The sequence below is a fragment of the Terribacillus jepli genome, from assembly GCF_047228925.1.
Classification (GTDB): domain Bacteria; phylum Bacillota; class Bacilli; order Bacillales; family Amphibacillaceae; genus Terribacillus.
Window position 1 is genome coordinate 1 of the sequence record NZ_JBFEGH010000018.1, and the last position, 55802, is coordinate 55802.

71 protein-coding genes and 2 other annotated features (1 of these 73 running past the window's edge) are annotated in these 55802 nt (G+C 45.8%); all 71 genes read left to right on the forward strand.

Annotated elements, in window-relative coordinates:
• Nucleotides 1–222: 222 nt before the first annotated feature.
• On the forward strand, nt 223–918 hold the full coding sequence (locus tag AB1K91_RS16735) for an MgtC/SapB family protein (protein WP_413091501.1): 696 nt from the start codon (nt 223–225) through the stop codon (nt 916–918).
• A 127-nt stretch (nt 919–1045) separates the two neighbouring features.
• A complete protein-coding gene (locus AB1K91_RS16740) occupies nt 1046–1507 on the forward strand; it encodes a CtsR family transcriptional regulator (protein WP_413091503.1) in 462 nt (153 codons plus the stop codon).
• Nucleotides 1508–1528: 21 nt separating this feature from the next.
• Nucleotides 1529–2071, forward strand: a complete 543-nt coding sequence (gene mcsA, locus AB1K91_RS16745) for a protein-arginine kinase activator protein McsA (protein WP_413091505.1) — start codon at nt 1529–1531, stop codon at nt 2069–2071.
• On the forward strand, nt 2071–3138 hold the full coding sequence (gene mcsB, locus AB1K91_RS16750) for a protein-arginine kinase McsB (protein WP_413091506.1): 1068 nt from the start codon (nt 2071–2073) through the stop codon (nt 3136–3138). Before mcsA ends, mcsB begins: the two co-directional genes overlap by 1 nt.
• A 20-nt stretch (nt 3139–3158) precedes the next feature.
• Nucleotides 3159–5588: an ATP-dependent protease ATP-binding subunit ClpC gene (gene clpC / locus AB1K91_RS16755; protein WP_413091508.1), complete on the forward strand. Its 2430-nt coding sequence runs from the start codon at nt 3159–3161 to the stop codon at nt 5586–5588.
• 140 nt (nt 5589–5728) lie between these two features.
• The gene (radA, locus tag AB1K91_RS16760) at nt 5729–7102 is read left to right on the forward strand and encodes a DNA repair protein RadA (protein ID WP_413091510.1); all 1374 of its coding nucleotides are present in this window, start codon (nt 5729–5731) and stop codon (nt 7100–7102) included.
• A gap of 172 nt (nt 7103–7274) precedes the next feature.
• Nucleotides 7275–8384, forward strand: coding sequence for a PIN/TRAM domain-containing protein (locus AB1K91_RS16765; RefSeq protein ID WP_413091512.1), 1110 nt, complete (start codon nt 7275–7277; stop codon nt 8382–8384).
• 92 nt (nt 8385–8476) lie between these two features.
• Nucleotides 8477–9154 (forward strand): 2-C-methyl-D-erythritol 4-phosphate cytidylyltransferase, encoded by a 678-nt coding sequence (gene ispD, locus AB1K91_RS16770; RefSeq protein WP_413091514.1) that lies wholly within the window; start codon nt 8477–8479, stop codon nt 9152–9154.
• A 14-nt stretch (nt 9155–9168) separates the two neighbouring features.
• Nucleotides 9169–9645, forward strand: coding sequence for a 2-C-methyl-D-erythritol 2,4-cyclodiphosphate synthase (ispF, locus tag AB1K91_RS16775; RefSeq protein ID WP_413091516.1), 477 nt, complete (start codon nt 9169–9171; stop codon nt 9643–9645).
• Nucleotides 9646–9669: 24 nt separating this feature from the next.
• Nucleotides 9670–11139: a glutamate--tRNA ligase gene (gene gltX, locus AB1K91_RS16780; RefSeq protein ID WP_413091518.1), complete on the forward strand. Its 1470-nt coding sequence runs from the start codon at nt 9670–9672 to the stop codon at nt 11137–11139.
• 43 nt (nt 11140–11182) lie between these two features.
• Nucleotides 11183–11401 (forward strand) — a binding site (T-box leader).
• 31 nt (nt 11402–11432) lie between these two features.
• Nucleotides 11433–12125 (forward strand): serine O-acetyltransferase, encoded by a 693-nt coding sequence (cysE, locus tag AB1K91_RS16785; RefSeq protein ID WP_413091604.1) that lies wholly within the window; start codon nt 11433–11435, stop codon nt 12123–12125.
• Nucleotides 12106–13506: a cysteine--tRNA ligase gene (gene cysS, locus AB1K91_RS16790; protein ID WP_413091520.1), complete on the forward strand. Its 1401-nt coding sequence runs from the start codon at nt 12106–12108 to the stop codon at nt 13504–13506. Before cysE ends, cysS begins: the two co-directional genes overlap by 20 nt.
• Nucleotides 13507–13509: 3 nt before the next feature.
• A complete protein-coding gene (locus AB1K91_RS16795; protein ID WP_413091522.1) occupies nt 13510–13914 on the forward strand; it encodes a Mini-ribonuclease 3 in 405 nt (134 codons plus the stop codon).
• Nucleotides 13904–14647 (forward strand): 23S rRNA (guanosine(2251)-2'-O)-methyltransferase RlmB, encoded by a 744-nt coding sequence (gene rlmB, locus AB1K91_RS16800; RefSeq protein ID WP_413091524.1) that lies wholly within the window; start codon nt 13904–13906, stop codon nt 14645–14647. The genes AB1K91_RS16795 and rlmB overlap by 11 nt, the downstream gene beginning before the upstream one ends.
• A gap of 2 nt (nt 14648–14649) precedes the next feature.
• Nucleotides 14650–15159 (forward strand): NYN domain-containing protein, encoded by a 510-nt coding sequence (locus AB1K91_RS16805; protein ID WP_413091526.1) that lies wholly within the window; start codon nt 14650–14652, stop codon nt 15157–15159.
• 86 nt (nt 15160–15245) lie between these two features.
• Nucleotides 15246–15896, forward strand: coding sequence for an RNA polymerase sporulation sigma factor SigH (gene sigH / locus AB1K91_RS16810; RefSeq protein ID WP_093728595.1), 651 nt, complete (start codon nt 15246–15248; stop codon nt 15894–15896).
• A 70-nt stretch (nt 15897–15966) separates the two neighbouring features.
• Complete coding sequence (gene rpmG / locus AB1K91_RS16815; RefSeq protein ID WP_093728594.1) at nt 15967–16113, forward strand: 50S ribosomal protein L33; 147 nt, start codon at nt 15967–15969, stop codon at nt 16111–16113.
• 38 nt (nt 16114–16151) lie between these two features.
• On the forward strand, nt 16152–16328 hold the full coding sequence (gene secE / locus AB1K91_RS16820) for a preprotein translocase subunit SecE (RefSeq protein ID WP_413091528.1): 177 nt from the start codon (nt 16152–16154) through the stop codon (nt 16326–16328).
• A gap of 150 nt (nt 16329–16478) precedes the next feature.
• Entirely contained in the window at nt 16479–17012 is a 534-nt protein-coding gene (gene nusG, locus AB1K91_RS16825; protein ID WP_093728592.1) for a transcription termination/antitermination protein NusG, read from the forward strand.
• 167 nt (nt 17013–17179) lie between these two features.
• Nucleotides 17180–17605, forward strand: a complete 426-nt coding sequence (gene rplK, locus AB1K91_RS16830; protein WP_139180901.1) for a 50S ribosomal protein L11 — start codon at nt 17180–17182, stop codon at nt 17603–17605.
• Between the two features lie 162 nt (nt 17606–17767).
• Entirely contained in the window at nt 17768–18460 is a 693-nt protein-coding gene (rplA, locus tag AB1K91_RS16835; protein ID WP_413091529.1) for a 50S ribosomal protein L1, read from the forward strand.
• A 49-nt stretch (nt 18461–18509) separates the two neighbouring features.
• Nucleotides 18510–18653 (forward strand) — a sequence feature (ribosomal protein L10 leader region).
• A gap of 41 nt (nt 18654–18694) precedes the next feature.
• On the forward strand, nt 18695–19195 hold the full coding sequence (gene rplJ, locus AB1K91_RS16840; RefSeq protein ID WP_093728589.1) for a 50S ribosomal protein L10: 501 nt from the start codon (nt 18695–18697) through the stop codon (nt 19193–19195).
• A 52-nt stretch (nt 19196–19247) separates the two neighbouring features.
• Nucleotides 19248–19610: a 50S ribosomal protein L7/L12 gene (gene rplL, locus AB1K91_RS16845; RefSeq protein WP_095216548.1), complete on the forward strand. Its 363-nt coding sequence runs from the start codon at nt 19248–19250 to the stop codon at nt 19608–19610.
• A gap of 91 nt (nt 19611–19701) precedes the next feature.
• A complete protein-coding gene (locus AB1K91_RS16850) occupies nt 19702–20304 on the forward strand; it encodes a class I SAM-dependent methyltransferase (protein ID WP_413091532.1) in 603 nt (200 codons plus the stop codon).
• Nucleotides 20305–20736: 432 nt separating this feature from the next.
• Nucleotides 20737–20868, forward strand: a complete 132-nt coding sequence (locus AB1K91_RS16855; protein WP_413091534.1) for a hypothetical protein — start codon at nt 20737–20739, stop codon at nt 20866–20868.
• Between the two features lie 66 nt (nt 20869–20934).
• A complete protein-coding gene (gene rpoB, locus AB1K91_RS16860; RefSeq protein WP_413091536.1) occupies nt 20935–24474 on the forward strand; it encodes a DNA-directed RNA polymerase subunit beta in 3540 nt (1179 codons plus the stop codon).
• Nucleotides 24475–24531: 57 nt separating this feature from the next.
• Complete coding sequence (rpoC, locus tag AB1K91_RS16865) at nt 24532–28143, forward strand: DNA-directed RNA polymerase subunit beta' (protein ID WP_413091537.1); 3612 nt, start codon at nt 24532–24534, stop codon at nt 28141–28143.
• Between the two features lie 142 nt (nt 28144–28285).
• Complete coding sequence (locus AB1K91_RS16870; RefSeq protein ID WP_093728584.1) at nt 28286–28537, forward strand: 50S ribosomal protein L7ae-like protein; 252 nt, start codon at nt 28286–28288, stop codon at nt 28535–28537.
• Nucleotides 28538–28645: 108 nt separating this feature from the next.
• On the forward strand, nt 28646–29059 hold the full coding sequence (gene rpsL, locus AB1K91_RS16875; RefSeq protein ID WP_038565163.1) for a 30S ribosomal protein S12: 414 nt from the start codon (nt 28646–28648) through the stop codon (nt 29057–29059).
• A 41-nt stretch (nt 29060–29100) separates the two neighbouring features.
• On the forward strand, nt 29101–29571 hold the full coding sequence (gene rpsG / locus AB1K91_RS16880; RefSeq protein ID WP_093728583.1) for a 30S ribosomal protein S7: 471 nt from the start codon (nt 29101–29103) through the stop codon (nt 29569–29571).
• Nucleotides 29572–29610: 39 nt separating this feature from the next.
• The gene (gene fusA, locus AB1K91_RS16885) at nt 29611–31689 is read left to right on the forward strand and encodes an elongation factor G (protein ID WP_413091539.1); all 2079 of its coding nucleotides are present in this window, start codon (nt 29611–29613) and stop codon (nt 31687–31689) included.
• A 124-nt stretch (nt 31690–31813) separates the two neighbouring features.
• On the forward strand, nt 31814–33004 hold the full coding sequence (gene tuf, locus AB1K91_RS16890) for an elongation factor Tu (RefSeq protein ID WP_413091541.1): 1191 nt from the start codon (nt 31814–31816) through the stop codon (nt 33002–33004).
• A gap of 364 nt (nt 33005–33368) precedes the next feature.
• Nucleotides 33369–33677: a 30S ribosomal protein S10 gene (rpsJ, locus tag AB1K91_RS16895; RefSeq protein ID WP_038565171.1), complete on the forward strand. Its 309-nt coding sequence runs from the start codon at nt 33369–33371 to the stop codon at nt 33675–33677.
• Between the two features lie 27 nt (nt 33678–33704).
• Nucleotides 33705–34334 (forward strand): 50S ribosomal protein L3, encoded by a 630-nt coding sequence (gene rplC, locus AB1K91_RS16900; RefSeq protein WP_413091543.1) that lies wholly within the window; start codon nt 33705–33707, stop codon nt 34332–34334.
• 26 nt (nt 34335–34360) lie between these two features.
• Entirely contained in the window at nt 34361–34984 is a 624-nt protein-coding gene (rplD, locus tag AB1K91_RS16905) for a 50S ribosomal protein L4 (protein ID WP_413091545.1), read from the forward strand.
• Nucleotides 34984–35274: a 50S ribosomal protein L23 gene (gene rplW, locus AB1K91_RS16910; protein ID WP_093728578.1), complete on the forward strand. Its 291-nt coding sequence runs from the start codon at nt 34984–34986 to the stop codon at nt 35272–35274. Before rplD ends, rplW begins: the two co-directional genes overlap by 1 nt.
• 28 nt (nt 35275–35302) lie before the next feature.
• Nucleotides 35303–36133, forward strand: coding sequence for a 50S ribosomal protein L2 (rplB, locus tag AB1K91_RS16915; RefSeq protein WP_093728577.1), 831 nt, complete (start codon nt 35303–35305; stop codon nt 36131–36133).
• A gap of 57 nt (nt 36134–36190) precedes the next feature.
• A complete protein-coding gene (gene rpsS / locus AB1K91_RS16920) occupies nt 36191–36469 on the forward strand; it encodes a 30S ribosomal protein S19 (protein ID WP_038565186.1) in 279 nt (92 codons plus the stop codon).
• 18 nt (nt 36470–36487) lie between these two features.
• A complete protein-coding gene (gene rplV, locus AB1K91_RS16925) occupies nt 36488–36829 on the forward strand; it encodes a 50S ribosomal protein L22 (RefSeq protein WP_093728576.1) in 342 nt (113 codons plus the stop codon).
• A 3-nt stretch (nt 36830–36832) separates the two neighbouring features.
• Nucleotides 36833–37474 (forward strand): 30S ribosomal protein S3, encoded by a 642-nt coding sequence (gene rpsC / locus AB1K91_RS16930; protein WP_093728575.1) that lies wholly within the window; start codon nt 36833–36835, stop codon nt 37472–37474.
• Between the two features lie 18 nt (nt 37475–37492).
• Nucleotides 37493–37927: a 50S ribosomal protein L16 gene (rplP, locus tag AB1K91_RS16935; RefSeq protein WP_093728574.1), complete on the forward strand. Its 435-nt coding sequence runs from the start codon at nt 37493–37495 to the stop codon at nt 37925–37927.
• Entirely contained in the window at nt 37917–38117 is a 201-nt protein-coding gene (rpmC, locus tag AB1K91_RS16940; protein ID WP_038565198.1) for a 50S ribosomal protein L29, read from the forward strand. The genes rplP and rpmC overlap by 11 nt, the downstream gene beginning before the upstream one ends.
• Nucleotides 38118–38139: 22 nt before the next feature.
• Nucleotides 38140–38403 carry a 30S ribosomal protein S17 gene (gene rpsQ / locus AB1K91_RS16945; RefSeq protein ID WP_093728573.1) on the forward strand — a complete coding sequence of 88 codons (264 nt, stop codon included), beginning with the start codon at nt 38140–38142 and terminating at the stop codon, nt 38401–38403.
• 43 nt (nt 38404–38446) lie between these two features.
• Nucleotides 38447–38815, forward strand: a complete 369-nt coding sequence (gene rplN / locus AB1K91_RS16950) for a 50S ribosomal protein L14 (protein ID WP_093728572.1) — start codon at nt 38447–38449, stop codon at nt 38813–38815.
• 36 nt (nt 38816–38851) lie between these two features.
• The gene (gene rplX, locus AB1K91_RS16955; RefSeq protein ID WP_093728571.1) at nt 38852–39163 is read left to right on the forward strand and encodes a 50S ribosomal protein L24; all 312 of its coding nucleotides are present in this window, start codon (nt 38852–38854) and stop codon (nt 39161–39163) included.
• Nucleotides 39164–39188: 25 nt separating this feature from the next.
• Nucleotides 39189–39728 (forward strand): 50S ribosomal protein L5, encoded by a 540-nt coding sequence (rplE, locus tag AB1K91_RS16960; protein ID WP_093728570.1) that lies wholly within the window; start codon nt 39189–39191, stop codon nt 39726–39728.
• Between the two features lie 21 nt (nt 39729–39749).
• Nucleotides 39750–39935, forward strand: coding sequence for a 30S ribosomal protein S14 (gene rpsN, locus AB1K91_RS16965; protein ID WP_077304134.1), 186 nt, complete (start codon nt 39750–39752; stop codon nt 39933–39935).
• Between the two features lie 31 nt (nt 39936–39966).
• Complete coding sequence (gene rpsH, locus AB1K91_RS16970) at nt 39967–40365, forward strand: 30S ribosomal protein S8 (RefSeq protein ID WP_038565217.1); 399 nt, start codon at nt 39967–39969, stop codon at nt 40363–40365.
• A 29-nt stretch (nt 40366–40394) separates the two neighbouring features.
• The gene (rplF, locus tag AB1K91_RS16975) at nt 40395–40931 is read left to right on the forward strand and encodes a 50S ribosomal protein L6 (RefSeq protein WP_413091551.1); all 537 of its coding nucleotides are present in this window, start codon (nt 40395–40397) and stop codon (nt 40929–40931) included.
• A gap of 32 nt (nt 40932–40963) precedes the next feature.
• Nucleotides 40964–41326 (forward strand): 50S ribosomal protein L18, encoded by a 363-nt coding sequence (gene rplR / locus AB1K91_RS16980; RefSeq protein ID WP_413091552.1) that lies wholly within the window; start codon nt 40964–40966, stop codon nt 41324–41326.
• A 20-nt stretch (nt 41327–41346) separates the two neighbouring features.
• Nucleotides 41347–41850, forward strand: coding sequence for a 30S ribosomal protein S5 (rpsE, locus tag AB1K91_RS16985; protein WP_038565226.1), 504 nt, complete (start codon nt 41347–41349; stop codon nt 41848–41850).
• Between the two features lie 13 nt (nt 41851–41863).
• Nucleotides 41864–42046, forward strand: coding sequence for a 50S ribosomal protein L30 (gene rpmD, locus AB1K91_RS16990; protein WP_413091553.1), 183 nt, complete (start codon nt 41864–41866; stop codon nt 42044–42046).
• Between the two features lie 32 nt (nt 42047–42078).
• A complete protein-coding gene (gene rplO / locus AB1K91_RS16995) occupies nt 42079–42519 on the forward strand; it encodes a 50S ribosomal protein L15 (RefSeq protein WP_413091555.1) in 441 nt (146 codons plus the stop codon).
• Nucleotides 42519–43808: a preprotein translocase subunit SecY gene (gene secY / locus AB1K91_RS17000; RefSeq protein WP_413091557.1), complete on the forward strand. Its 1290-nt coding sequence runs from the start codon at nt 42519–42521 to the stop codon at nt 43806–43808. Before rplO ends, secY begins: the two co-directional genes overlap by 1 nt.
• Nucleotides 43809–43847: 39 nt before the next feature.
• The gene (locus tag AB1K91_RS17005) at nt 43848–44498 is read left to right on the forward strand and encodes an adenylate kinase (protein ID WP_413091559.1); all 651 of its coding nucleotides are present in this window, start codon (nt 43848–43850) and stop codon (nt 44496–44498) included.
• Nucleotides 44499–44880: 382 nt separating this feature from the next.
• Complete coding sequence (locus AB1K91_RS17010) at nt 44881–45189, forward strand: KOW domain-containing RNA-binding protein (RefSeq protein ID WP_093728562.1); 309 nt, start codon at nt 44881–44883, stop codon at nt 45187–45189.
• Between the two features lie 4 nt (nt 45190–45193).
• Nucleotides 45194–45412 (forward strand): translation initiation factor IF-1, encoded by a 219-nt coding sequence (gene infA, locus AB1K91_RS17015; protein WP_038565240.1) that lies wholly within the window; start codon nt 45194–45196, stop codon nt 45410–45412.
• Nucleotides 45413–45447: 35 nt separating this feature from the next.
• Nucleotides 45448–45561: a 50S ribosomal protein L36 gene (rpmJ, locus tag AB1K91_RS17020; RefSeq protein ID WP_003156543.1), complete on the forward strand. Its 114-nt coding sequence runs from the start codon at nt 45448–45450 to the stop codon at nt 45559–45561.
• A 22-nt stretch (nt 45562–45583) separates the two neighbouring features.
• Nucleotides 45584–45949 (forward strand): 30S ribosomal protein S13, encoded by a 366-nt coding sequence (rpsM, locus tag AB1K91_RS17025; RefSeq protein ID WP_413091562.1) that lies wholly within the window; start codon nt 45584–45586, stop codon nt 45947–45949.
• An 18-nt stretch (nt 45950–45967) separates the two neighbouring features.
• The gene (rpsK, locus tag AB1K91_RS17030) at nt 45968–46357 is read left to right on the forward strand and encodes a 30S ribosomal protein S11 (RefSeq protein WP_093728560.1); all 390 of its coding nucleotides are present in this window, start codon (nt 45968–45970) and stop codon (nt 46355–46357) included.
• A gap of 185 nt (nt 46358–46542) precedes the next feature.
• On the forward strand, nt 46543–47487 hold the full coding sequence (locus AB1K91_RS17035; protein ID WP_413091564.1) for a DNA-directed RNA polymerase subunit alpha: 945 nt from the start codon (nt 46543–46545) through the stop codon (nt 47485–47487).
• 47 nt (nt 47488–47534) lie between these two features.
• A complete protein-coding gene (gene rplQ / locus AB1K91_RS17040) occupies nt 47535–47888 on the forward strand; it encodes a 50S ribosomal protein L17 (protein WP_093728558.1) in 354 nt (117 codons plus the stop codon).
• A 206-nt stretch (nt 47889–48094) separates the two neighbouring features.
• The gene (locus AB1K91_RS17045) at nt 48095–48928 is read left to right on the forward strand and encodes an energy-coupling factor ABC transporter ATP-binding protein (RefSeq protein WP_413091566.1); all 834 of its coding nucleotides are present in this window, start codon (nt 48095–48097) and stop codon (nt 48926–48928) included.
• Nucleotides 48904–49767 carry an energy-coupling factor ABC transporter ATP-binding protein gene (locus AB1K91_RS17050; protein ID WP_413091567.1) on the forward strand — a complete coding sequence of 288 codons (864 nt, stop codon included), beginning with the start codon at nt 48904–48906 and terminating at the stop codon, nt 49765–49767. Before AB1K91_RS17045 ends, AB1K91_RS17050 begins: the two co-directional genes overlap by 25 nt.
• Nucleotides 49764–50567, forward strand: coding sequence for an energy-coupling factor transporter transmembrane component T family protein (locus AB1K91_RS17055; protein WP_413091569.1), 804 nt, complete (start codon nt 49764–49766; stop codon nt 50565–50567). Before AB1K91_RS17050 ends, AB1K91_RS17055 begins: the two co-directional genes overlap by 4 nt.
• Nucleotides 50568–50578: 11 nt before the next feature.
• Complete coding sequence (truA, locus tag AB1K91_RS17060; RefSeq protein ID WP_413091570.1) at nt 50579–51322, forward strand: tRNA pseudouridine(38-40) synthase TruA; 744 nt, start codon at nt 50579–50581, stop codon at nt 51320–51322.
• Between the two features lie 170 nt (nt 51323–51492).
• Nucleotides 51493–51930, forward strand: coding sequence for a 50S ribosomal protein L13 (rplM, locus tag AB1K91_RS17065; protein WP_095220661.1), 438 nt, complete (start codon nt 51493–51495; stop codon nt 51928–51930).
• Nucleotides 51931–51950: 20 nt separating this feature from the next.
• The gene (rpsI, locus tag AB1K91_RS17070) at nt 51951–52343 is read left to right on the forward strand and encodes a 30S ribosomal protein S9 (protein ID WP_038565267.1); all 393 of its coding nucleotides are present in this window, start codon (nt 51951–51953) and stop codon (nt 52341–52343) included.
• Between the two features lie 687 nt (nt 52344–53030).
• Nucleotides 53031–53978 carry a helix-turn-helix transcriptional regulator gene (locus AB1K91_RS17075; RefSeq protein WP_413091573.1) on the forward strand — a complete coding sequence of 316 codons (948 nt, stop codon included), beginning with the start codon at nt 53031–53033 and terminating at the stop codon, nt 53976–53978.
• 414 nt (nt 53979–54392) lie between these two features.
• Complete coding sequence (locus AB1K91_RS17080; RefSeq protein WP_413091575.1) at nt 54393–54797, forward strand: VOC family protein; 405 nt, start codon at nt 54393–54395, stop codon at nt 54795–54797.
• 515 nt (nt 54798–55312) lie between these two features.
• A protein-coding gene (locus AB1K91_RS17085) for a dihydrofolate reductase family protein (protein ID WP_413091577.1) crosses the window boundary here: on the forward strand, nt 55313–55802 show its 5' portion. The gene runs 35 nt beyond the window's last position; 490 of the gene's 525 nt are visible here — the first part of the coding sequence; it begins with the start codon at nt 55313–55315; the stop codon falls past the right edge of the window.

The window sequence follows — 55802 nt, forward strand, 5'->3', positions numbered from 1 at the left end:
GAACACAGCAGTTAAGCTCTTCAGCGCCGATGGTAGTTGGGTTCGCCCCTGCGAGAGTAGGACGCTGCCAGGCAAGACAGAAAAAAATCCCTGATCCATATAAGGATCAGGGATTTTTTTCTGTCTTGCCTTATCTTTCTGTCAATTAGGGAATATAAGTATTTCACTTCATACTAACGTGGGGATATTCATATACTGCTAAGAGAAAGAAGGGAAGCGTAGATGGAGCAGTACTTTAATGATCAATTCTTAACTGTAATGTTTAAAATAATAATAGCAATATTCTTGTCGGGTGCAATCGGGATGGAACGTGGGATGGGTAACCACCATGCTGGTTTAAGGACTCATATCCTCGTAGGGGTAGGATCCTGTCTTATGATGATTTTATCCTTGTACGGTTTTACGGAATTCAGTGAAGAGCATGCCTATGTGCGATTCGATCCTGCACGTATACCTTCTTATGTCATCAGCGGCATTGGTTTCTTGGGAGCAGGAACGATCCTGGTCAATGGAACGACCGTACGAGGCCTCACGACAGCCGCATCTGTCTGGACCGTAGCGGGTCTTGGTCTGGTGATAGGGGCGGGAATGTATATGGAAGCTGTATTCACAACTATCATCATTCTATTGGTCCTCATATTCCTGAATAATTTTGAAAAACTGTTTTTATCCAGCAAAAAGCAGAAAGCATACCGTCTTGATATTGAATTGGATAGAGAAGAAAGCATAGCTCCTATTATGGAAATACTCGAGCGCCATCATCTGGCATTGACAAATATGAAAATGAAAAAACATCACCATGATAGCAGGTTGCTGCATGTCGAGCTGGAAACACGTCATGCTATAAATGAAATGGAACTCTTTGAGGAATTGACTGACCTGACGAATATTAAATCAGTCTGTACGGTGAAAAGTTAAAACCCTTTTTAAGGGTTTTTTTCTGTTTTTGGGGGCTATGCTAAAGAAGAAGAGCTTTGCATTCCTCCTGCAAAATGTATATAATATAGTCAAAGATAGTCAAAGTCAAAAGAAGGGAGGAACTTGTGTGAGTAATAATATATCTGACATAATCGAGGCATATTTGAAGCAGATTCTTCAGTCAACGGATACGCAGGAAGTGGAGATAAAGCGAAGCGAAGTAGCCAATCGTTTTCAATGCGTGCCTTCGCAGATTAACTACGTCATCAAAACGAGATTCACCATCGAAAAGGGATACCTGGTCGAAAGCAAGCGTGGCGGCGGCGGTTATATTCGTATAATTCGGGTAAAACATCATACAGAAGCAAGTTTGATAGATGACGTGATCGAAATGGTGCAGCCGAGAGTTTCGCAGCAGACCGCCAACAGTGTGATTGAACGGCTGGCTGAAGAGGATATCCTGACAGAACGGGAAGCGAAGATCATGCTTAGAGCAACCAACCGGGAAACACTAGCCTTCCCTCTTCCTCTTCGCGATGAGGTCAGGTCCCGTATCCTGGTTTCAATGCTGACTGCTATCAAGTACTAGTCAGGTAAGGAGGGCATTAGGATGGAATGTCAAGAATGTCATATAAGACCAGCTACATTACATTTGACGAATGTCGTCAATGGGCAGAAGACAGAAATGCATGTGTGCGAACAATGCGCGAAAGAGAACGGATATGTCTCCTACGGCCAAGAAGGGTATTCCCTGCATAACTTATTATCTGGTCTATTTCATATGAATCCAGCGACTGTTCAAGGACATAAACACTTCACTCAAGCTCCAGCAACACTTGCTTGTCCGAAGTGCGGACTCACATATAATGAATTCACCAGAATAGGTAAATTTGGATGTGCATCCTGCTATGAAACATTCGAGGATAATTTGAACCCCATATTCCGTCGCGTACACAGTGGTAATACCAAACACGAAGGCAAGATACCGAAGCGGATGGGCAGCGGTATAGAGAAGAAACGAAAGATCGCTGCATATCGGGAATCCATGCAGCAATACATCCAAGCAGAAGAATTCGAAAAAGCAGCAGAGCTCCGCGATAAGATACGTTCTTTGGAGCAGCAGTCAGATGAACGGGAAGAGGGTGAGGGCTAATGTCACTTGAGAAATTCATGAGTGATGCAATCAGCCCATGGATGAAAGAGAATGGACCAGACTGTGATATCGTTATGAGCAGCCGTATCCGGTTAGCCAGAAACTTTGAGAATCGCACTTTCCCTTTGATTGCTAAAGCGGAGGATTTGGATGACGTACTCAATTTCTTCCAAGACAGCTACCAAGATGCTTCCTTCAAAGATCGCGGACAGATGCAATTCGTTCGCATTGCCGATCTGTCACCGATCGAGAAAAAAGTTTTTGTCGAGAAACACTTAATAAGCCCTCATTTGGCAGAACACGCAGAGGAAGCAGGAGTTTTGCTCTCTGAAAGCGAACAAGTCTCTATCATGGTAAATGAAGAGGATCACCTGCGCATTCAGCTATACTTACCAGGCTTCCAGCTGCAAAAGGCACTCCAAGAGGCATTTGAAGTGGATGATTGGCTTGAGCAGAAGATAACATATGCTTTCGATGAAGAAAGGGGTTATCTGACGACTTGTCCGACGAATGTAGGGACGGGGCTTCGAGCTTCGGTCATGATGCATCTGCCTGCTTTGACCATGACGCATCAGATGAACCGGCTGACACCGGCAATCAACCAGCTTGGGCTTGTGGTTCGCGGCATTTATGGAGAAGGCAGCGAAGCTCAAGGCAATATCTATCAGATATCCAACCAGATCACCCTGGGAAAATCCGAACACGATATTGTCGAGGATCTGGAAAGTGTGGTTAGCCAACTGGTCGAGCAGGAAAGGCAGGCTCGTCAGACATTGACACAGGAGCTGAGCATTCAGCTGGAGGATCGGATCTTCCGTTCTTATGGTACGCTGCGGTACAGCCGTATCATCGAATCCAAGGAAGCTGCAACCTGCTTATCCGATGTTAGGTTAGGCATTGATCTTGGGTATATAGAAGATATGCCTCAATCTATACTTAATGAATTAATGGTATTGATACAGCCGGGCTTCCTTCAACATTATGCGAAAAGGAGTCTGTCTGGCAGAGAACGAGATGTATTACGTGCATCCCTCATCAGGGAGCGGATGCATTTGGAAAATAACTGATTGATCGAGGAGGAATTCCTATGATGTTTGGACGCTTCACGGAAAGAGCGCAAAAGGTCCTTGCACTTGCACAAGAAGAAGCAGTGCGTCTTGGACATAATAATATCGGTACAGAACATATTCTATTGGGTCTTGTGAGCGAAGGTGAAGGAATCGCTGCTAAGGCTCTGACGACACTGGGATTGGAAACAGAGCGTATTCAGGAAGAGGTGGAGCAGCTGATCGGGCGCGGCCAGAAGATCACTGGTACACCTTACTACACGCCGCGTGCGAAGAAAGTGATCGAGCTTTCCTTGGACGAAGCGAGAAAGCTAGGTCATTCCTATGTAGGCACGGAGCATATCCTTCTCGGTTTGATTCGTGAAGGAGAAGGCGTCGCAGCACGTGTGCTGAATAATCTTGGAGTCAGCTTAAATAAGGCTCGTCAGCAAGTATTGCAGCTTCTGGGCAGTAATGAGTCATCTGCCGGGAAACAACGAGGCAGTCAGTCTGCCAGAGCGAATACGCCGACACTTGATTCCTTGGCACGAGATCTTACCGCAATTGCCAAAGAAGGCAATATCGATCCGGTCATCGGCCGTGAAAAAGAAATCGAGCGTGTCATTCAAGTCCTCAGTCGCCGTACCAAGAATAACCCTGTCTTGATCGGGGAGCCTGGTGTAGGTAAAACGGCAGTTGCTGAAGGTCTTGCACAGCAGATCATTAACAATGAAATACCAGAAATCCTTCGGGATAAGCGTGTCATGACGCTTGATATGGGTACTGTCGTGGCAGGTACGAAATACCGCGGGGAATTCGAGGATCGCCTGAAAAAAGTGATGGAGGAGATCCGTCAGGCAGGTAATATCATCCTCTTCATCGATGAGCTGCATACACTTATCGGTGCAGGCGGAGCAGAAGGGGCAATCGATGCTTCCAACATCCTGAAACCATCCTTGGCACGTGGGGAGCTGCAATGCATCGGTGCTACCACATTGGATGAGTACCGCAAGTACATCGAGAAGGATGCAGCATTGGAGCGCCGCTTCCAGCCGATCCAAGTCGATGAACCATCAGTTGAGGAATCCATTCAGATCCTTACAGGCTTGCGTGATCGATATGAAGCCCATCACCGTGTAACGATCACGGATGATGCGATTCGTGCAGCAGCAGAGTTCTCTGATCGTTATATCACAGATCGTTTCCTGCCGGATAAAGCGATCGACTTGATTGATGAAGCAGCTTCCAAAGTACGTCTTCGTTCTTACACAGCTCCGCCCAACTTGAAAGAGCTTGAGCAGAAGCTGGAGGAAGTGCGCAAAGAGAAAGACGCTGCCGTTCAAAGTCAGGAATTCGAAAAAGCAGCTTCCTTGCGCGATACAGAGCAGCGCCTGCGTGATCAGCTGGATCAGACGAAGGATCAATGGAAAGAGAAGCAAGGTCAGGAAAGCAGTGAAGTCACTGTGGAGGACATCGCTTCAGTCGTTTCCATCTGGACTGGAGTGCCGGTAGCCAAACTGACAAAGGATGAATCGGAACGTTTGCTCAATATGGAGCAGACATTGCATGGCCGTGTAATCGGCCAAGAGGAAGCGGTTGTCGCTATTTCCAAAGCGATACGCCGGGCGCGTGCAGGTCTTAAGGATCCAAAACGTCCGATCGGTTCCTTCATCTTCCTTGGTCCAACAGGTGTCGGTAAAACAGAATTAGCACGAGCTTTGGCTGATTCCATGTTCGGAGATGAAGATGCGATGATCCGTATCGATATGTCTGAATACATGGAACGCCACTCCACTGCACGTCTTGTTGGTTCCCCTCCGGGATATGTCGGGTATGAAGAGGGTGGTCAGCTTACCGAGAAAGTTCGTCGCAAGCCATACTCCGTCGTCTTGCTTGATGAGGTGGAAAAAGCACACCCAGAGGTCTTCAACATCTTGCTCCAAGTGTTGGAAGATGGCCGTCTGACGGATTCAAAAGGTCGTCTGGTCGATTTCCGCAATACGATTCTGATCATGACTTCCAACGTCGGAGCAAGTGAGCTGAAACGCAGCAAATCACTAGGGTTCACTTTGGATAGTGAAGATCAGAATTTCAAGGATATGAAGGCGAAAGTGACAGAGGAACTGAAGAAAGCATTCCGTCCTGAGTTCTTGAACCGAATCGATGAAACGATTGTGTTCCATCCGCTAGAGAAGAAACACATGAAAGATATCGTCACATTGATGGCAGACCAGCTTAAAAAACGTCTTGCACAGCAGGATATCGAGTTCACGCTGACGGATGCTGTTATTGAGAAGATCGCTGATGACGGCTTTGATGCGGAATATGGTGCTCGTCCATTACGCCGTGCAATTCAGAAGAATATCGAAGATCTGTTATCAGAGGAACTCCTGCGCGAGAATATCCGCAAAGGGCAACAAGTGAATATAGATGTTGATAAAGAAGGTAAGTATGTCGTTACTGGCAAATAATGAATAGGGAGGTGTATACGCCTCCCTTTTTGCTATTATATTTGTGTAATTATTTCTATATTAATGATTTTATTTGATATATTTCTGTAACTTTTATGCCGTAATTATCGTATAAAATGATAGAGAAGGATTTGATAGGTTTGGCAAAGAGAAAGACGAAGTATGTTTGTCAGGAATGTGGATATGAATCCGCTAAATGGATGGGCAAATGCCCAAGCTGCAATAATTGGAATACCTTTACGGAAGAAGTGGTTTCACCGGCTGGCAGTGGTGCTTTTCGTCATTCAAATACAACGACTGCTGCAAAGCCTCAATCGATCACAGCCATCCATTCCGAAAAGGAGCCGCGGGTGACGACGAATCTTCCTGAGTTCAACAGGGTACTCGGCGGCGGTATCGTAGCAGGATCGCTTGTACTTATCGGCGGTGACCCAGGTATCGGTAAGTCGACCTTGCTTTTGCAGGTCAGCGCACAGCTGGCTGAAAAGGAATTACCTGTCCTGTATATCTCGGGAGAGGAATCTGCACGGCAGACGAAACTGAGGGCCGATCGTCTTGGCGTAAAAGCTGATCAGCTTTATGTATTATCAGAGACCAATCTGCAGGACATCACACGGCATATAGAGGATGTGAAACCGGCGTTTGTCGTTGTCGACTCCATCCAGACCGTTTACCGGGAAGAAGTCACCAGTGCGCCAGGGAGCGTTTCGCAGGTGAGGGAGTGTACCAGTGAGCTGATGCGGGTTGCCAAAACGAATGGCATACCGATTTTCCTCGTCGGTCATGTAACGAAAGAAGGCGCAATTGCTGGTCCGAGACTTCTTGAACATATGGTGGATGCTGTACTTTATTTTGAAGGGGAACGGCACCATACATTCCGGATTTTGCGAAGCGTGAAGAACCGGTTTGGAAGTACAAACGAAATGGGTATCTTCGAGATGAAGGAAGAAGGATTAAGGGAAGTGACGAACCCGTCTGAAATCTTCCTGGAGGAAAGATCGCAAGGAGCAGCAGGATCGACAGTTGTGGCATCGATGGAAGGAACACGGCCGGTCCTCGTTGAAATTCAGGCACTCATCTCACCGACTAGCTTCGGAAACCCAAGGCGTATGGCTACCGGTACAGATCATAACCGGGTACCGCTATTGATGGCAGTACTGGAGAAGCGGGTCGGGCTTATGCTTCAGAACCAGGATGCATATGTCAAGATTGCCGGAGGTATGCGTTTGGACGAGCCAGCCATCGATCTTGCGGTGGCTGCAAGCATTGCATCCAGTTTCAAGGACAAGCCGACCAAGCCGGATGATGTATTGATCGGCGAGGTAGGTTTGACAGGGGAAGTAAGACGTGTATCCCGCATAGAACAGCGTGTTCAGGAAGCGGCCAAGCTCGGCTTCAAGCGAGCAATCGTACCGAAGAAAAACCTGGATGGCTGGACAGTCCCATCGAGTATCAAAGTTGTTGGAGTCAACTCAGTAAGTGAAGCACTCCGAATTGTGTTGGGAGAGGATTAACCTCTCCTTAAATGGTAATATTTTTTGACATTTCATCTAAAACTATGCTACTATGTAATATTTACTAAATTGACTGGTATTCTAAAACGTGCTACGGTTAAACTGCAATTATTTATTTTTACGTCTAATATATTTTGTTTCAGGTAATACTTTCTATTAGGAGGTGACAGTAATGTTAAAGCGAATCGTGCAATTATTTATTATCGTTGCAGGCGGTATGGTCGGGTTTCTCTACATCCCTAAATTGATGGATCTAGCGAACCTTACCAACATTGGTTGGCTGAATTCCCCGATCGTCGGATTGATTGGCGGAGCTATTCTATTATTCTTATTACTGTTTTGGGTGGTCGATTATATTGTCGGCTTCATCCATTGGGTAGAGGACTCACTGGTTAAGACACCAGCTGCTGATTTGTTCTTTGGCAGCATCGGGCTCATTATTGGTTTGGTTGTAGCGTACTTGATTACGATTCCGATCCGTGGTATCGGTTTTGTGCTTGTATCGGAAGTGCTGCCGCTGTTTGTGACCATTTTCCTCGGTTACATCGGGTTCCAGGTCGGTTTCAAACGTCGGGATGAATTCCTGAATATGATGATGCTGGCGAAAAAGGACAAGAAGAAGGCTGCAGATGAGCAAGAAGCTGGAGAAGAGAAAATCCAAGCTCTCCAGCCTAAATCGAAGCTGTTGGATACGAGTGTCATCATCGATGGAAGAATCGCTGATATTTGTGAAACGAATTTCCTCGAGGGTACGATTGTCATCCCGCAATTCGTATTGAATGAGCTCCAGCATATCGCGGATTCATCTGATGCATTGAAGCGAAATCGCGGTCGTCGCGGTCTGGATGTCCTGAACCGGATTCAAAAGGATATGCCTGGTGTCAAAGTGGAATTTTACGAAGGTGATTTCGAGGATATTCCGGAAGTGGATTCCAAGCTTGTCAAATTGGCAAAGGTCATCGATGGTATCGTCGTTACGAATGATTTCAATTTGAATAAAGTATGTGAATTCCAGAATGTACCGGTGCTGAATATCAATGATTTGGCTAATGCGGTGAAACCGGTTGTCATTCCTGGAGAGGAATTGACTGTCCAGGTGATCAAGGACGGGAAAGAGCATAATCAAGGCGTGGCTTACTTGGATGACGGAACGATGATCGTTGTCGAGGAAGGGAAGAACTATATTGGCAAGACGATCGAAGTGCTTATTACAAGTGTCTTGCAAACTTCTGCCGGCCGAATGATCTTTGCAAAGCCTAAATTACTTGAAAAAGCATTGTGAAAAAGTATAACATGATAGAAGTAGACAAAAGTGATAACATGGGATGTTATCGCTTTTGTTTGGATTCGATATAAAATAAGGCGGTAAAATAGATGTATTATCAAGCTATCGTGTTAGCTGCCGGGCAAGGAAAGCGGATGCAGACCGGTCGTAATAAGCAATTCCTCACAATTGGACAAAAGCCGCTCATTGTCCATACGCTGACAGTTTTCGACAAGGATCCTTGGTGTGGATCCATCACGCTTGTTGTAAGCAAGGCTGATCGCAAATTGATGCTTCAGCTGCTGAAAGCTCAAAAATGGTCGACACCGATCAATTTGACAGACGGCGGCAGCGAGCGGCAGGAGAGTGTCCTGATGGGGCTGGAAGCATTGCCTGAGAAGTCCGGTATGGTATTCATACACGATGGCGCTCGGCCATTTGTCACAATTGACAGGCTCCATGCTCTGGCCGAAGCGTGTCAGCAGCATCGCGCTGCTATCCTGGCGGTTCCTGTCACCGACACGATCAAGCTTCGTCGAGGCAATCGTCTGGAGACGATGGATCGCGGGCTGCTGTGGGCTGCTCAGACACCGCAGGCCTTTGATTATCAGCTGATCTATGACGCCCATGTGTCAGCAAAGGTCGACGGAATGCTTGGTACAGATGATGCATCCTTGGTCGAGCGGATCGACCAAGATGTCTTCATTGTAGAAGGCAGCTACGATAACATGAAGCTTACAACACCAGAGGATTTATACAAAGCGGAAGCATTTCTAAATGGCAAATAAAGCGAGGTCACATTATGTTTCGAATTGGACAAGGATTTGATGTACATGCATTTGCGGAGGGCAGACCTTGTATCATCGGCGGAATCACGATTCCCCATGAGCTAGGATTGCTTGGTCATTCAGATGCAGATGTACTATTACATACAATTGCCGATGCTTGTCTTGGTGCCTTGGCACTGGGCGATATCGGCAAACATTTCCCGGATACAGATCCTGCTTTCAAGGATGCGGACTCGGAAGTATTACTGCGTCATGTATGGCAGCTTGTAAAAGAACAAGGCTACAAACTAGGGAACTTGGATTGTACAGTCATTGCACAAGCACCGAAAATGGCACCATATATTGATCAGATTCGTGAAAATGTAGCGGGAATGCTCGATGCGGAACCGGGTCAGATCAATGTGAAAGCAACAACAACAGAACAGCTTGGCTTCACTGGCCGGAAGGAAGGAATCGCTGCGCAAGCAGTCGTCCTTTTGCAGCAAGCCTAACATAACCGAAAGGGAGTTATTCATATGTCAAAACCTGTACGTGTGCGCTATGCGCCAAGTCCGACTGGACATTTGCATATTGGAAACGCACGAACTGCACTATTCAATTACTTATATGCCCGTCATCATGATGGAAAATTCATCGTCCGCACAGAAGATACGGATCAGAAACGAAATGTAGAGGGCGGCGAGGAAAGTCAGTTCAGTTATTTGAAATGGCTTGGTATCAAATGGGACGAAGGTGCCGATATCGGCGGCGAGTATGGCCCGTACCGTCAATTGGAGCGCTTGGATATCTATAAAAAATATGTAGATGAATTGCTGGATCGCGGTCTTGCTTACAAATGCTATGTGACGGAAGAGGAACTGGAGAAAGAGCGCGAGGAGCAAAAAGCGAACGGACAAGTGCCTAAATATTCTGGTGCACACCGTGATCTGACACCGGAACAGCAAGAGCAATTCGAAGCAGAAGGCAGACAGCCGAGCATCCGCTTCCGCGTGCCGGAGAACAAAACATACAAGTTCAACGACATCGTTCGTAATGAGATCAGCTTCGAATCCAGTGATTTCGGTGATTGGGTCATCGTGAAGAAAAATGGCATTCCGACATATAACTTCGCTGTGGCAATCGATGACCATTTGATGGAGATTTCACATATCCTTCGCGGGGAAGAACATATTTCCAACACGCCGAAGCAGCTGATGATTTATGAAGCTTTCGGCTGGGAGCCGCCTCAATTTGGCCATATGACATTGATCCTGAACGAAAATCGCAAGAAGCTTTCCAAGCGCGATGAGCATATCCTGCAGTTCATCGAGCAATACAAGAACCTAGGATATCTGCCGGAAGCGATGTTCAACTTCATCAGCCTGCTCGGCTGGTCGCCAGTCGGTGAAGAAGAGATCTTCTCCAAAGAAGAAATCATCAAGATTTTCGATCCGAACCGTCTATCCACTTCTGCAGCAATCTTTGATCCGCAGAAGCTGAAATGGATGAATAACCAATATATCAAGTCTGAGGATGCCGGTCGCATCGAGAAATTGACTTTGCCGCATTTGATTCAAGCGGGCAAGCTGCCTGAGAATATGGAAGACTCCCGTCGGGAATGGGCTGCTGAGCTTATTGCGCTCTATAAAGAACAGTTGAATTATGGCGCGGAGATTGTCGAGCTGACAGAGCTATTCTTCCAGGACGAGATTTCATATGATGAAGAGGCAATGGCAGTGCTTCAGGATGAGCAAGTACCAGAAGTCTTAAAAGCATTCTCTGCACAACTCGCTGCATTGGAATCATTCGAGCCGGATGCAATCAAAGGTGCAATCAAAGCGACACAGAAACAGACTGGACAAAAAGGCAAAAAGCTCTTCATGCCTATCCGTGTAGCAACTACAGGTGTCACACATGGTCCGGAACTGCCGAATTCCATCCACTTGCTTGGTGAGACAGTTGTACAGAACCGTCTTCGTGCAGCAATCGAGCGACTGACAAAGTAAAATATTCACTTTTTCACTGAAATATAATATAGTATTACTACACATTTGAACGTAGAAGAGGAGAAGTACGCATCTGCCTTTCCATTCAGAGAGAGCCGCATACGCTGCGAGCGGCTTTGGAAAGCTTTTGCTGAAATGCACCTCGGAGTCTTTTGCCGAACTGTTAGTAGGTAAAAGCGGTTCTCACCGTTATCAGAGTGAAGCTGGGGAAGCCAATAGGCTCGCCCAAATAGAGTGGAACCGCGCAAAAAGCGTCTCTGTCGTTGTACAGGGACGCTTTTTTTCGTGAAACAATACATGCGGAAAGGAAGGGCAAAATGGGATTTTTCAAGATGCTGAAAGAGGATGTTATGGTCGTCTTCGACCAAGATCCAGCTGCTCGCTCATATCTGGAAGTTATCCTTACGTATTCCGGCTTGCATGCCATTTGGGCACATCGGATTGCACACCAATTGTATAAGCATAAATTCTATTTCCTTGCCCGCGTTGTTTCACAAGTGAGCCGTTTCTTCACTGGCATTGAAATACATCCTGGAGCTACGATCGGCCGACGTTTCTTTATTGATCACGGCATGGGTGTCGTCATCGGGGAGACATGTGAAATCGGTGATAATGTGACAATCTTCCAAGGGGTGACGCTTGGGGGTACTGGGAAGGAAAAAGGCAAACGGCATCCGACTGTCAAGGATAATGCGCTTATCGCGTCAGGAGCCAAGGTATTAGGTTCGATCACGATTGGTGCCAATTCAAAGATAGGAGCAGGCTCTGTTGTTTTGCAGGATGTTCCGGACTGTTCGACGGTCGTCGGCATCCCGGGGCGCGTCGTCATAAAAGATGGTGAACGTATCAGGAGAGATTTGAATCATCAGGATTTGCCAGACCCAGTTGCGGAGAAGCTAAGGAAAATGGATCTGGAAATCAAAGAACTGCAGCGGGAGTTAGCCGCAGCAAAAGGAGAGAAGCAGCATGTCGGTAAAAATTTATAATACATTGAGCCGGAAAAAGGAGCCATTCGTTCCGATTGAGGAAGGAAAAGTAAGCATGTACGTCTGCGGACCGACTGTTTACAATTACATTCATATCGGTAATGCAAGACCGCCGATCGTATTCGATACAGTCCGCCGTTATTTGGAGTATCGCGGATATGATGTTAAGTACGTCATGAACTTCACGGATGTCGATGACAAAATCATAAACGCAGCGAAAGAAATGGGGGAAGATGTCTACGCAGTAGCAGAGAAATTCATCCAAGCGTATAAGGAAGATACATCTGCACTAGGAGTCAAGGATGGGGCACTTCACCCGCGTGTTACGGATAGCATGGAAGAGATCATCGATTTTGTCCAAGGCTTGATTGATAAAGGCTATGCGTATGTATCCGAAGGTGATGTCTATTTCCGCACACGTTCCTTTGATGGGTACGGCAAATTATCTCATCAGTCCATTGATGAATTACGTTCAGGTGCCCGCATCCGTGTCGGGGAGCAAAAGGATGATCCTCTTGATTTCGCCCTTTGGAAAAATGCGAAGCCGGGAGAGATTTCCTGGGATACCCCTTGGGGAAAAGGACGTCCGGGCTGGCATATCGAATGCTCCGCTATGGTGAAGAAGCATCTTGGTGACACAATCGATATCCATGCAGGCGGAACCGATCTTACTTTCCCGCACCATGAAAATGAGATCGCTCAATCAGAGGCCCTTAATGGGAAGTCATTTGCGAACTATTGGATGCATAACGGCCACATCAATATCGATAACGAGAAAATGTCCAAGTCACTGGGCAACTTCATCCTTGCGCATGATTTAATCAAGAAACATGATCCGCAAGTATTGCGGTTCTTCATGCTGACCGTACATTACCGCAATCCGATCAATTTCACGGATGAATTATTGGAAAGTGCCAAAACAGGCCTGGCGCGAATCAAGAATGCTTATGATAATCTGCAGCATCGAAAAGCTGCCAGCACGAACCAGGATAGCAATGTCAAAGAAGTGATGGAGGCAATCCAAGAGCTCACAGCACGTTTCGAGCAGGAAATGGATGATGATTTCAATACAGCCAATGCGGTTTCTGTTTTATTCGATCTAGCTAGAGAGGCGAATGTCTACTTGCAGCAAGAACAAACATCAGAACAAGTCATCGAAGCCTTCACCAAAGCATTCGAAGATCTTGGCGGCGTGCTTGGAATCATTTTCGCTGCCGAAACAGAATTGTTGGATGATGAAATCGAAGACTTGCTGAATCAGCGAGTAAAAGCACGCAAAAACCGCGATTTCCAGGAAGCGGACCGGATCCGTGATTTGCTCAAAGAGAAAAATATCATCCTGGAGGATACATCACAGGGGACGCGCTGGAAAAGAGGATAATGCATGAACGTCAAACAAATGAAAAGTCTGGCACTCGCTTATATGGGGGACGCTGTTTATGAGATCTATGTCCGCCGGCATCTGTTGCAAAAAGGAGAGGTGAAACCGAACCAGCTGCATCAAGCGGCCGTCACCTTCGTTTCCGCCAAGTCGCAAGCGAAGGTGATTCGGGATTGGCTCGAACAGGACATGCTGTCGGAGGAAGAACAGGCGATCTTTCGGAGAGGGCGTAATGCCAAGTCCGGTACGGTGCCTAAAAATACGGATGTACAGACGTACAGATACAGCACAGGCTTTGAAGCGTTGATTGGGTATCACTATCTGCTGGAAAATACAGATCGGCTCGAGACCCTTATACAAGCAGCTATCACACACGTAGAAGAAAGGAGTCAGCAGCATGGCAGATGAATGGATAATCGGTAAGAATCCTGTCACGGAAGCATTGCGATCCGGCAGATCGATCAATAAAATCATGGTTTCGGAGCATTTGCAGCCAAAGACATGGCAGTCGATACAGGATCTTGCAAAAACGAACGGTACTATTGTGCAAAAAGTGCCGAAGCGTAAATTGGATCAATTGATCGAGGGGAATCATCAGGGGATTGTTGCTTCGGTTGCAGCTTATGAATACAGTACAGTGGATGATTTATTCCGTGCAGCAGAGGAACGGGGAGAAGAGCCATTCTTCATCATCTTGGATGAAATGGAGGATCCCCATAATCTCGGTTCGATCCTGAGGACAGCGGATGCAGTCGGAGCGCATGGCGTCATCATTCCGAAGCGTCGTTCTGTCAGTCTGACAGCTACTGTAGCGAAGACATCCGCTGGTGCGATCGAATATATTCCGGTGGCACGTGTAACGAATTTGGCTAAGACGATCGATCAGCTCAAGGAACGGAATGTATGGATTGCTGGGACAGCAGCGGAGGGTGCGATTGATTATCGCCGTCTCGATGCAGTCGGAGCAATCGCCCTTGTCATTGGAAATGAAGGAAAAGGTATCAGCCGGCTGGTGCGGGAGAAATGTGACTGGACAGTTTCACTGCCGATGCAAGGGAAGGTCACATCGCTCAATGCCAGTGTTGCGGCTAGTCTTCTCATGTATGAAGTAAACCGCCAGCGTCATCCGCTAGGGGAATAATCATGGTCATTTTGGTGGTCGATGGCTATAACGTCATCGGGGCATGGGAAGAACTTCATGCACTCCGCGATAAAGATTTTGAACAGTCCCGTCAGCTGCTGATCGAGAAGCTGGCCGAGTATCAGGCTTACACTGGTCATCGAGTCATCGTCGTATTCGATGCTTATCATGTGAGAGGCTTGGAGAAAAAATACGAAAACTTTAAGATTGAAGTTGTTTATACAAAAGAAAAAGAGACAGCAGATGACCGTATCGAAAAATTGATTAAAACGTTGAAAAATGTCAAGACCCAAGTCTATGTCGCAACGAGCGATTATGCAGAGCAGCGTACTATATTTGGGCAAGGAGCACTCCGTAAATCTTCCAGGGAACTATATCTGGAAATCAAGCAGATCGAACGGGAAATCGACCAGGAAATCAGAGAATACAATAGTCGACAATTTCAGCCAAAAATCCCTTTGAAACCCGAAGTTCGGGATACGCTCGAAGCATGGCGCAGAAGGAAGAAATAACCAAAGTAGTATATTGACGGTTATTTGGGGCGCCTGTATAATGACCGTATAAATTCGCGGTATACATGGTCAGGGGGAATCCTTAAGTGACAATTGTCAAACAGCGGACAGAAGACCAGGATTACGCAGTGATGGAAGATAGTGTTCTTGTAGATTTAGTTAAAGCAGGTCATGTTGATGCCCTAGATTTTCTGATTAACAAGTATCGAAATTTTGTCAGAGCGAAAGCTCGTACGTATTTTCTGATCGGAGCCGACCGGGAAGACATTGTCCAGGAAGGGATGATCGGCCTTTATAAGGCCATCCGTGACTTTAATGGAGAGAAACTTGCTTCATTCAAGGCATTCGCCGAACTTTGTGTGACGAGACAAATCATCACAGCAATCAAGACGGCGACCAGACAGAAGCATATACCACTCAACTCTTATGTATCGTTGGACAAGCCGATTTATGACGAGGAATCGGACAGGACGCTGCTTGACATCATCGTCAGCTCCAAAGCCGGGGATCCGCAAGATGTCCTGATCAACCAAGAGCGATTCCTCGATATGGAGGAGAAGATGGCCCAACTCCTCAGCGAACTTGAAAGACAGGTGCTTGCGCTTTATTTGGATGGCAGATCTTATCAAGAGATTTCCGAGGAATTGAAACGGCATGTCAAGTCGATTGACAATGCCCTGCAGCGGGTGAAACGAAAGCTGGAACGCTACCTTGAAATCAGCGAAGTGACATTATAGCTCCGTTGACAAGCGATTTCATGCGTGCTAGAGTAAAATTGTGTCAAAATACCCGAGAGGGTGAATATTTTTGCGTAAAACCGTTACATTAGCGTGCTCGGAATGCTTGAGCCGCAACTATTCCACCGCAAAAAGTGGAAATCAATCACAGCGCTTAGAGACTAGGAAATTCTGCAAACGATGCGACAAGCATACGGTCCATCGGGAGACAAAATAGACAACAATGCCTGTCGGCGAGAGTTTGGGGGTAGTACCGTGAATCCTGTTACGTTTTTGAAAAATGTATCAAAAGAGATGAAGAAGGTCAGCTGGCCAACTGGCAAAGAGCTGTATCGCTACACGATCGTGACAGTTTTAACAGTCGTGTTTGCGGCTGTGTTCTTCGGCTTGGTTGATTTTGGGATCTCTGAGATTTTAAATTTATTCTTTTGAATAATACTCACTGATATATGCTATAATGGTATTAAATATTGCTCGTAGAGAAAAACCCGTTGCGTACGGGTTTTTTAAATTGGTCTTTTTTGCCCATTATCGGCAATAACTAAACAAAGGGAGGGAAGGACAAACGCTTGTCCTGACAGCATGGAAAAAAGATGGTATGTCGTACACACTTATTCTGGATATGAAAACAAAGTAAAAGCCAACCTGGAGAAAAGACTCGATTCCATGGGTATGGAAGATAAGATCTTCCGTGTCGTCGTCCCTGAAGATGAAGAGACAGAGATCAAGAACGGTAAACGTAAAACGGCGATGAAGAAAGTCTTCCCTGGTTACGTATTGACGGAAATGATCATGACGGATGATTCCTGGTATGTCGTACGGAACACACCGGGTGTCACAGGTTTCGTCGGATCGACTGGTTCGGGTTCCAAGCCGACACCGCTTTTGGATGAGGAAGTGGAAGTCATCCTAAAACGGATGGGCATGGACGAGACATTGACAGAGTTCGATTTCGAAGAAAAGGAAAGTGTTCGTGTCACTGATGGACCATTCACGGACTTCACAGGAACCATCGAAAATATCGACATGGATAAACAGAAGGTCAAAGTCCACGTCAATATGTTCGGGCGTGAAACACCGGTAGAGCTTGATTTCTCCCAAATCGAGAAATTGTAATCCCGTAATCGGAATTTATTTGGAAGCCCCTTGCATTGTTTATGGATAAATGCTAGAATCTTAATGTTATTGACTATAGTGTTATGCTATCTATAGCTATACAGACATGTTGAGTGGGAGGGTGACAAGCCCTATTACCACATCACGGACTTAAGGAGGTGTGTCTCGTGGCTAAAAAAGTAATCAAAGTTGTAAAATTGCAGATTCCTGCAGCTAAAGCGAATCCAGCTCCACCGGTTGGACCGGCACTAGGTCAAGCAGGTGTGAACATCATGGGATTCTGTAAGGAATTTAACGCCCGCACGCAAGAACAGGCTGGCTTGATCATTCCAGTTGAAATCACGGTATTCGAAGACCGTTCATTTACATTCATCACCAAAACTCCGCCTGCTGCAGTCTTGCTTAAGAAAGCAGCTGGTATCGAATCAGCATCTGGTGAACCAAATCGTAACAAAGTCGCTACACTTAAACGCGATAAAGTTAAAGAGATTGCGGAAACTAAAATGCCTGATTTGAATGCTGCAAGTGTTGAAGCAGCAATGCGTATGGTTGAAGGTACTGCTCGCAGTATGGGAATCGTCATCGAAGACTAATTCCATTTCAATCAAGGAAACTGACGAGGTTGCGTGAATGGAGGATACCATTTCGCAGCCTTTTTAAAAGCCGGCATTTCCGGCAATTGCGGACTCTGTCCGTTCCGCTTTAACAAGTGGGAGGTCCTACCGTTAAAACCACAATCCGAGGAGGAAAAGGAAATGGCTGTAAAAAGCAAAAAGAAACAAGAAGCACTTAAGCTTGTTGATCGTACGCAATTGTACGAAGTGAAAGAAGCTGTTGCCCTTGTCAAAAAGACTGCAACTGCTAAATTCGATGAAACTATCGAAGCTGCTTTCCGTTTGGGGGTAGACCCTAAGAAAGCTGACCAGCAAATCCGTGGCGCAATGGTATTGCCGCATGGTACTGGTAAATCCCAACGCGTATTGGTATTCGCTAAAGGCGATAAAGCAAAAGAAGCGGAAGCTGCTGGCGCTGACTTCGTAGGCGAACAAGATCTAATCGCGAAAATCAACGGCGGCTGGTTCGATTTCGACGTCATCGTTGCAACTCCGGACATGATGGCTGAAGTTGGTAAATTGGGCCGTGTGCTAGGACCAAAAGGTCTTATGCCTAACCCGAAAACCGGCACTGTTACATTCGACGTGGAAAAAGCTATCCAGGAAATCAAAGCTGGTAAAGTGGAATACCGCGTTGACAAACAAGCTAACATCCATGTACCAATCGGTAAAGCTTCCTTCTCCGAAGAGAAATTGGAAGAAAACCTTGTTGCATTGATCGAGCAGCTTATTAAAGTTAAACCGCAAGCTTCCAAAGGTCTTTACATGAAGAACGTAGCTGTTGCTTCTACTATGGGTCCTGGAATCAAAGTTGACGTAGCTCCTTTCCGTTAATTGTCTGTTGACATCTAATTGGAAACACTATATAATCAACTGTGGTTAAAACCTAATAAACGTTATACCTAAGACAGCAGGTGCCCTGGGGCTTAATTTCCTGCCGAGGTGTGTGAGATAAAACAGGCAGTCTGTTCCGACTGTTCCTTATGATCATGCCTCCATGTCGAATGGAGGCATTTTTCATGTCAACTCCAGGTATAATGGTGAACAAGCTAACAGGAGGTGGAACATATGTCCAAGATCATCGAACAAAAGAAACAGGTTGTAAATGAAATCGCTGAGAAATTCCAAGCGAGCCAATCTACAATCGTAGTAGACTACCGCGGTCTTACTGTTTCTGAGGTGACTGAACTTCGCAAACAGCTTCGTGAAGCTGGTGTGGATTTCAAAGTCTACAAAAACACGTTGACTCGCCGTGCTACGGAAGTAGCTGGTTTGACTGAACTAGACGAGAACTTGACAGGCCCAACTGCTATCGCCTTCAGTAATGAAGACGTAATTGCTCCTGCTAAGATCTTGAACGAGTTCGCTAAAAAGAACGAAGCGCTTGAAATCAAAGCTGGTGTCATCCAAGGCAATGTAGCTTCTGTAGAACAAGTTAAAGAACTTGCAGATCTACCGAACTACGAAGGTTTGCTTTCTATGTTGCTTAGCGTGCTACAAGCACCGGTTCGCAACTTCGCTTATGCAGCGAAAGCAATCGCAGAACAAAAAGAAGAGCAAGGCGCTTAAGGCTGCCTGAGACTTCCAAACAAAATAAAACATTTTCCAAGGAGGAAATATCATGTCTAAAGAGACAATCATTGAAGAGATTAAAGGTATGTCCGTTCTAGAATTGAACGATCTTGTTAAAGCTATCGAAGAAGAATTCGGCGTTACTGCTGCAGCTCCTGTAGCTGTTGCTGGTGGCGGTGCTGCTGAAGCTGCTGAAGAGAAAACTGAATTTGACGTTGTTCTTACAAGCGCTGGCGCTTCCAAAATCAAAGTTGTTAAAGCTGTACGCGAAGCAACTGGCCTAGGTCTTAAAGACGCTAAAGATCTTGTAGATAACGCTCCTGGCAACATCAAAGAAGGCGTATCTAAAGACGAAGCTGAAGAACTTAAAGCTAAACTTGAAGAAGCTGGAGCTTCTGTAGAAGTTAAGTAATAACACGAAAGCTCGCCCTCGGGCGAGCTTTCCTTTTATCTATCTCTCCATGGCAATCGTGAATGGATCCTGAAAAAGAAGGTGACCAATTATGTCGGATCATTATTATACCAATCAGCCGCAATCCAAAAGTGCTCCTGCTACATGGCGCTTCACATTGAAAGGCAATGAACTTGTATTCACTTCGGATAGCGGAGTATTTTCCAAAAAGGAAGTGGATTTCGGGTCCAGGGTTTTGATTGATGTCTTCACGGAGCCGGAAATAGAAGGGGATATACTGGATCTTGGCTGTGGATATGGACCGATCGGCATTTCATTTGCAAAAGCTTTCGCAGATCGTTCTATTGTGATGAGTGATGTCAATGAACGTGCAGTATCACTTGCAAAACAGAATGCTGAAGCGAATGGGGCGAGTAATACACAATTTTATGTGAGTGATCGCTTGACCGCTTTTTCGGACCGGAAATTCGCGGCAATTGCTACCAACCCTCCAATCCGGGCAGGCAAGAAGGTTGTACATCAGTTGTTTGAAGAGAGCTACCAGGCATTGCTCCCTCAAGGTGAGCTCTGGGTTGTCATTCAAAAGAAACAAGGTGCCCCATCTGCTCAGGAAAAATTGAATCAGCTGTTCGGTTCATGCGAAATTGTGAAGAAGGATAAAGGCTATTATATTCTATTAGCCAAAAAAGATTGACTCGCATAAAAGCTTGTGGTAGTATTGTAAAATGCCAATAGATAACGATACTCGGAGAGGATTATAATTTTCTTTGGGGATCGTGTTTAAACTGTCGGCCGAATGGCAAGACTGCTATCAATATTGTATTTTTGCCTTTGTCGATTTTATCTAAATATGTATGATCAGGGTTATGTCGCCATTTCGGAGGAGCTAGCAAGCTGAATTTTTAACGGTTTTTATGAAAAAACCTTTTTCGCTTTTAGCTTGAAGGCGGCGCAGGAAGGACAGTCGGAGTGTTTCGCTGTTGGAACTATACCACTTTCTGATGTTTGTTAAACAGGAAGGATAAGCCCGTCTCATTACAACATTCACATCACATTCGTATTTATGCGAATGCTTTTCTATGTAAACGGAAGATGTGAACAATGCAAATATTGTGGCGATTCATTTATGTTAGCTACAATATATAATTTATTGCTTGGAAAGTCAATCGGCATTCCAGCAATTCAGGCAGACCTTTATCCGAAGAAGGTTGGCCGCACAGGAAGTAGACAGCAAGTGAAACTTGCTGCAGGATGTTGATTTACTGCGGTCTCTAAGATTGCAGCTTGAATACATTACTAATGTTTGATTTGAGGGGTGAAGCTGTTGACAGGTCAAGTAGTTCAGTATGGACGACACCGCCAGCGCAGAAGCTATGCACGTATTAGTGAAGTGCTAGAGTTACCGAATCTTATCGAGATTCAAACCGCTTCTTATGAATGGTTCTTAGAAGAAGGATTACGAGAGATGTTCCAGGATATTTCCCCGATCGAGGATTTCGCGGGTAATTTATCGCTGGAATTTGTCGACTATAGCCTTGGCGAACCGAAATATCCAGTAGATGAAGCAAAAGAAAGAGACGTTACTTATAACGCTCCGCTTCGTGTGAAAGTCCGCTTGTTGAACAATGAAACAGGCGAAGTAAAAGAACAGGAAGTATTCATGGGCGACTTCCCATTGATGACAGATACAGGTACGTTCATCATCAACGGTGCTGAACGCGTAATCGTATCACAGCTTGTTCGCTCCCCTAGTGTTTATTTCAGTGAGAAATTCGACAAAAACGGGAAACGCGGCCATACAGCGACTGTAATTCCTAACCGTGGTGCATGGCTTGAATTCGAGACGGATGCAAAGGATGTAGTCCATGTCCGTATCGACCGTACGCGTAAGCTTCCTATCACTGTCCTGCTTCGCGCGCTTGGATTCGGAAGCGATCAGGAAATCATCGATCTCATAGGTGAGAATGAGTACCTTCGCAACACATTGGAGAAAGACAACACGGAAACTACCGAAAAAGCATTGCTTGAAATCTATGAGCGTCTTCGTCCGGGAGAGCCGCCTACTGTAGACAACGCGAAAAGCTTGCTTGTTTCCCGCTTCTTCGATCCAAAGCGTTACGACCTTGCACATGTAGGCCGTTATAAAATGAATAAAAAGCTTCATATCAAAAACCGTCTATTCAATCAGACATTGGCTCAGCCTATCGTTGATGAAGAGACTGGCGAAGTGCTGGCACAAAAAGGCGACAAACTGGATCGACGTCTGCTTGATAAGATCCTTCCTCATCTTGACGGTACGAATGGCAAGTTCGGTGAGAACATCCTAGAACCGCATGATGGTGTAGTGGAAGATCAAATCATGGTTCAGACAATCAAAATCGTCGACCCAACAGATCCGGAAGGCGAACGTACATTGAACGTCACTGGTAACGCTACAGTTGACGACAGCGTGAAGAACCTCGACCCTGCCGATATCGTGGCAGCAGTCAGCTACTTCTTCAACCTACTGTATGAAGTTGGCGACACAGATGACATCGATCACCTTGGTAACAGAAGATTGCGTTCTGTCGGTGAATTGCTTCAGAACCAATTCCGTATCGGACTATCCCGTATGGAGCGTGTGGTGCGCGAGCGTATGTCCATTCAGGATACATCCGCCATCACGCCGCAGCAGCTGATCAATATCCGTCCGGTGATTGCATCCATCAAAGAATTCTTTGGAAGCTCCCAGCTTTCCCAGTTCATGGACCAGACTAACCCGCTTGGCGAATTGACGCATAAACGCCGTCTTTCTGCTTTGGGACCTGGTGGTTTGACTCGGGAACGTGCAGGCTTTGAAGTCCGTGACGTACACTATTCCCACTACGGCAGAATGTGTCCGATTGAAACGCCTGAGGGTCCGAACATCGGTTTGATCAACTCTCTTTCCACTTATGCGAAAGTGAATAAATTCGGTTTCATCGAGACACCTTACCGCCGCGTCGATCCGGAAACGAACCGTGTAACGGAACAAATTGATTACCTGACTGCCGATGAGCAGGACAACTACGTTATCGCACAGGCGAACTCTCCATTGACGGAAGATGGCGGCTTCGAAAACGAAGAAGTCGTTGCCCGTTTCCGTGAAGAGAATACAATTGTTGCTCGTGAGCGTATCGATTACATGGACGTATCGCCGAAACAGGTTGTTTCCGCCGCGACAGCGTGTATCCCGTTCTTGGAAAACGATGACTCCAACCGTGCATTGATGGGTGCGAACATGCAGCGACAAGCAGTGCCGTTGATGCAGCCGGAAGCACCGATCGTAGGTACAGGTATGGAATATGTATCCGGTAAAGACTCCGGTGCAGCGGTCATCTGTAAAGCAGAAGGTGTCGTAGAGCGCGTTGAAGCGAAAGAAATCATTGTACGCCGTATAACGGAAGTTGGCGGCAGTGAAGTCAAAGGCGATACAGATCGCTATCGTCTGCAAAAATTCAATCGTTCCAACCAAGGAACTTGCTATAACCAACGTCCGATCGTCAGCGTCGGCGACCGCGTGACCAAAGGTGAAATCCTTGCCGATGGACCTTCCATGCAGGACGGAGAACTTGCACTTGGACGCAACGTACTTGTTGCCTTCATGACGTGGGAAGGTTACAACTACGAGGATGCCATCATCATGAGCGAACGCCTTGTGAAAGATGATGTGTACACATCCATCCACATCGAGGAATACGAATCAGAAGCACGTGATACGAAGCTTGGACCAGAAGAAATCACCCGCGACATCCCGAACGTAGGGGAAGATGCATTGAAGAACCTTGATGAACGCGGAATCATCCGTGTAGGTGCCGAGGTTTCCGATGGTGATCTGTTAGTTGGTAAAGTAACGCCTAAAGGTGTAACGGAACTATCTGCAGAAGAACGTCTATTGCATGCAATCTTCGGCGAGAAGGCTCGCGAAGTCCGTGATACATCCCTTCGTGTACCACACGGGGCCGGCGGTATCGTATTGGATGTCAAGATCTTCAACCGTGAAGATGGCGATGAATTACCTCCAGGTGTAAACCAGCTTGTACGTGTTTACATCGTTCAGAAACGTAAGATTTCTGAAGGGGATAAAATGGCCGGACGACACGGTAACAAAGGGGTTATCTCCAAAATTCTTCCGGAAGAAGATATGCCGTTCATGCCGGACGGTACACCGGTCGATATCATGCTTAACCCACTAGGGGTACCATCCCGTATGAACATCGGACAGGTGTTTGAGCTTCACTTGGGTATGGCAGCTCGTGCGCTGGGTATCCACGTTGCAACACCAGTATTCGATGGTGCGCGTGAAGAAGATGTTTGGGAAACGCTCGAAGAAGCCGGTATGCCGCGTGATGCCAAAACGATCCTTTACGATGGAAGAACTGGTGAACCATTCGATAACCGTGTATCTGTCGGTGTATCGTACATGATCAAGCTTGCGCACATGGTTGATGACAAGCTGCATGCTCGTTCCACAGGTCCTTATTCACTAGTGACGCAGCAGCCTCTCGGTGGTAAAGCACAGTTCGGTGGACAGCGTTTCGGTGAGATGGAGGTATGGGCACTGGAAGCATATGGTGCGGCATATACCTTGCAAGAGATTCTTACTGTCAAATCCGATGACGTAGTCGGACGTGTGAAGACGTATGAATCGATTGTCAAAGGTGATAATGTACCGGAACCTGGTGTACCAGAATCGTTCAAAGTATTGATTAAAGAGCTTCAGAGTCTTGGTATGGATGTCAAGATCCTCAATGGTGATGAAGAAGAAGTAGAAATGCGAGAACTCGAAGATGAAGACGAGACGCAAGTACCTGACCGCATCAATCTTGATGTACAGGAAGGTTAAGGCGCCCAAGCATCGACTGCAGGGCAGTAACGGGATACTAAAAGGGAGGTAGGCCCCTTGATAGATGTAAATAATTTTGAGTTTATGAAAATAGGTTTGGCTTCACCTGATAAGATTCGTTCTTGGTCTTATGGAGAAGTTAAAAAGCCGGAAACGATCAACTACCGTACGTTGAAGCCTGAAAAAGACGGTTTGTTCTGTGAGCGCATCTTCGGTCCCCAAAAGGACTGGGAATGTCATTGCGGTAAATACAAACGCGTCCGTTATAAAGGCGTCGTATGTGATCGCTGCGGCGTGGAAGTTACGAAAGCCAAAGTGCGCCGTGAGCGTATGGGACACATCGAGCTAGCAGCTCCTGTGTCTCACATTTGGTACTTCAAAGGTATTCCGAGCCGTATGGGGCTTGTGCTGGATATGTCTCCACGTGCACTGGAAGAAGTTATTTATTTCGCAGCGTACATCGTGACAGACGCAGGTGATACCGCTCTTGAGAAGAAGCAACTTCTTTCCGAGAAAGAATACCGCCTCTATCGTGAGAAATACGGCAACACATTCCAAGCTCAAATGGGTGCAGAAGCGATCCGTAAGCTTCTTTCAGACATCGACTTGGAAAAAGAAGTGGAAACACTTCGCGAAGAATTGAAAACGGCACAAGGGCAGCGCAGAACACGTGCGATCAAGCGCTTGGAAGTGATGGAAGCATTCCGTCACTCCGGCAATGAACCTTCTTGGATGGTGTTGGATGTACTTCCAATCATCCCTCCTGAGCTTCGCCCGATGGTTCAGCTTGATGGTGGCCGATTTGCCACATCTGACTTGAACGACCTTTATCGCCGGGTAATCAACCGGAATAATCGTCTGAAACGTCTATTGGACCTTGGTGCGCCTAGCATCATCGTACAAAACGAAAAACGTATGCTGCAGGAAGCAGTTGACGCGTTGATCGATAACGGCCGCCGCGGCCGACCTGTCACAGGTCCTGGTAACCGTCCATTGAAATCTCTTTCCCATATGCTGAAAGGGAAACAAGGACGTTTCCGTCAGAACTTGCTTGGTAAACGGGTAGACTACTCCGGACGTTCCGTAATCGTCGTAGGTCCGCATCTGAAGATGTATCAGTGTGGTCTTCCGAAAGAAATGGCGCTTGAGCTGTTCAAACCATTCATCATGAAAGAATTGGTTGAAAAAGGACTTGCGCATAACATCAAATCCGCAAAACGGAAAATCGAGCGCCTGCATCCGGAAGTATGGGATGTACTCGAGGAAGTCATCCGCGAGCATCCAGTACTGCTTAACCGCGCACCTACGCTTCACCGCCTAGGTATCCAGGCATTCGAACCAACATTGGTGGAAGGCCGTGCGATCCGTCTTCACCCGCTTGTATGTACAGCTTATAACGCTGACTTCGATGGTGACCAGATGGCCGTTCACGTACCTCTATCTGCAGAAGCACAAGCAGAGGCTCGTATCCTTATGCTTGCTGCACAGAACATCTTGAACCCGAAAGACGGTAAACCAGTCGTAACACCGTCTCAGGATATGGTACTAGGTAACTACTACCTTACTCTTGAGCGTGAAGGTGCAATCGGCGAAGGTAAAGTCTTCAAAGATGTTAACGAAGCAATGCTTGCTTACCAGAACGGTTATGTACACTTGCACACACGTGTAGCAGTAGATGCCGGCTCTTTGAACAATGAAACGTTCACAGAAGAGCAAAACAACCAAATCCTGCTTACAACAGTAGGTAAACTTATCTTCAACACGATCTTGCCGAGCTCGTTCCCTTACATGAACGAACCGACTCGCGAGAACTTGGAAGAAAAAACACCTGTACACTACTTCGTTGAGAAGGGTGCGAATATCAAAGAGGAGATCGCAAAACGCGACATTATCTCCCCATTCAAAAAAGGTTTCCTAGGCGACATCATTGCAGAAGTGTTCAAACGCTTCAAGATCAGTGAAACGTCTAAAATGCTTGACCGCATGAAAGACCTTGGATTCAGTTATTCCACTAAAGCAGGTATTACGGTTGGTATCTCCGATATCGTCGTATTGAAAGAGAAAACGGAAATCCTAGATGAAGCACAATCCCGTGTGGATAAAGTGCTGAAACAGTTCCGCCGTGGTTTGATCACGGAAGAAGAGCGTTATGACCGCGTCATTTCCATCTGGTCCAAAGCGAAGGATGACATCCAGGAACGCCTGATGAAGTCCTTGAGCAACCGTAACCCTATCTTCATGATGAGTGATTCCGGTGCCCGCGGTAACGCATCCAACTTCACGCAGCTTGCTGGTATGCGTGGTTTGATGGCCAACCCGGCTGGTCGAATCATCGAGTTGCCGATCAAGTCCAGTTTCCGTGAGGGTCTGACAGTACTAGAGTACTTCATCTCTACGCACGGTGCGCGTAAAGGTCTAGCCGATACAGCACTGAAAACTGCCGATTCCGGTTACTTGACTCGTCGTCTTGTTGACGTAGCGCAGGATGTCATCATCCGTGAAGAAGATTGCGGAACTGACCGCAGCTTGAGAGTCCGTGCACTGACAGAAGGAACTGAAATGATCGAACCATTGTATGATCGCCTTGTCGGCCGTACTGCGTTCGAGAATGTCAAACATCCGGAAACAGGCGATGTGATCATCGAGAAGAACGAATTGATCGACGAAGATACAGCAAGACAAATTGTTGATGCAGGTATCGAAGAAGTTGCCATCCGTACAGTCTTCACATGTAACACGAAACACGGTGCATGTAAGAAATGTTACGGCCGCAACCTTGCAACTGGCAGCGACGTCGAAGTCGGCGAAGCAGTCGGTATCATCGCTGCACAATCCATCGGTGAGCCAGGAACACAGCTTACAATGCGTACATTCCACACAGGTGGGGTAGCCGGTGACGATATCACGCAAGGTTTGCCGCGTATCCAGGAATTGTTCGAGGCGCGTAACCCTAAAGGTCAGGCTGTCATCTCTGAGATCAAAGGTACAGTCATCGAGATCAATGAAGTGAAAGAAAAACAAGAGATCGTTATTCAAGGTACAGTTGAAACGAAGACATACACAGCTCCGTATGGTGCACGTCTGCGTGTGGCTGAAGGAGATGCAATCGAAGCTGGTCAGGAACTTACAGAGGGTTCTGTCGATCCGAAAGAATTGCTTCGCGTTCGCGGTGTGGCCGGCGTTCAGCAGTATCTATTGAAAGAAGTGCAGAAAGTATACCGTATGCAAGGGGTAGAAATCGGCGATAAACACGTAGAAGTAATGGTTCGCCAGATGCTTCGCAAAGTACGTGTCATCGATTCTGGTCAAACAGATGTATTGCCAGGATCACTTCTGGAAATCCACCAATTCAAAGAAGCAAACCGTGAAGTCTTGCGAGAAGGTTTCCAGCCAGCCAGCGGTAAACCAGTATTGCTTGGTATCACAAAAGCTTCTCTTGAAACGGATTCATTCTTGTCTGCTGCTTCCTTCCAGGAAACAACTCGTGTCCTTACTGATGCAGCCATCAAAGGTAAGCGCGATGAACTTCTCGGCTTGAAAGAGAATGTCATCATCGGTAAGCTCGTTCCTGCTGGTACTGGTATGCCGCAGTACCGCAAGATCAAAGCGAAATTGGATACACCTGAAGAAGTGACAGAAGAACAGGAAATCGAATCTGTAACACCGTAACGGTGCCCTAATAAACAAGGAAACAAATAAATTATCGGAAGCACTGTAAATCTCTCGTAAAGGTGATTGACATCAGCTTGCTTGAGTGATACTATATTCAAGGTGCTTCCGATTCTCCTTGTATACTTTGGAGGATATGCATATGTCTTATGAAAAAGTAGCACAAGCTAAAACGGGAATCGTTATCGGAACCAAGCAAACACTCAAGGCCATGAAGCAAGGCCAAGTGAAATCAGTTGTCATTGCAGATGACGCTGCCAAGCATATTACCAGCCAGGTGAGAAAGCTGGCAGAAGAATTAGGCATACTGGCGATCCAAGTCGATTCTATGAAACGACTAGGTGAAGCTTGTGGCATAGATGTAGGGACAGCTACTGTGGCAATCAAAAAATAGTTTTGGCGCAGCTGATGCTAGCTCAGCTCGTGAAAGCTTTGTTTTTTGCCCAAAAATGAACCACCTGGATGTGTGGTATTACAAAAAGCTTTGAAAGGAGGAAAAAACATGCCTACTATTAACCAATTAGTACGCAAAGGTCGCGTAAGCAAAACAAAGAAATCTGACTCTCCAGCTTTGAACAGAGGGTACAACAGCTTCAAGAAATCTTTGACTAACCAGTCTTCTCCACAAAAACGTGGTGTTTGTACTCGTGTTGGTACAATGACTCCGAAGAAACCGAACTCCGCATTGCGTAAATATGCACGTGTACGTTTGACAAACGGAATCGAGGTTACTGCCTACATTCCTGGTATCGGACACAACTTGCAAGAGCACAGTGTTGTTTTGATCCGCGGCGGACGTGTAAAAGACTTACCGGGTGTACGTTACCATATCGTACGTGGTGCGCTTGATACTTCAGGTGTTGACGGCCGCGCACAAGGTCGTTCCAAATATGGTACGAAACGCCCTAAAAAATAAGACTCAAATAAGCTAACCATCAAAGGAAAGGAGGAGAACATATGCCAAGAAAAGGTCCTGTAGCTAAACGTGATGTGTTGCCAGATCCGTTGTATAACTCTAAATTGGTAACTCGTTTGATCAACCAAATCATGGTTGACGGACAACGCGGTAAAGCTCAAAAGATTCTTTATGCAGCATTTGAACTAGTTAAAGAACGTAGTGGAAACGATCCAATGGAGGTTTTCGAACAGTCCATGAAGAACGTCATGCCTGTACTTGAAGTACGCGCACGCCGTGTGGGTGGTTCCAACTACCAAGTACCAGTTGAAGTACGTCCAGAGCGTCGTCAAGCACTAGGTCTTCGTTACATTGTGAACTACTCCCGTCTACGCGGCGAGAAAACAATGGAAGAGCGTCTTGCCAACGAAATTCTTGATGCTTCCAACAATACTGGTGCATCCGTTAAAAAACGTGAAGATATGCATAAAATGGCGGAAGCGAACAAAGCGTTTGCTCACTACCGCTGGTAAGATCTATCTTAAATTCACTCTAGGAAGGAGAAATACCGAATGGCTAGAGAGTTCTCCTTAGAAAATACGCGTAATATCGGTATCATGGCTCACATCGATGCTGGTAAAACAACTGCAACAGAGCGTATTCTATTCTATACAGGACGTATCCACAAAATCGGAGAAACTCATGAAGGTGCTTCTCAGATGGACTGGATGGAGCAGGAGCAGGAACGTGGTATCACAATCACATCCGCTGCAACAACTGCTCAATGGAAAGGTCACCGTATCAACATCATCGATACACCAGGACACGTAGACTTCACAGTCGAAGTAGAACGTTCCTTGCGTGTACTTGATGGTGCGGTAACTGTTCTTGATGCACAGTCCGGTGTTGAGCCGCAAACTGAAACGGTTTGGCGTCAGGCTACAACATACGGTGTACCTCGTATCGTATTCGTCAACAAAATGGATAAAACAGGTGCAGACTTCCTTTATTCCGTTAAGACGATGCACGAGCGCTTGGGCGCTAACGCGCACCCAGTGCAACTTCCAATTGGTGCGGAAGATGATTTCGAAGGAATCATCGACCTGATTACAATGGAAGCTCATTTCTATCTCGATGATCTTGGACAAAAATTCGAGACTCGTGATATCCCTGCTGACATGCAAGATCTTGTGGATGAATACCGCACGAATCTAATTGAAGCAGTAGCGGAACAAGATGAAGATCTTATGGAACGCTATCTTGAAGGAGAAGAGATCTCTAACGAAGAGCTTAAACAAGCTGTCCGTAAAGCGACTCTTTCCGTTGAATTCTACCCAGTATTCTGTGGATCAGCATTCAAAAACAAAGGTGTTCAGCTGCTAATCGACGGTGTTGTCGATTATCTTCCGGCACCAACTGACGTAGCGGCTATCGAAGGTATCGTTCCTGGTACTGAAGAGAAAATCGTACGTAAATCAAGCGACAGCGAGCCATTCAGTGCACTTGCCTTCAAAGTTGCAACTGACCCGTTCGTTGGTAAACTTACTTTCTTCCGTGTGTACTCTGGTACATTGGAAGCTGGTTCTTACGTGAAAAACTCCACGAAGGACAAGCGTGAGCGCGTAGGCCGTATCCTACAAATGCACGCTAACAGCCGGGAAGAGATTTCCAAAGTTTACGCTGGTGATATCGCCGGGGCTGTTGGTTTGAAAGATACTACGACTGGTGATACTCTATGTGATGAAAAATCACTTGTTATCCTTGAGTCCATGGTATTCCCAGAGCCAGTTATCTCTGTTGCGATCGAACCAAAAACAAAAGCGGACCAAGATAAGATGTCCGTTGCCCTTGGTAAACTTGCTGAGGAAGATCCTACATTCAAAACTGAAACAAACCCGGAAACTGGTCAGACTATCATCTCCGGTATGGGTGAGCTTCACTTGGATATCATCGTCGACCGTATGCGTCGTGAATTCAAAGTTGAAGCAAACGTAGGTGCTCCACAGGTTGCTTACCGTGAAACATTCCGTGCATCTGCTGAAGTCGAAGGTAAATTCGTACGTCAGTCCGGTGGTCGCGGTCAGTTCGGACACGTTTGGATCAAATTCGAGCCAAACGAAGAAGGCGCTGGTTTCGAGTTCGAAAACAAAATCGTTGGTGGTGTAGTTCCACGTGAATACATCCCATCTGTTGAAGCTGGTATCAAAGAAGCGATGGAAAACGGTGTATTGGCTGGTTATCCGCTAATCGACGTTAAAGCATCTCTATTTGATGGAAGCTATCACGATGTCGATTCCAACGAGATGGCCTTTAAAGTTGCAGCTTCCATGGCGCTTAAAAACGCTAAGAACAAATGTAACCCAGTCATCTTGGAACCACTTGTAAAAGTGGAAGTTGTCATCCCTGAAGAATACATGGGAGACATCATGGGAGACATCACTTCCCGTCGCGGACGTGTAGAAGGTATGGATACACGCGGACCTTCCCAGGTTGTAAATGCATTCGTGCCGCTTGCTGAAATGTTCGGTTACGCAACAGCGTTGCGTTCCAACACACAAGGTCGCGGAACTTACACAATGACATTCGACCACTATGAAGAAGTGCCGAAAAGCGTTGGAGAAGAAATTATCAAGAAAAACGCTGGTCAATAATTGATTTTTTGCCAGTAATCAAGTATAACTTGTATTGGAAGCGTGCGTGCGCGTATGCTTCCGAAGTACAAGAAACATACTATCTATTACATGAGATATTTCCATATTTAAGGAGGAATTACTAATGGGTAAAGAAAAATTCGACCGCTCCAAATCCCACGTTAACGTTGGTACAATCGGACACGTTGACCATGGTAAAACAACACTAACTGCAGCTATCACAACTGTACTTCACAAGAAATCCGGTTCTGGTGAAGCGATGGCTTACGATCAAATCGATGGTGCTCCAGAAGAAAGAGAACGTGGTATCACAATCTCTACTGCACACGTTGAGTACGAAACAGAAACTCGCCACTATGCGCACGTTGACTGCCCAGGTCACGCTGACTATGTCAAAAACATGATCACTGGTGCTGCACAGATGGACGGAGCTATCCTAGTAGTATCTGCTGCTGATGGTCCAATGCCACAAACTCGTGAGCACATCCTACTTTCCCGTAACGTAGGTGTACCTGCGATCGTAGTATTCCTTAACAAATGTGACATGGTTGACGACGAAGAGCTTCTTGAGCTTGTTGAAATGGAAGTTCGCGATCTACTAAGCGAATACGACTTCCCTGGTGACGATGTACCAGTTATCAAAGGTTCTGCTCTTAAAGCACTTGAAGGCGACGCTGACTGGGAAGGTAAAATCTTCGAACTTATGGATGCGGTAGATTCATACATCCCAACTCCAGAGCGCGACAAAGAAAAACCATTCATGATGCCAGTTGAGGACGTATTCTCCATCACTGGTCGTGGTACAGTAGCAACTGGCCGTGTTGAGCGCGGTGAAGTTAGAGTCGGTGACGAAATCGACATCATCGGTCTTAACGACGAGCCTAAGAAAACAACTGTTACAGGTGTAGAAATGTTCCGTAAGCTTCTTGACTACGCTGAAGCTGGAGACAACATCGGTGCACTTCTTCGCGGTATCTCCCGTGATGATGTAAACCGTGGTCAAGTACTTGCTAAACCAGGTACAATCACTCCACACACAAAGTTCAAAGCTGAAGTTTACGTTCTTTCTAAAGAAGAAGGTGGACGTCACACTCCATTCTTCACTAACTACCGTCCACAGTTCTACTTCCGTACAACGGACGTAACTGGCGTAGTTAACCTTCCAGAAGGTACTGAAATGGTAATGCCTGGCGATAACACAGAGATGTCTGTTGAGCTTATCTCTCCAATCGCTATCGAAGACGGTACTCGCTTCTCTATCCGTGAGGGTGGCCGTACTGTTGGATCAGGCGTTGTATCTGTTATCGAAGCGTAAGCTGATATAACATTATAGAAAAAACAGACAGCAGACGTGCTGTCTGTTTTTTTATGTATATGAACAGCCAGAGATTGGCAGCACCAGATAAATGTAAAAAATGCTGAAATGACTTGAAAACCTAATGCAGCCTCTGTATAATACATAAAGTGTCATCTTATGGGGGATTGCAGTCTATTAGGCTGTAAACTTAGATAAGACTTGCATTGACCGCGTTTTTTCTATATAATTATAATGTTGGTCATTTAAAGGCGATGATGCGGGAGGTTGTTGGCACACCAGGCCCCTTTGCCATGGCAGGGTGGTCAAGTTAATTTCCGCTGAGAATGTCCTAAATAATAAGGGCGATAAAGGAGGGAAAATAATGGCAAAAGAGAAAATCAGAATCCGTTTGAAAGCATACGATCACAGAATCTTGGATCAGTCTGCAGAGAAAATCGTAGATACAGCGAAACGTTCTGGTGCGAACGTATCAGGTCCGATTCCGCTTCCTACAGAGAAATCTGTATACACAATTCTACGTGCGGTGCACAAATACAAAGACTCTCGTGAGCAGTTCGAAATGCGCACTCACAAACGTCTTATCGATATCGTTAGTCCTACACCGCAAACAGTTGATTCTTTGATGAGACTTGACTTACCGTCCGGTGTGGACATCGAAATTAAACTATAATTTTACACAAAATAGGAGGTGTAACGGATGACGAAAGGAATCTTGGGACGCAAGATCGGCATGACACAGCTATTCACTGAAAGTGGTGAACTTCAAGCTGTAACAGTTATCCAAGCTGAACCAAACGTAATTCTTCAAAAGAAAACTGTCGAAACTGATGGTTACAATGCATTGCAACTAGGATTTGCTGATCAGAAAGCAAACAACTCTAACAAACCCGCAAAGGGCCATGCTGAGAAAGCAAACACAACACCTAAGCGCTACATTCGTGAAATCCGTGACGCTGCTCTTGACGAACACGAAGTTGGGCAAGAGGTTAGCGTAGAGATTTTCGCAGCTGGAGACGTAGTGGATGTAACAGGTACTTCCAAAGGTAAAGGATTCCAAGGTGCGATCAAGCGCCATAACCAATCCCGCGGACCTATGTCACACGGTTCCCGTTACCACAGAAGACCAGGTTCCATGGGTGTAATTGACCCAATGCGCGTTTTCAAAGGTAAAGCACTGCCAGGACAAATGGGCGGAGAGCAAATCACTGTTCAAAACCTTGAGATCGTTAAAGTTGACGCTGAGCGCAACCTTATCCTTGTTAAAGGTAATGTACCTGGTGCGAAAAAATCTTACGTGAAAGTATCAAGTGCCGTTAAAGGTAACTAATTCACAATACGAAGGGAGGATATATCATGCCTAAAGTAGCACTATTCAACCAGAGCGGATCTCAAGTCGGTGAAATCGAATTGAACGATTCCGTTTTCGGTATCGAGCCACACACACATGTATTACACGAAGCAGTACTAATGCAGCGTGCTTCCATGCGTCAAGGTACGCATAAAGTAAAAGGACGTTCAGAAGTACGAGGCGGTGGAAGAAAGCCATGGCGTCAAAAAGGTACTGGCCGCGCACGTCAAGGATCCATCCGTTCACCACAATGGGTTGGCGGTGGAACAGTATTCGGACCGACTCCACGCAGCTACAGCTACAAACTACCTAAAAAAGTTCGTCGTCTAGCGCTTAAATCAGCACTATCTTCTAAAGTACAAGAAGAAAACATCGTAGTATTGGAGAACCTTGCATTTGACGCTCCAAAAACGAAAGATGTTGTCGCTATGCTTAACGCACTGAACGTAGATAGCAAGGTATTGATCGTTACTGCAGATAAAGACGAAACTGTTGCACGTTCTGCAAACAACCTTAAAAACGTTAAAGTGTTGACTCAAAGCGAAGTTAACGTTCTTGACTTGCTTACGCATGATAAGCTGATCTTAACGAAAGAGGCAGCTGAAAAAGCAGGGGAGGTGCTTGCATAATGAGAGAACCACGTGATATTATTAAGCGCCCTGTAATTACGGAACATTCTTCAGACCTTATGGTCGATAAGAAATACACTTTCGAAGTTGACAAACGTGCCAACAAAATTGAAATCAAACAAGCGGTTGAAGTGATCTTCGGTGTTAAAGTGGAACAAGTGAACACTCTTAACCTAAAAGGTAAATTCAAACGTCAAGGTCGTTATGGCGGATACCGCCCAGATCGTAAAAAAGCAGTAGTGACACTTACAGAAGACAGTAAAGAAATCGACTTCTTCGAAGGTGTTTAAGAACTAAAAGAGAAGGAGGGAAACAACGATGGCGATTAAAAAGTATAAACCGACCTCTAACGGACGTCGTAACATGTCTGTATCGGATTTTGCTGAAATCACAACTGACAAGCCTGAGAAATCATTGCTTGCACCGCTTCACAAACGTGGCGGACGTAACAACCAAGGTAGATTGACAGTGCGTCACCAAGGTGGTGGACACAAACGTCAATACCGTATCATCGACTTCAAACGCGACAAAGATGGAATACCAGGACGCGTTGCTACAATCGAGTACGATCCAAACCGTACTGCGAATATCGCTCTAATTCACTATGTAGATGGTGAAAAACGCTACATCCTTGCTCCGAAAGGCTTGGAAGTAGGAATGGAGATCTATTCTGGTGAAGGTGCTGACTTCAAAGTGGGTAACGCTATGGAGCTTGCTACAATCCCAGTTGGTACGATCATCCACAACATCGAGTTGAAACCAGGCCGCGGTGCTCAGCTGGCTCGTTCTGCTGGTGCACAAGCACAAATCCTTGGCCGTGAAGGTAAATATGTTCTTGTAAGACTAACTTCTGGTGAAGTACGTCTAGTACTGGGTACTTGCCGTGCTACAATCGGTCAGGTCGGTAACTTGGAACATGAACTACTCACTGTTGGTAAAGCAGGACGCTCTCGCTGGTTAGGCAAACGCCCTACAGTTCGCGGATCTGTAATGAACCCTAATGATCACCCACACGGTGGTGGTGAAGGACGCGCTCCAATCGGACGTAAATCACCAATGTCTCCATGGGGTAAACCGACACTTGGTTACAAAACACGTAAACGTAACAAGCAGTCCGATAAATTTATCGTACGTAAGCGTAAAAAATAATGTGGTAGCAAGGCGGGGATTTTCACCCGTCTCCATATCGCAAAGGGAGGTTTATGTATGGGTCGCAGCTTGAAAAAAGGACCTTTCGCAGATGACCATTTGCTAAAGAAAGTCGACAAATTGAATGAAGACGACAAAAAACAAGTAATCAGAACTTGGTCTCGTCGTTCCACTATTTTCCCAACATTCGTTGGACACACGATCGCTGTGTACGATGGCCGTAAACACGTACCTGTTTATGTTACTGAAGATATGGTAGGTCATAAACTTGGTGAATTCGCGCCAACTCGCACGTACAGAGGACACGCAGCGGACGACAAGAAAACAAAACGCTAAGAGGGGAGGCAATCCTAAATGCAAGCAAAAGCTATGGCAAAATCAGTTCGCATTGCTCCTCGTAAGGTTCGCTTAGTTGTTGATTTAATTCGAGGAAAAAATGTCGGAGAAGCTATTGCAATCCTGCGTCACACTCAGCGTGGTGCATCATTGGCAGTAGAGAAAGTACTTCGTTCTGCAGTTGCTAACGCAGAGCACAACTATGAAATGGATACGGATAACCTTGTTATCTCTGAAGCATTCGTCAACGAAGGTGCTACATTGAAACGTTTCCGTCCACGTGCACAAGGTCGTGCAAGCCAAATCAACAAACGTACTAGCCACATCACAGTGGTTGTTACAGAAAAGAAGGAGGGTTAAGCAGTGGGTCAAAAAGTAAATCCGACAGGTCTTCGCGTCGGCGTCATCCGTGACTGGGATTCCAAGTGGTACGGTGGCAAAGATTACGCCGATTTGCTACACGAAGATATTAGAATCCGTGATTATTTAGAACAACGTTTGAAAGATGCTGCGCTTTCCAAAGTGGAAATCGAACGTGCTGCTAACCGTGTAAATATCTCTATTCATACTGGTAAACCTGGTATGGTAATCGGTAAAGGCGGTTCCGAAGTCGAAGCACTTCGTAAAGCATTGAACAGCCTTACTGGCAAACGTGTTCACATCAACATCGTAGAAGTGAAACGTGTCGATCTTGATGCTAAATTGGTAGCAGACAACATCGCTCGTCAACTTGAAAACCGTATCTCATTCCGTCGTGCTCAGAAACAAACATTGCAACGTGCAATCCGTGCTGGTGCCAAAGGTATCCGTACACAAGTTTCCGGTCGACTAGGCGGAGCAGATATCGCTCGTGCAGAATCTTACAGCGAAGGAACAGTTCCACTTCATACTCTACGTGCTGACATCGACTATGGCACAGCTGAAGCTGATACAACTTATGGTAAGCTTGGCGTTAAAGTATGGATCTACCGTGGCGAAGTCCTTCCAACTAAAAACAACCGATAAGGAAGGGGGAAAAGCATTATGTTAATGCCTAAACGCGTAAAATATCGTAGACAACATCGTGGTAAATTGAATGGCCGTGCCAAAGGCGGTACAGAAGTCGCATTTGGTGAATGGGGTCTTCAAGCTCTTGATCCAGCTTGGATCACTAGCCGTCAAATCGAATCTGCCCGTATCGCTATGACTCGTTACATGAAACGTGGCGGTAAAGTATGGATCAAAATCTTCCCGGATAAGCCATACACGAAAAAACCTCTAGAAGTCCGAATGGGTTCCGGTAAAGGTTCTCCTGAAGGCTGGGTAGCTGTAACGAAACCTGGTAAGATCATGTTCGAAATCGCTGGAGTATCTGAAGAGGTGGCTCGCGAAGCATTGCGTCTTGCTTCTCACAAACTGCCAGTAAGAACAAAGATCGTAAAACGTGAAGAAATTGGTGGTGAAATCAATGAAGGCTAATGAAATCAAAGAACTGACCACTGCCGAAATTGAACAAAAAGTTAAGTCTCTTAAAGAAGAACTTTTCAACCTGCGCTTCCAATTAGCTACAGGACAACTTGAGAATACTGCACGTATTCGCACAGTCCGCAAGACAATTGCTCGCATGAAGACAGTTGTTCGTGAAAGAGAATTAAGCGTAAATAACTAAATTCCGAGAGGAGGTTCGCGACATGAGTGAACGTAACAATCGTAAAGTCTACGTTGGACGTGTTGTATCCGATAAAATGGATAAAACAATCACTGTTCTTGTTGAAACCTACAAAACTCACAAGCTGTACGGCAAGCGTGTTAAGTACTCTAAAAAGTTCAAAGCACATGATGAGAACGGCACAGCAAAAACTGGTGACTTGGTTCGTATCATGGAGACTCGTCCATTGTCTGCAACGAAACGTTTCCGTTTGGTTGAAGTAGTAGAAGAAGCAGTAATTATCTAATTAAAGATCGCTCGGAAGGATTCCGAAGGGAGGTAACACTCGTATGATTCAACAAGAGACTCGTTTGAAAGTCGCTGATAACTCTGGTGCTCGTGAAGTCCTAACTATTAAAGTTCTAGGCGGATCTGGCCGTAAAACAGCTAACATTGGTGACGTGATCGTTTGTACGGTGAAACAAGCAACACCTGGTGGCGTTGTCAAAAAAGGTGAAGTTGTTAAAGCGGTAATCGTACGTACGAAAAGCGGTGTTCGTCGTAAAGATGGTTCTTACATCAAATTCGATGAGAATGCAGCTGTTATCATAAGAGATGACAAGAGCCCAAGAGGTACTCGTATCTTCGGACCAGTTGCACGTGAATTGCGTGACGCTAAGTTCATGAAGATCGTATCCCTTGCTCCTGAAGTATTGTAATACAACTCAATGCCTTGTTAAGGAGGTGCAGTACACATGCATGTAAAAAAAGGTGACAAAGTTAAAGTAATCACTGGTAAAGATCGTGGTAAAGAAGGTACCATCCTTGAAGCTTATCCGAAGAAAGACCGTGTTCTTGTCGAAGGTGTAAACATCGTCAAAAAACACGCGAAACCTTCCCAGGATAACCCGCAAGGCGGAATCCTTGAAATCGAAGCAGCCATTCACGTTTCTAACGTAATGCTGATCGATCCTAAAACTGGAGAGCCGACTCGCGTAGGCTACGAAGTGAAAGACGGCAAAAAAGTCCGTATCGCTAAGAAATCCGGTCAAGCTATCGATAAATAATTTCTTCTGAAAGGAGGGCTACTCGATGAATGAATTGAAACAAAGATACCAAGGTGAAATTTCTCCATCCCTAATGGAAAAATTCAGCTATAAATCTGTTATGCAAGTACCAAAGATCGAAAAGATCGTTGTAAATATGGGTGTCGGTGACGCCGTTCAAAACTCAAAAGCACTTGATTCTGCAGTGGAGGAATTGGCTTTGCTTGCTGGTCAGCAGCCAATCATCACGAAAGCGAAGAAATCCATCGCCGGTTTCCGTCTTCGTGAAGGTATGCCAATCGGAGCGAAAGTTACATTGCGCGGTGAGCGTATGTACGAATTCCTTCAAAAGCTAATCGCAGTTTCCCTTCCACGTGTACGTGACTTCCGTGGGATCTCAAACAAAGCGTTTGACGGGCGTGGAAACTATACGCTAGGTGTTAAAGAACAGCTAATCTTCCCAGAAATCAATTACGATAAAGTAAGCAAAGTACGTGGAATGGACATCGTTATCGTAACTACAGCCAACACTGACGAAGAAGCTCGTGAGCTACTTACTCAGCTAGGCATGCCTTTCCAAAAATAAAGGTAAAAAGGAGGGAATATTGTGGCTAAAAAATCTATGATCGCGAAACAACAGCGCCCACAGAAATTCAAAGTACAAGAGTACACTCGCTGCGAACGTTGCGGACGTCCACACTCTGTACTACGTAAATTCAAGCTATGCCGTATTTGTTTCCGTGAACTAGCCTATAAAGGTCAAATTCCTGGCGTTAAAAAAGCAAGCTGGTAATCCCCTAAATCAGGGAAGGAGGTAATGATTAATGGTTATGACAGATCCTATCGCAGATATGCTAACTCGTATTCGTAATGCAAATACTGTTCGTCATGAAAAACTGGAGCTTCCTGCTTCTAAGTTGAAAAAGGATGTTGCTGATATCCTTAAACGTGAAGGCTTTATTCGTGATTACGAATTCGTAGAAGATGACAAACAAGGTGTACTACGCATCTTTTTGAAATACGGTAAAAACGACGAGCGTGTTATCACTGGTATCAAACGTATCAGTAAACCTGGTCTTCGTGTTTACGCGAAATCCACTGAAATCCCACGTGTCCTTAACGGACTTGGTATTGCAGTAGTATCAACTTCCAAAGGCGTATTGTCTGATAAAGAAGCACGTGAGCAAGCTGTCGGCGGCGAAGTGCTAGCATACGTTTGGTAATTCCCAACAATTAGTAAGGAGGTGCACATATGTCCCGCGTAGGTAAAAAGATTCTTGAAATCCCTGCTGGTGTTGAAATCAAGAACGATAACAACACGTTGACTGTTAAAGGTCCTAAAGGGGAATTGACTCGTACATTCCACCAAGATATGGTGATTAAAATCGAAGAGAACGTTCTAACTGTTGAACGCCCATCTGACAGCAAAGAACACCGTGCTCTTCACGGTACTACTCGTGCCGTTATCGGAAACATGGTACAAGGCGTACACACTGGTTTTGAGAAAGCTCTTGAAATCATTGGTGTAGGTTACCGTGCCACAAAACAAGGCAACAAAGTCGTGATCAACGCTGGTTACTCTCATCCAGTCGAAGTTGAAAACCGTGATGGAATTGAAATCGATGTTCCTGCCAACACTCGTGTAGTTGTTAAAGGTATCGATAAGGAAGCAGTTGGCGCAGTAGCTGCTAACATCCGTGCAATCCGTCCTCCAGAGCCTTACAAAGGTAAAGGAATCCGTTACGAAGGTGAATTCGTACGTCGTAAAGAAGGTAAAACAGCGAAATAAGGTTTTTGTTAAACCAGAAAGGAGTGACCTGAATGATTACAAAACCTGCAAAAAACGAATCGCGTAAGAGAAGACATAACCGTGTTCGTAAAAGCATTTCAGGAACATCTGAGCGTCCACGTTTGAACGTATACCGTTCCAACAAACACATCTACGCACAGTTGATCGATGATACAACAGGTAAAACACTTGCAAGTGCTTCTACTAAGGATGCTAGCCTTAACTTGGAAGCTACTAGCAACGTGGAGGCAGCTCAAAAGGTCGGAGAAGCAGTTGCTAACCGTGCGAAAGAAGCTGGCGTAACAACAATCGTATTTGACCGTGGAGGCTACCTTTACCACGGACGTGTTAAAGCATTGGCTGATGCAGCTCGTGAAGCTGGTCTTAAATTCTAATCCAAAAGGAGGGACACAACTTGCGTACAACAATTGACCCGAACAAACTTGATCTTGAAGAACGCGTAGTAACGGTTAACCGTGTTGCTAAAGTAGTAAAAGGTGGTCGTCGTTTCCGCTTCGCTGCTCTTGTAGTAGTAGGTGACAAAAACGGCCATGTAGGTTTCGGTACTGGTAAAGCACAAGAAGTACCAGAAGCGATCCGTAAAGCTATTGAAGACGCGAAGAAAAATCTAATCACTATACCTATCGTCGGTACAACTATTCCACATGAAATCATCGGTGAATTCGGCGCGGGCAACATCTTGATGAAGCCAGCTGCGGAAGGTACTGGAGTTATCGCCGGTGGACCTGTACGTGCGGTACTTGAGCTTGGTGGCATCGGAGACATCCTTTCCAAATCACTAGGTTCCAACACACCAATCAATATGGTTCGTGCTACTCTAAACGGACTTAGCAGATTGAAACGTGCAGAAGAAGTTGCGAAACTTCGTGGAAAGTCTGTAGAAGAACTGTTAGGATAAGGAGGGAAAGCACATGGCTAACAAATTAGAAATCACCCTCACGCGCAGTACGATCGGAAGACTTGAAAAACAGCGTAAAACTGTCGCTGCTCTAGGTCTTAAAAAGATCCGTCAAACAGTTGTATTGGAAGACAATCCAACTGTTCGCGGCATGATCAACAGAGTTTCTCATCTAGTATCAGTCAAAGAAGTATAATGATTTTAATGTAAATAAGAGGAGGTGCCAGTATGAAACTTCATGAATTGAAGTCAGCAGAAGGAACACGTAAAACTCGCAATCGTGTAGGTCGCGGTATGTCTTCTGGTAACGGTAAAACATCCGGCCGTGGACATAAAGGACAAAAAGCACGTTCTGGCGGCGGTGTACGTCCAGGTTTCGAAGGTGGCCAAATGCCACTATTCCAACGTCTTCCTAAACGTGGATTCACTAACATCCATCGTACTGAGTACTCAATTGTCAACCTTGAAACCCTTAACCGTTTTGAAGAGGGTACAGAGGTAACTCCAGAGCTTCTACTTGAAAGCGGAGTTGTAAGCAAATTGAGAGCCGGTATCAAAGTTCTTGGAAACGGGAAACTTGAAAAGAAACTTACTGTTAAAGCTCACAAGTTCTCATCTTCTGCTAAAGAAGCTATCGAGGCAGCGGGCGGTCAAACAGAGGTGATCTAATGTTTCGTACAATCTCCAATTTTATGCGTGTAAAAGATATACGAAATAAAATCATCTTCACATTGCTTATGCTGATCATCTTCAGGATCGGTACGTTCATTCCGGTTCCGTTCACCGATCGTTCCGCGATCGATTTCATGAACCAGCAGAACGTCTTCGGCTTCCTGAATACGTTTGGCGGCGGTGCATTGCAGAATTTCTCCATCTTAGCAATGGGTATCATGCCGTACATCACTGCCTCGATCATCATGCAGCTTCTGCAAATGGATGTCGTACCGACATTCAGTGAGTGGAAAAAGCAAGGGGAGATGGGTCGTCGTAAGTTGGCACAGGTGACTCGTTATGCCACCATCGTGCTAGCGTTAATACAGGCGGTCGGTATGTCCATCGGCTTCAACCAGTTGTCCGGCGGCATGCTGATATCCGATCCAAGTTTCTACAAATTCGCTGTCATAACTCTTGTTTTGACTGCGGGAACAGCATTCTTGATGTGGTTAGGAGAACAGATCACAGCTCATGGTGTAGGTAATGGTATTTCCATTATCATCTTCGCCGGAATCGCTGCTGCTATCCCGAATGGTTTGAACCAGCTTTGGGAACAGTATTTCAGCAATCCAGGGGATGATCTATTCCTGAATGTCGTGATCGTTGCAATCATCGCTATTGTGATCATTGCCGTAATTGTTGGTGTGATTTATATCACGCAGGCACTTCGTAAAATTCCAATCCAGTATTCGAAGCGTACTTCCAATCGTGCACAAGTAGGCGGCCAGTCCACCCACTTACCGATTAAAGTGAACGCTGCTGGAGTAATCCCTGTAATTTTCGCAGTTTCCTTTATTTATGCACCGCGTACCATCGCGAGCTTCTTTGAAGGAAATGTAGCAACTACGATCGAGAACGTATTCGATTATACGCAACCAATTGGGATGGTCATCTATGTAGTCCTGATTCTTGCATTTAGTTATTTCTATACATTTGTTCAGGTCAATCCGGAACAAATGGCAGAGAACTTAAACAAGCAAGGTGGCTACATCCCGGGTATACGCCCAGGGAAAAGCACGGAAACGTACCTCACCAGTGTGATGTATCGTTTAACCTTCGTTGGGTCTCTCTTCTTGGCTGCTGTAGCTGTATTGCCTATCATCTTGGGCTCTATTGCCAACTTGCCGACTTCTGTCCAAATCGGAGGAACGAGCCTGCTGATCGTGGTAGGGGTAGCGTTACAGACGATGAAGCAGTTAGAAAGCCAGTTAGTGAAGCGGCATTACAAAGGCTTCATGAAATAGAGAACAGTCTACAAACAGACGAGAGCGAGGGGAATTTCGTTGAACTTGATTCTTATGGGTCTGCCGGGTGCCGGTAAAGGGACTCAGGCAGATAAGATTGTTGATAAATATAGCATCCCTCATATCTCAACAGGAGATATGTTCCGAGCTGCAATAAAAGAAGGAACGGAGCTTGGCCGTGAAGCGAAAGCTTACATGGACCAGGGGAAACTAGTTCCGGATGAAGTAACAATTGGTATAGTCCGAGACCGTTTGGGCAAGGATGACACCAATAACGGATTTTTACTTGACGGTTTTCCTCGTACGCTTGCTCAGGCCCAGGCGCTTGACGCATTGCTGGACGAATTGAATGCTAATGTAGATTACGTCTTACATGTAGAGGTTCCGCAGGAGAAATTGGTGGAGCGTTTATCTGGCAGATGGGTTTGTCCGACATGCGGCACTACGTATCATACTGTCTTCAATCCTCCGAAAGAAGAAGGGGTTTGTGACAAGGATGGTACTGCGCTGATCCAGCGAGACGACGATAAGCCGGAAACGGTGAAAAAACGTTTGGAAGTCAATATCGAGCAGCAAAAACCGATATTGGACTTCTACAACGATAAGGGCTATCTTGTAACAGTGAACGGTGACCAAGCAATCGATCAGGTCTTCCACGACATCGATCAGCGCTTGAAAAATCTTCGCTGATACAGGTGTGCAAACTATACTCTTTTGTACGGATGGAATCGCTCTTTGGGCTTGAGTTAGCGTAAGGATGCATTCTGTCCCTTGATAGAGTATAATAGACCTCGTGGTAGAGTTGAAACGATCTGCGATATGCGATTCGTTCAAGCTTCCATCATCGGAACCGAGCCTTACTGATATCCTGACGCTAATTGACAAGGCTGAATATGAACAATCATGAAACAAATTGTGATTCAATTTGTGGACTTAATATAGATTCCCTAACATGCAGCTTTTCTAACCTGGACTTCCAGGCAGAAAAGTGGTAGAATATGCTCTTTGTTTACAGCATATAATGCTAACTTACGCACAGCTTCGAAATAAGCTATGATGAAGGTGATCATGTTTGAGCGAAACGGATGCAAGTCCACGGATCGGTCAGGTTGTTCGTATCGTACATGGGCGAGAAGCAGGCCAGCTTGCGATTGTCATTCGAATAATTGACAGTCGTTTTGTGTTGCTTGCCGACGGGGAGAAACGCAGGTTTGATTCACCGAAGCGCAAGGCTTTGCGCCATGTGGATCTGCTGCCTTATGTATCACCGGAAGTCCGCCGCAGCCTTCTAGAAGCTGGTCGCGTAACCAATGGTAAACTGCGATTTGCGATATCTACTTATGTCAATCATACCGTGAAGAGATTTGAAGAAGGGAGATAGACCGATGGCGAAAGATGATGCAATTGAAGTAGAAGGAACTGTCACCGATACATTGCCGAATGCGCAATTCAAGGTGGAGTTAGAGAATGGCCACACCGTTTTAGCACATGTTTCCGGTAAAATTCGTATGCACTTCATTCGAATTCTTCCTGGAGATAAAGTAACGGTAGAGCTTTCCCCTTACGACTTGACTAAAGGACGTATTACGTACCGTTATAAATAATTTGACTAGCTCCGATACTAAAGGAGGAATAGATGATGAAGGTAAGACCATCTGTAAAGCCTATTTGCGAAAAATGCAAAGTCATTCGTCGTAAAGGCAAAGTAATGGTAATCTGTGAAAATCCTAAGCATAAGCAAAAACAAGGATAATACAAGGAGGTGCACGTAGCTAATGGCACGTATAGCAGGTATTGATATTCCACGTGACAAACGCGTAGTTATTTCCCTAACATACATCTATGGTATTGGAAAAACTACAGCGAAAAACGTACTAAAAGAAGCTGGTGTTTCTGAAGATACACGCGTTCGTGATCTTACAGAAGACGAACTATCCAGAATCCGTCAGGCAATCGACGGCTACACTACTGAAGGTGATCTTCGCCGTGAAGTATCCCTTAACATCAAACGTTTGATTGAGATCGGTTCTTATCGTGGTCTTCGCCACCGTCGCGGATTGCCGGTTCGTGGTCAGAAAACGAAGAACAACTCTCGTACTCGTAAAGGCCCACGCCGCACAATCGCTAACAAGAAAAAATAAGCAAGGAGGTAAATGAACATGGCTCGTAAACAACAAACTCGTAAACGTCGTGTGAAAAAGAATATCGAAACTGGTATTGCTCACATCCGTTCTACTTTCAACAACACAATCGTTACGATTACTGATGTACAAGGTAACGTAATCAGCTGGAGCAGCTCAGGTTCCCTTGGTTTCAAAGGTTCCCGTAAATCTACTCCATTCGCTGCACAAATGGCTGCTGAAGCTGCTGCTAAAGGTTCTGTCGAAAACGGCATGAAGTCTTTGGAAGTAACAGTTAAAGGCCCTGGTGCTGGTCGTGAAGCTGCGATTCGTTCCCTTCAAGCTGCAGGTCTTGAAGTGACAGCGATCCGTGACGTCACTCCAGTTCCACATAACGGTTGCCGTCCACCAAAACGTCGTCGCGTATAAGTTTTTCCTGCTTGCTGTATAGAATTTGTATCCGTGTCTATAATGGGTTATGATAGCTTAAAAGCGATCAGGTCATACAGTAAGACCGTATCGTCAAGATGCAGAAACGGGAACCGCAATATGGGGAATTTCGGTTAGGAGCGATTCTAACCGGGGTTTCGACGTTTTAAAGGAGGGCTTTATAAATGATCGAAATTGAAAAACCAAAGATTGAAACGGTTGAGATCAGCGATGATGCTACATTTGGAAAGTTCGTTGTAGAACCGCTTGAACGTGGATATGGTACTACACTAGGAAACTCCTTGCGTCGTATCCTATTATCCTCACTTCCTGGCGCTGCTGTAACATCCATTCAAATTGATGGCGTGCTCCATGAATTCTCTACGATTGAAGGCGTAGTAGAAGACGTGACATCCATCATTTTGAACTTGAAGAAACTGGCTCTCAAAATCTACTCCGATGAAGAAAAAACGTTGGAGATCGATGTACAAGGTGAAGGGAAAGTAACCGCTGCTGACATCACATTCGATAGTGATGTGGAAGTGTTGAATCCGGATCTTCATATTGCGACATTGGGCAAAAATGCTCATTTCCATATGAAGCTAACGGCTGAACGCGGCCGTGGCTACCGTCCAGCTGATCAGAATAAACATGAAGATCAGCCGATTGGTGTCATTCCGATCGATTCCATCTTTACGCCAGTTTCAAAAGTGACGTATCAAGTGGAGAACACGCGCGTTGGCCAACTGGCTAACTTCGATAAACTGACGTTGGACGTCTACACTGACGGCAGTATCCGACCTGAAGAGGCAGTTTCTCTTGGTGCGAAGATCTACACGGAGCATTTGAATATCTTCGTGGGTCTAACAGATGAAGCACAGAATGCCGAAATCATGGTTGAAAAAGAAGAAGACCAAAAAGAAAAAGTTCTTGAGATGACTATCGAGGAATTGGACTTGTCTGTCCGTTCTTACAACTGTCTGAAACGTGCTGGTATCAACACGGTACAAGAGCTTGCTAATAAATCCGAAGAAGACATGATGAAAGTGCGTAACCTAGGACGTAAATCATTAGAAGAAGTTAAAAAGAAACTAATCGATTTAGGACTTGGTCTTCGTAAAGAAGACTGATCCCGTCTAACGGAGCATTTTTACACCAGGAAAGGGAGGGATAACCTATGGCTAGAAAGTTAGGACGTACTACTGATGCTCGTATGGCGCTTTTGCGCAACCTTGCAACTGATCTTATCGTTCACGAAAGATTGGAAACAACGGAGGCGAAAGCGAAGGAGCTTCGTTCTGTAGTAGAAAAAATGATCACTCTTGGCAAACGTGGAGATCTTCACGCTCGTCGTCAAGCTGCAGCTTTCCTTTACGGTACTAAAGCAGACGAGAACCAAGACGCAGTACAAAAACTATTCAGCGATATTGCCGGACGTTATGAAGAACGTCAAGGAGGTTACACACGCGTGTTGAAACTTGGACAGCGTCGTGGTGACGGTGCGGCTATGGCAATCATTGAATTAGTATAAGGCAATACAAGGGCAGGAAAATCTCTACCACGAGGTGTATTCCGGCCCTTTTTTCTTTTACAGACGAAGCAAGCGCCGTTAACGAGCGCTTGCTTTTCTTTTTTGTCTGATTTCTTTATACTAGCTATAGAAATGACAGGAACGGACAGACACGTTTAAGTATTTCCCCGGAAATAGTCGGGTAATGACGAAGGAGCACGAAATGCATGTACGCGATTGAATTCAAGAATGTTTCTTTCCGCTACGAAGAGGAGCAGCCCTATGTACTACGCAATGTCAGTTTCCAGGTGAAAGCAGGGGAATGGCTGGCGATCATCGGACATAATGGTTCAGGCAAGTCAACGATTGCCAAGCTGATGAATGGGCTGTTATTTCCGACTGAAGGGGAAATTCTCATCAATGGAATACCGCTGAAAGAAGAGAGTATTTGGGAGATAAGGCGCCAGGTAGGTATGGTATTCCAGAACCCTGATAATCAGTTCGTCGGTACGACTGTGCGGGATGACGTAGCTTTCGGTTTGGAAAATCGTGGCGTGCCTCGTTCGGAGATGATGGATCGAATCACTTCTTCACTGGAACAAGTGCGGATGCAGGATTATTTACTGCACGAGCCATATCGTTTATCAGGCGGCCAAAAACAGCGGGTGGCCATTGCCGGTGTATTGGCTATTTCTCCAAGCGTCATCATACTGGATGAAGCCACTGCGATGCTCGATCCTCTTGGGAGGAAAGAAATACTTGATACTGTTCACCGTGTTCAAGCAGCGCAGCAGCTTGGTTTGATTACGATCACCCATGACTTGAATGAAGTGATGCAGGCGCATCGTGTACTGGTGATGAACGATGGGGAAATATGGACGACTACTGTACCAAGGGAATTAGTGAAAAGGCAGACAGAATTACAGCAGATTGGCTTGGATGTGCCGTTTGTCACACAGCTTGCCCATGCTTTGGAGAGACAGGGCATCAGCCTGGCTGAGGAGCCGATTGATCACGAGGAGTTGTTGGATGCACTATGGACATTACATTTGAACAAGTAGATTACACGTATCAGGCAAACTCCCCGTTTGAGCACAAGGCACTGAAAGATTTATCCTTCCATCTGCCCGGGGGGAGCTTCACCGCTATCGTCGGGCATACCGGCAGCGGCAAATCCACCCTGCTGCAGCACTTGAACGGACTCGTCAGACCTACTAGCGGAAGCGTACGGATTGGCGGGCATACACTGGAGCCGAATAAGAAGCCCAAGCAAGCCAAAGAGCTCCGCAAACAAGTCGGCATCGTATTCCAATATCCGGAGCATCAGCTATTCGAGGAGACGGTGGAGAAGGACATCGCCTTCGGACCGCGTAACTTCGGAGTACCGGAAAAAGAGATTCAGAAGCGGGTAGAAGAAAGTGCAGAAGCGGTAGGTTTGGATTTATCCTTGCTAAGCAGATCCCCTTTCGAGCTGAGCGGTGGTCAGATGCGTCGCGTGGCCATTGCAGGTGTGCTTGCAGTTCGGCCGCGTGTTCTCGTCCTGGACGAGCCTACAGCAGGACTGGATCCACGTGGGCAGCGGGAGATCATGGACATGTTCCATCGGCTTCATAAGGAACAGCAGCTGACGACGATATTGGTGACGCACAGTATGGAGGATGCGCTCTCCTACGCTGATCATATGCTGGTACTCGATAAAGGGGAAAAGTATATGGAAGGACCTCCTGTCGAAGTATTCCAGCAGCGGCAGGCTCTTCAACAAGTACAGCTTGATGTGCCGGAGATATTTCAATTCCTTCAGAAAGCATCCGAGCGCTTTGGTGAAACGGTCGTTTATGAAGGCGAGGATACCGACAGGCTTGCGAAGCAGCTGGCGGATTTGGCAGGTGAGAGAGAATGAACAATCTATTGATTGTCGGTCAATATGTTCCAACAAACAGCATTGTTCACCGAATGGATCCACGGATCAAGATGCTGATCATCTTCTTTTACGTCATTTTCATCTTCTTTGCCAATAACGTCATTAGTTATGCGCTTTTCACAGTATTTGCGGTCGGGGGTACGCTCTTGACGAAGGTGCCATGGCGTTTCATTGCCAAAGGATTGACACCGGTATGGTTCCTGATCGTCTTTACTTTTATCTTGCACTTATTTGTCACAAAGGAAGGCACTGTATTAGTGAATATATTCGGGCTGCCGATCTATAGCGGAGCACTGGAGCAAGGAGCTGTCATCTCGCTGCGATTCTTTTTGCTTATCCTTTTGACATCGCTGCTTACGCTGACGACAACACCGATTGAGATTACCGACGGAGTCGAGTCCTTGCTTGGACCATTGCGTCGATTCAAGTTCCCCGTACATGAATTGGCACTGATGATGTCCATTTCCTTACGTTTCATCCCGACTTTGCTTCAGGAAACCGAAAAGATATCCAATGCGCAAGCCTCCAGAGGCGTGGACTTCCGCACAGGCCCATTCAGGGAGCGTATACGGGCCGTTATCCCGCTGCTGGTGCCTTTGTTCGTCAGTGCGTTTAAGCGGGCAGAGGAGCTTGCTATGGCGATGGAGGCAAGAGGCTATCGCGGAGGGGAAGGACGGACGAAGCTACGGGAACTGCGCGTGATGAAGCGGGATATTGCGGCACTGATCCTTTTCATTGTGGTGGTTGCTGCAGCCTTGATCACGAGAGATTATAGTTAGGAGTTACAAAGATGACGCAACGAATGAAGGCGACAGTCAGCTATGATGGCACGCATTTTTCCGGCTTCCAGGTCCAGGAAAAAAACCGTACGGTGCAGGGTGAGCTGGAGAAGGCACTTATGAAAATCCATAAAGGGCAGCCAATCAGGATCCAAGCATCAGGCCGTACAGACGCAGGTGTGCATGCCAGGGGGCAGGTCATCCATTTCGATACTGAGCTGCGGATGGGAGATTACAATTGGCGCAAGGCACTCAATACCTTGCTGCCGGATGATGTGAGGATTACAGATATAATGGAAGCGGAGGAAGGCTTCCATGCCCGTTATACCGCAAAGAGGAAGCAGTATAAATACTTTGTGCACAATGCTCCCGAACAGGATGTGTTCAAGCGTCATTATGTACATCATGTGCCATATCACCTTGAGCTTGCCAGGATGCAGCAGGCAATCAAAGCAATTGAAGGGACACATGATTTCAGTGCTTTTTGCTCCGCCAGGACAGGTGTCAAAGGGGATAAAATCCGTACCATCTATGAAGCAGTATGTGAAAAGCAGGAAGATATGCTTGTCTTTACTTTTACGGGCAGCGGTTTCCTCTATAATATGGTGCGAATTTTAGCAGGTACATTGATCGACATCGGAAACGGGCGCAAAGAGGCGGAAGACATGGCTAAAATACTAGAGTCGAAGGACCGGCAGCTGGCGAGTAAAACCGCTGCCGCGAGCGGCCTGTGCCTGTGGAAAGTGGACTACTGAAAACTTTTTGGTAAAACAACGCATTCGGGTGTTACATGCCCTTGACATGTGGGTCTGTGATGATATACTATGGTTTATGGCATTTTATTTCTATACCACGATTAGCCCCGGAAGACTAATTGTGTAGAATAATAAATGAACGATTCAATCGAAAAAATGGAGGAACTGACATGCGTACAACATTCATGGCGAACGAAAGCAATATCGAACGCAAATGGCTTGTTGTGGATGCAGAAGGCCAAACGCTTGGTCGTCTTGCAAGTGAAGTTGCTGCTATCCTGCGCGGTAAGCACAAACCAACTTACACTCCACATGCCGACACTGGTGACAACGTAATCATCATCAACGCTGAGAAAATCGAACTTACTGGTAACAAACTTGCTGACAAGATCTACTACCGTCACTCTAACCACCCAGGTGGTTTGAAACAGCGTACAGCTGACGAAATGCGTACAAAATACCCTGAGCAAATGCTAGAGCTTGCTATCAAAGGCATGCTTCCAAAGGGACCACTTGCACGTAAAATGATCAAAAAGCTTCACGTATACCGTGGCGCTGAGCACAAACACCAAGCACAACAACCAGAAGCATACACACTTCGCGGATAATAAAAAGGAGGTAAACGATAGTGGCACAAGTACAATACTACGGCACCGGTCGCCGTAAAAGCTCTACTGCCCGTGTACGTCTAGTACCAGGCACAGGTCAAGTAACAGTAAACAACCGTAGTGCGGAAGATTACTTCCCATACGAAACACTTCGTACAATCATCAACCAACCGCTAGTTGCAACAGAAACTGCTGGCAACTACGACGTTCTTGTAACTGTACAGGGTGGTGGATTCACAGGACAAGCAGGTGCAATCCGTCACGGTATCTCCCGTGCGCTTCTTGAAGCGGACCCAGAATACCGCGGAACACTTAAAAAAGCTGGCTTCCTAACTCGTGACGCACGTATGAAAGAGCGTAAGAAATACGGTCTTAAAGGTGCACGTCGCGCTCCACAGTTCTCAAAACGTTAATCAATTTATTATTGCATCAACGTTTGCAAGAGATCTTTGGTTCAAGTTGGTTCAAAATATCAACTGGATAGAGAACTCAACAGATTTAAAGCATCAGCATCTTGCTGGTGCTTTTTTTCTGGCATTAATTCCAGATAGTAGTTCTGTGTGGTCTGAAGATCTATGTGTCCTAGTCGTTTTGAGACATAGGCAATATCTCTCAAGCAAATGATGCATGCGTATCCTTAAACGTGAAATGTTGTTTTTAAATCCGTTGATTGCTTAAAGCCCCCAAAGCTGTGCTTCTTTCTTTGTTGGAGAAGTTCTAGATGGCTTTTTATGTTTGCCTTGTTGAATAGGGAAACTTGCGCCCGATACGATGTTCCTCTCTATCAACTCCTTAACAATTTAAACAAAGTGATTTTCGATGAAATTCATTAAAGATCTTATTGTTTATCGTACTTGTCGGCCAATCATGAAACAATCAAGTTCGCTGTGTGGTCGTATTGATTCTCATTAATAACTGCCTTAAACAATCGGGCCAGTTAACAGAATATCGCCAACAGAAACCTTGCCCGTATTTTGTAAAGATTCCAGCATAGATGCCAATACATATCCATGCCCGACAACTACAGATTCACTAAATCATCTTTTCCATGTAAGATGTGGTATTTTTATTGTGCAATAAACATTCAAGGGGGGCAACCAATGAACAAAACAGACCGTTTGTTAGCCATCGTGCTGGAGCTGCAACGCAAGGAAGTTGTACGGGCCGAAGATTTGGCGACCCTATTTGAAACTAGCGTGCGGACCATCTACCGTGACATTCAGGCGCTGAGTGAAGCGGGCGTGCCGATCATAGGAGCCCCTGGGACAGGGTATTCCTTGATGGAAGGTTATTTTCTGCCGCCGATCAGTTTCACGGTACCAGAAGTCGTGAGCTTACTGATTGGAACGGACTTTATCGAACAACTATTTGATGATGATTATCGTGTCAGGGCTAAAGCTGCTCGCTGCAAAATCGAGGCCGTTCTAACAGAGAGCGTTCGCAATGAAACATCTCGTGTACGCAAGGCTATGCGTTTGCTCATTTCCGATAAACAGGTCACTCCGTCAAAAGAAAAGGAATATCTAGAAAAGATCCGTCGAGCGATATTAGACGAGCGAAAGATCAGATTTCATTATGCAAAAAGACTTGCAGATTCCGAGGGGAATCGGCATAGTGTTCGTACCGTTGCTCCCTATGGATTGGTGCTCGTTCAAGGATCGTGGATGCTCGTGGCCCGATGTTATCTGCGCCAAGACATTCGCCATTTCCGTTTGTCCCGTATGACGGAACTTATCGATCTGGAAGAACGATTCGAACTGCCGTCGCATTTTAACTTAAGGGAGTATACCCCTCTGGATGATCGGTACTTACAAGTTCGCCTTCGATTTAACCATGACATCGCAGATAAGGTGAAGGAATCGAACTATCATTACATGGAGGATATAGAAGAGCATCAAGATGGATTGCATGTGGTCTTACGCGTTCGTCAACTGGACGAATTGCTGCAATGGGTGCTTGGATGGGGAGCGGATGTGATTGTATTGGAGCCAGATTCATTCCGAAATCGGATTCGTGAGGAAGCTAAAAAAATATTACAACGCTACTGACATACTGTTGTCAGTAGCGTTTTTTTATAATCGGAGTAAGTAAACGTAAAGGAGTGGGAGAAAAATGTGAAGTATGTCTTGCATCGAGTGCGGTACACTTTGGATCAATTGAGCCGCAACCTGGCGTGGAAGGATGGTTGTTGGACCAGATGGTCTAGTTTCTGATTAATTCGGGCCTTCTAATGGTCTGTTTGAGGAAAGGGAAAAGTTCCGAAAATCAAAATGGAAAAGGACATCATTGATTTTAGTGGTTTCCCTTACAGCATGAAGTGAATTGTTTCGACACTGATCGTTCTTGGAACTTTTTGTCACCTATTTACTACAGCTCCTTTGCCCTTGCGGAAGTTTCGCTGGTTCTGGCCCAAAATGATATGGACGGTATTGTAATATTTATTATAGGAAGGATGATATCTTGTGAATTTCGCTTCTGTACGCATCATCACCGACGACGTGGATCGTCTCGTCGAGTTCTATGAGAAAGTCATGGGTGTTTCGGCGGAGCGCCCAGCGCCAGTTTTTGCCGAACTCGTTATGCCATCATGCACCTTGGCAATCGGTCACTCTCAGACGTCGCAACTATTCGGCGCTGGTTCCGTAGTGTCGGCCAACAATCAGACTGTCATCATCGAATTCCGCGTCGACGATGTCGAAGCCGAATACGCGCGCTTGAAGCTGTTTGTTGATGATTGGGTAAAGGAACCGACCACGATGCCGTGGGGGAACCGCTCTGTGCTGTTCCGCGATCCCGACGGCAACCTCGTTAACCTCTTCGAGCCGGTGACCGAGGAAGCGATCAAACGGTTCAGCGGTAGGCGTTGACGGTCAGTTAAAGTGAGTGAGGCCTCAATTTAGGGAGTAGCAACGATTCGTAAAATATATGGCCATTTTGGCCGAATGTGCCGATAACTTTTCTCCAGTGATAATATCGTCTTTCCCGGTATGACAATGATCCATTAAGAAGCTTTTGAAGTATTATCGACTGGATTAAAATCGCCCGAAAAAACAGGAATCGTTGGCGTATCCCCTCAAGTCTTTAATCAACGGGGCGGTTGTGGCACAAACAACGCCCAGAATTCTGGAAAGTAAGTTGATAAAGTATTCAACTAACATCAACCACTTTGGTTCATATGTTATTGTATATTTTTAATTTCAAGAAACATTGATATAAATGGATTATGATGTAATCACTATACTTGAAATTTATCTATATATTGCTCAAAACGTTAGGGGATACAGACGAAAGACTCTCAGCTGGTTGGGTGAGAGTCTTTTTTGTCTATCGATTTATGTGGTGCTTTGATACACTGAAAAAAAGAAATATGGGAGGTTCTGTTATGTCCGAACGTAAGCTTGTACTATTCATTGCCACAAGTCTGGATGGTTATATAGCAACCAAGGAGGATTCTCTGGATTGGCTCTATTCTGTGGAAGGTGAAGGGGATAACGGCTATAGCGAGTTTTATGAAACGGTAGATACAGTGCTTATGGGAAAGAGAACATATGACTGGATAATGGACCATGCAGAACAATTTCCCTATCAAAATAAAATGTGTTACGTCTTCACACGTTCAGAAATGAAGAATGCGGAGGATGTACAATTTGTCCGGAATGATATCGTATCATTCATTAATAAGCTGAAACTGCAAGAAGGAAAGGATATCTGGATGGCGGGTGGCGGGGAACTGTTGTCTGCATTCATGCAGGAACAGCTAGTCGACGAATTGATACTTACTGTGGCCCCTGTGCTTCTCGGCAGCGGTATACCTTTGTTCAAGGAAGGGAATCAAACGAAGCTTACTTTGAAACGGAAAAGGTCGTTCAATC

What these genes read in the sequence shown, in the direction of transcription:
- rplC (WP_413091543.1), top strand. Translation starts at nt 33,705, where the DNA reads ATGACGAAAGGAATCTTGGGACGCAAGATCGGCATGACACAGCTATTC.
- AB1K91_RS16870 (WP_093728584.1), top strand. Translation starts at nt 28,286, where the DNA reads ATGTCTTATGAAAAAGTAGCACAAGCTAAAACGGGAATCGTTATCGGA.
- AB1K91_RS17055 (WP_413091569.1), top strand. Translation starts at nt 49,764, where the DNA reads ATGAACAATCTATTGATTGTCGGTCAATATGTTCCAACAAACAGCATT.
- rpsG (WP_093728583.1), top strand. Translation starts at nt 29,101, where the DNA reads ATGCCAAGAAAAGGTCCTGTAGCTAAACGTGATGTGTTGCCAGATCCG.
- rplF (WP_413091551.1), top strand. Translation starts at nt 40,395, where the DNA reads ATGTCCCGCGTAGGTAAAAAGATTCTTGAAATCCCTGCTGGTGTTGAA.
- AB1K91_RS17050 (WP_413091567.1), top strand. Translation starts at nt 48,904, where the DNA reads ATGGACATTACATTTGAACAAGTAGATTACACGTATCAGGCAAACTCC.
- rpsJ (WP_038565171.1), top strand. Translation starts at nt 33,369, where the DNA reads ATGGCAAAAGAGAAAATCAGAATCCGTTTGAAAGCATACGATCACAGA.
- rplB (WP_093728577.1), top strand. Translation starts at nt 35,303, where the DNA reads ATGGCGATTAAAAAGTATAAACCGACCTCTAACGGACGTCGTAACATG.
- rpmC (WP_038565198.1), top strand. Translation starts at nt 37,917, where the DNA reads ATGAAGGCTAATGAAATCAAAGAACTGACCACTGCCGAAATTGAACAA.
- rpsL (WP_038565163.1), top strand. Translation starts at nt 28,646, where the DNA reads ATGCCTACTATTAACCAATTAGTACGCAAAGGTCGCGTAAGCAAAACA.
- rplA (WP_413091529.1), top strand. Translation starts at nt 17,768, where the DNA reads ATGGCTGTAAAAAGCAAAAAGAAACAAGAAGCACTTAAGCTTGTTGAT.
- AB1K91_RS17035 (WP_413091564.1), top strand. Translation starts at nt 46,543, where the DNA reads ATGATCGAAATTGAAAAACCAAAGATTGAAACGGTTGAGATCAGCGAT.
- rplN (WP_093728572.1), top strand. Translation starts at nt 38,447, where the DNA reads ATGATTCAACAAGAGACTCGTTTGAAAGTCGCTGATAACTCTGGTGCT.
- rplJ (WP_093728589.1), top strand. Translation starts at nt 18,695, where the DNA reads ATGTCCAAGATCATCGAACAAAAGAAACAGGTTGTAAATGAAATCGCT.
- mcsB (WP_413091506.1), top strand. Translation starts at nt 2,071, where the DNA reads ATGTCACTTGAGAAATTCATGAGTGATGCAATCAGCCCATGGATGAAA.
- AB1K91_RS16795 (WP_413091522.1), top strand. Translation starts at nt 13,510, where the DNA reads ATGAACGTCAAACAAATGAAAAGTCTGGCACTCGCTTATATGGGGGAC.
- rplO (WP_413091555.1), top strand. Translation starts at nt 42,079, where the DNA reads ATGAAACTTCATGAATTGAAGTCAGCAGAAGGAACACGTAAAACTCGC.
- AB1K91_RS17075 (WP_413091573.1), top strand. Translation starts at nt 53,031, where the DNA reads ATGAACAAAACAGACCGTTTGTTAGCCATCGTGCTGGAGCTGCAACGC.
- ispD (WP_413091514.1), top strand. Translation starts at nt 8,477, where the DNA reads ATGTATTATCAAGCTATCGTGTTAGCTGCCGGGCAAGGAAAGCGGATG.
- infA (WP_038565240.1), top strand. Translation starts at nt 45,194, where the DNA reads ATGGCGAAAGATGATGCAATTGAAGTAGAAGGAACTGTCACCGATACA.
- rpsK (WP_093728560.1), top strand. Translation starts at nt 45,968, where the DNA reads ATGGCTCGTAAACAACAAACTCGTAAACGTCGTGTGAAAAAGAATATC.
- rplD (WP_413091545.1), top strand. Translation starts at nt 34,361, where the DNA reads ATGCCTAAAGTAGCACTATTCAACCAGAGCGGATCTCAAGTCGGTGAA.
- rpsH (WP_038565217.1), top strand. Translation starts at nt 39,967, where the DNA reads ATGGTTATGACAGATCCTATCGCAGATATGCTAACTCGTATTCGTAAT.
- fusA (WP_413091539.1), top strand. Translation starts at nt 29,611, where the DNA reads ATGGCTAGAGAGTTCTCCTTAGAAAATACGCGTAATATCGGTATCATG.
- rplX (WP_093728571.1), top strand. Translation starts at nt 38,852, where the DNA reads ATGCATGTAAAAAAAGGTGACAAAGTTAAAGTAATCACTGGTAAAGAT.
- rpmJ (WP_003156543.1), top strand. Translation starts at nt 45,448, where the DNA reads ATGAAGGTAAGACCATCTGTAAAGCCTATTTGCGAAAAATGCAAAGTC.
- rplP (WP_093728574.1), top strand. Translation starts at nt 37,493, where the DNA reads ATGTTAATGCCTAAACGCGTAAAATATCGTAGACAACATCGTGGTAAA.
- rpsM (WP_413091562.1), top strand. Translation starts at nt 45,584, where the DNA reads ATGGCACGTATAGCAGGTATTGATATTCCACGTGACAAACGCGTAGTT.
- rpsQ (WP_093728573.1), top strand. Translation starts at nt 38,140, where the DNA reads ATGAGTGAACGTAACAATCGTAAAGTCTACGTTGGACGTGTTGTATCC.
- AB1K91_RS16735 (WP_413091501.1), top strand. Translation starts at nt 223, where the DNA reads ATGGAGCAGTACTTTAATGATCAATTCTTAACTGTAATGTTTAAAATA.
- gltX (WP_413091518.1), top strand. Translation starts at nt 9,670, where the DNA reads ATGTCAAAACCTGTACGTGTGCGCTATGCGCCAAGTCCGACTGGACAT.
- rplQ (WP_093728558.1), top strand. Translation starts at nt 47,535, where the DNA reads ATGGCTAGAAAGTTAGGACGTACTACTGATGCTCGTATGGCGCTTTTG.
- AB1K91_RS16805 (WP_413091526.1), top strand. Translation starts at nt 14,650, where the DNA reads ATGGTCATTTTGGTGGTCGATGGCTATAACGTCATCGGGGCATGGGAA.
- rlmB (WP_413091524.1), top strand. Translation starts at nt 13,904, where the DNA reads ATGGCAGATGAATGGATAATCGGTAAGAATCCTGTCACGGAAGCATTG.
- nusG (WP_093728592.1), top strand. Translation starts at nt 16,479, where the DNA reads ATGGAAAAAAGATGGTATGTCGTACACACTTATTCTGGATATGAAAAC.
- AB1K91_RS17045 (WP_413091566.1), top strand. Translation starts at nt 48,095, where the DNA reads ATGTACGCGATTGAATTCAAGAATGTTTCTTTCCGCTACGAAGAGGAG.
- ispF (WP_413091516.1), top strand. Translation starts at nt 9,169, where the DNA reads ATGTTTCGAATTGGACAAGGATTTGATGTACATGCATTTGCGGAGGGC.
- rplL (WP_095216548.1), top strand. Translation starts at nt 19,248, where the DNA reads ATGTCTAAAGAGACAATCATTGAAGAGATTAAAGGTATGTCCGTTCTA.
- rpsS (WP_038565186.1), top strand. Translation starts at nt 36,191, where the DNA reads ATGGGTCGCAGCTTGAAAAAAGGACCTTTCGCAGATGACCATTTGCTA.
- mcsA (WP_413091505.1), top strand. Translation starts at nt 1,529, where the DNA reads ATGGAATGTCAAGAATGTCATATAAGACCAGCTACATTACATTTGACG.
- tuf (WP_413091541.1), top strand. Translation starts at nt 31,814, where the DNA reads ATGGGTAAAGAAAAATTCGACCGCTCCAAATCCCACGTTAACGTTGGT.
- rplM (WP_095220661.1), top strand. Translation starts at nt 51,493, where the DNA reads ATGCGTACAACATTCATGGCGAACGAAAGCAATATCGAACGCAAATGG.
- clpC (WP_413091508.1), top strand. Translation starts at nt 3,159, where the DNA reads ATGATGTTTGGACGCTTCACGGAAAGAGCGCAAAAGGTCCTTGCACTT.
- secY (WP_413091557.1), top strand. Translation starts at nt 42,519, where the DNA reads ATGTTTCGTACAATCTCCAATTTTATGCGTGTAAAAGATATACGAAAT.
- rplW (WP_093728578.1), top strand. Translation starts at nt 34,984, where the DNA reads ATGAGAGAACCACGTGATATTATTAAGCGCCCTGTAATTACGGAACAT.
- rplV (WP_093728576.1), top strand. Translation starts at nt 36,488, where the DNA reads ATGCAAGCAAAAGCTATGGCAAAATCAGTTCGCATTGCTCCTCGTAAG.
- truA (WP_413091570.1), top strand. Translation starts at nt 50,579, where the DNA reads ATGACGCAACGAATGAAGGCGACAGTCAGCTATGATGGCACGCATTTT.
- rplE (WP_093728570.1), top strand. Translation starts at nt 39,189, where the DNA reads ATGAATGAATTGAAACAAAGATACCAAGGTGAAATTTCTCCATCCCTA.
- rpmD (WP_413091553.1), top strand. Translation starts at nt 41,864, where the DNA reads ATGGCTAACAAATTAGAAATCACCCTCACGCGCAGTACGATCGGAAGA.
- rplR (WP_413091552.1), top strand. Translation starts at nt 40,964, where the DNA reads ATGATTACAAAACCTGCAAAAAACGAATCGCGTAAGAGAAGACATAAC.
- AB1K91_RS16855 (WP_413091534.1), top strand. Translation starts at nt 20,737, where the DNA reads ATGTTAGCTACAATATATAATTTATTGCTTGGAAAGTCAATCGGCATT.
- cysS (WP_413091520.1), top strand. Translation starts at nt 12,106, where the DNA reads ATGTCGGTAAAAATTTATAATACATTGAGCCGGAAAAAGGAGCCATTC.
- AB1K91_RS16850 (WP_413091532.1), top strand. Translation starts at nt 19,702, where the DNA reads ATGTCGGATCATTATTATACCAATCAGCCGCAATCCAAAAGTGCTCCT.
- AB1K91_RS16765 (WP_413091512.1), top strand. Translation starts at nt 7,275, where the DNA reads ATGTTAAAGCGAATCGTGCAATTATTTATTATCGTTGCAGGCGGTATG.